The organism is Capnocytophaga catalasegens (genome assembly GCF_026005215.1).
GTDB classification, from domain to species: Bacteria; Bacteroidota; Bacteroidia; order Flavobacteriales; family Flavobacteriaceae; genus Capnocytophaga; species Capnocytophaga catalasegens.
In genome coordinates this window covers 1-49029 of sequence record NZ_BPMA01000017.1, presented here as the reverse complement: position 1 = coordinate 49029, position 49029 = coordinate 1, and the positions used below count along the sequence as shown (strand labels likewise).

48 protein-coding genes, 2 tRNA genes and 1 pseudogene are annotated in these 49029 nt (G+C 34.4%); 26 read left to right on the top strand and 25 right to left on the bottom strand.

Features of this window, described 5'->3' with window-relative positions:
- Positions 1 to 116 precede the first annotated feature (116 nt).
- From OO775_RS05760 to OO775_RS05715, 10 genes are all read left to right on the top strand, one after another.
- Entirely contained in the window at positions 117 to 1856 is a 1740-nt protein-coding gene (locus OO775_RS05760) for a glycine zipper family protein (RefSeq protein WP_264846093.1), read from the top strand.
- A gap of 67 nt (positions 1857 to 1923) precedes the next feature.
- Positions 1924 to 2721, top strand: a complete 798-nt coding sequence (locus tag OO775_RS05755; RefSeq protein WP_264846092.1) for a hypothetical protein — start codon at positions 1924 to 1926, stop codon at positions 2719 to 2721.
- 32 nt (positions 2722 to 2753) lie between these two features.
- A complete protein-coding gene (locus OO775_RS05750; protein WP_264846091.1) occupies positions 2754 to 6869 on the top strand; it encodes a hypothetical protein in 4116 nt (1371 codons plus the stop codon).
- A 19-nt stretch (positions 6870 to 6888) separates the two neighbouring features.
- On the top strand, positions 6889 to 7518 hold the full coding sequence (locus OO775_RS05745; RefSeq protein WP_264846090.1) for a hypothetical protein: 630 nt from the start codon (positions 6889 to 6891) through the stop codon (positions 7516 to 7518).
- Between the two features lie 93 nt (positions 7519 to 7611).
- The gene (locus tag OO775_RS05740) at positions 7612 to 8001 is read left to right on the top strand and encodes a YcbK family protein (protein ID WP_264846089.1); all 390 of its coding nucleotides are present in this window, start codon (positions 7612 to 7614) and stop codon (positions 7999 to 8001) included.
- A gap of 203 nt (positions 8002 to 8204) precedes the next feature.
- Positions 8205 to 8393, top strand: a complete 189-nt coding sequence (locus tag OO775_RS05735) for a hypothetical protein (protein WP_264846088.1) — start codon at positions 8205 to 8207, stop codon at positions 8391 to 8393.
- A gap of 42 nt (positions 8394 to 8435) precedes the next feature.
- A complete protein-coding gene (locus OO775_RS05730) occupies positions 8436 to 8684 on the top strand; it encodes a DUF5053 domain-containing protein (RefSeq protein ID WP_264846087.1) in 249 nt (82 codons plus the stop codon).
- A 289-nt stretch (positions 8685 to 8973) separates the two neighbouring features.
- Positions 8974 to 9285, top strand: a complete 312-nt coding sequence (locus OO775_RS05725) for a hypothetical protein (RefSeq protein ID WP_264846086.1) — start codon at positions 8974 to 8976, stop codon at positions 9283 to 9285.
- Positions 9286 to 9287: 2 nt separating this feature from the next.
- Entirely contained in the window at positions 9288 to 9935 is a 648-nt protein-coding gene (locus OO775_RS05720) for an antA/AntB antirepressor family protein (protein ID WP_264846085.1), read from the top strand.
- A gap of 265 nt (positions 9936 to 10200) precedes the next feature.
- Positions 10201 to 10620 (top strand): hypothetical protein, encoded by a 420-nt coding sequence (locus tag OO775_RS05715; RefSeq protein WP_264846084.1) that lies wholly within the window; start codon positions 10201 to 10203, stop codon positions 10618 to 10620.
- Between the two features lie 77 nt (positions 10621 to 10697).
- Here the strand turns inward: OO775_RS05715 and OO775_RS05710 are convergent, their stop codons facing one another.
- From OO775_RS05710 to OO775_RS05695, 4 genes are all read right to left on the bottom strand, one after another.
- Positions 10698 to 10952 carry a hypothetical protein gene (locus OO775_RS05710; RefSeq protein WP_264846083.1) on the bottom strand — a complete coding sequence of 85 codons (255 nt, stop codon included), beginning with the start codon at positions 10950 to 10952 and terminating at the stop codon, positions 10698 to 10700.
- Between the two features lie 6 nt (positions 10953 to 10958).
- The gene (locus OO775_RS05705) at positions 10959 to 12224 is read right to left on the bottom strand and encodes a tyrosine-type recombinase/integrase (RefSeq protein WP_264846082.1); all 1266 of its coding nucleotides are present in this window, start codon (positions 12222 to 12224) and stop codon (positions 10959 to 10961) included.
- A gap of 44 nt (positions 12225 to 12268) precedes the next feature.
- A tRNA-His gene (locus tag OO775_RS05700) sits at positions 12269 to 12344 on the bottom strand.
- Between the two features lie 79 nt (positions 12345 to 12423).
- Entirely contained in the window at positions 12424 to 13089 is a 666-nt protein-coding gene (locus tag OO775_RS05695; protein WP_264846081.1) for a 3'-5' exonuclease, read from the bottom strand.
- A gap of 203 nt (positions 13090 to 13292) precedes the next feature.
- Here OO775_RS05695 and OO775_RS05690 point away from each other — a divergent pair, with 203 nt between their 5' ends.
- A complete protein-coding gene (locus OO775_RS05690) occupies positions 13293 to 14270 on the top strand; it encodes a polyprenyl synthetase family protein (RefSeq protein ID WP_264846080.1) in 978 nt (325 codons plus the stop codon).
- Between the two features lie 52 nt (positions 14271 to 14322).
- On the opposite strand, the gene OO775_RS05685 is transcribed toward OO775_RS05690, so the two are convergent.
- The 5 genes from OO775_RS05685 to OO775_RS05665 form a co-directional block, all read right to left on the bottom strand.
- Positions 14323 to 16218, bottom strand: a complete 1896-nt coding sequence (locus OO775_RS05685) for an amidophosphoribosyltransferase (protein ID WP_264846079.1) — start codon at positions 16216 to 16218, stop codon at positions 14323 to 14325.
- Between the two features lie 111 nt (positions 16219 to 16329).
- Complete coding sequence (locus OO775_RS05680) at positions 16330 to 17328, bottom strand: DNA adenine methylase (RefSeq protein ID WP_264846078.1); 999 nt, start codon at positions 17326 to 17328, stop codon at positions 16330 to 16332.
- Positions 17329 to 17946, bottom strand: a complete 618-nt coding sequence (locus OO775_RS05675; protein WP_264846077.1) for a hypothetical protein — start codon at positions 17944 to 17946, stop codon at positions 17329 to 17331.
- Between the two features lie 69 nt (positions 17947 to 18015).
- Entirely contained in the window at positions 18016 to 18693 is a 678-nt protein-coding gene (locus OO775_RS05670; RefSeq protein WP_264846076.1) for a DUF6261 family protein, read from the bottom strand.
- A 483-nt stretch (positions 18694 to 19176) separates the two neighbouring features.
- The gene (locus tag OO775_RS05665; RefSeq protein WP_264846075.1) at positions 19177 to 20196 is read right to left on the bottom strand and encodes a LacI family DNA-binding transcriptional regulator; all 1020 of its coding nucleotides are present in this window, start codon (positions 20194 to 20196) and stop codon (positions 19177 to 19179) included.
- 198 nt (positions 20197 to 20394) lie between these two features.
- Between OO775_RS05665 and OO775_RS05660 the strand changes: the two genes are divergently transcribed.
- Both OO775_RS05660 and OO775_RS05655 read left to right on the top strand, forming a co-directional pair.
- Positions 20395 to 21501 (top strand): formimidoylglutamase, encoded by a 1107-nt coding sequence (locus tag OO775_RS05660; RefSeq protein WP_264846074.1) that lies wholly within the window; start codon positions 20395 to 20397, stop codon positions 21499 to 21501.
- 580 nt (positions 21502 to 22081) lie between these two features.
- Complete coding sequence (locus tag OO775_RS05655; protein ID WP_264846073.1) at positions 22082 to 22924, top strand: class I SAM-dependent methyltransferase; 843 nt, start codon at positions 22082 to 22084, stop codon at positions 22922 to 22924.
- A 105-nt stretch (positions 22925 to 23029) separates the two neighbouring features.
- On the opposite strand, the gene OO775_RS05650 is transcribed toward OO775_RS05655, so the two are convergent.
- The 5 genes and pseudogenes from OO775_RS05650 to OO775_RS05630 all read right to left on the bottom strand — a co-directional run bounded on the left by OO775_RS05650 (position 23030) and on the right by OO775_RS05630 (position 24955).
- Entirely contained in the window at positions 23030 to 23698 is a 669-nt protein-coding gene (locus OO775_RS05650; RefSeq protein WP_264846072.1) for a DUF2461 domain-containing protein, read from the bottom strand.
- 175 nt (positions 23699 to 23873) lie between these two features.
- Entirely contained in the window at positions 23874 to 24290 is a 417-nt protein-coding gene (locus OO775_RS05645; RefSeq protein ID WP_264846071.1) for a VOC family protein, read from the bottom strand.
- Between the two features lie 89 nt (positions 24291 to 24379).
- Positions 24380 to 24463 (bottom strand): annotated as a pseudogene (locus tag OO775_RS05640) (cyclic nucleotide-binding protein); the annotation flags it as partial.
- A 27-nt stretch (positions 24464 to 24490) separates the two neighbouring features.
- The gene (locus tag OO775_RS05635) at positions 24491 to 24715 is read right to left on the bottom strand and encodes a cyclic nucleotide-binding domain-containing protein (RefSeq protein ID WP_264846070.1); all 225 of its coding nucleotides are present in this window, start codon (positions 24713 to 24715) and stop codon (positions 24491 to 24493) included.
- Between the two features lie 42 nt (positions 24716 to 24757).
- Positions 24758 to 24955 (bottom strand): cyclic nucleotide-binding domain-containing protein, encoded by a 198-nt coding sequence (locus tag OO775_RS05630; protein ID WP_264846069.1) that lies wholly within the window; start codon positions 24953 to 24955, stop codon positions 24758 to 24760.
- 247 nt (positions 24956 to 25202) lie between these two features.
- On the opposite strand from OO775_RS05630, the gene OO775_RS05625 reads away from it, so the two are divergent.
- The 4 genes from OO775_RS05625 (at position 25203) to OO775_RS05610 (ending at position 29752) form a co-directional block, all read left to right on the top strand.
- Positions 25203 to 25287, top strand: a tRNA-Ser gene (locus OO775_RS05625).
- A 109-nt stretch (positions 25288 to 25396) separates the two neighbouring features.
- Entirely contained in the window at positions 25397 to 26365 is a 969-nt protein-coding gene (trpS, locus tag OO775_RS05620) for a tryptophan--tRNA ligase (RefSeq protein WP_264846068.1), read from the top strand.
- 27 nt (positions 26366 to 26392) lie between these two features.
- Positions 26393 to 27112, top strand: a complete 720-nt coding sequence (locus OO775_RS05615; RefSeq protein WP_264846067.1) for a 3-ketoacyl-ACP reductase — start codon at positions 26393 to 26395, stop codon at positions 27110 to 27112.
- Positions 27113 to 27325: 213 nt separating this feature from the next.
- Positions 27326 to 29752, top strand: coding sequence for a T9SS type B sorting domain-containing protein (locus OO775_RS05610; RefSeq protein WP_264846066.1), 2427 nt, complete (start codon positions 27326 to 27328; stop codon positions 29750 to 29752).
- A gap of 452 nt (positions 29753 to 30204) precedes the next feature.
- Here OO775_RS05610 and OO775_RS05605 read toward each other — a convergent pair whose 3' ends face one another.
- The 7 genes from OO775_RS05605 to rnr form a co-directional block, all read right to left on the bottom strand.
- Complete coding sequence (locus OO775_RS05605; protein WP_264846065.1) at positions 30205 to 30489, bottom strand: hypothetical protein; 285 nt, start codon at positions 30487 to 30489, stop codon at positions 30205 to 30207.
- The gene (locus tag OO775_RS05600; RefSeq protein WP_264846064.1) at positions 30482 to 31171 is read right to left on the bottom strand and encodes a hypothetical protein; all 690 of its coding nucleotides are present in this window, start codon (positions 31169 to 31171) and stop codon (positions 30482 to 30484) included. The genes OO775_RS05605 and OO775_RS05600 overlap by 8 nt, the downstream gene beginning before the upstream one ends.
- 125 nt (positions 31172 to 31296) lie before the next feature.
- Positions 31297 to 31533 (bottom strand): hypothetical protein, encoded by a 237-nt coding sequence (locus OO775_RS05595; RefSeq protein WP_264846063.1) that lies wholly within the window; start codon positions 31531 to 31533, stop codon positions 31297 to 31299.
- Positions 31534 to 31560: 27 nt separating this feature from the next.
- On the bottom strand, positions 31561 to 31923 hold the full coding sequence (locus OO775_RS05590; protein WP_264846062.1) for a hypothetical protein: 363 nt from the start codon (positions 31921 to 31923) through the stop codon (positions 31561 to 31563).
- Between the two features lies 1 nt (position 31924).
- Positions 31925 to 32104 carry a hypothetical protein gene (locus OO775_RS05585; RefSeq protein WP_264846061.1) on the bottom strand — a complete coding sequence of 60 codons (180 nt, stop codon included), beginning with the start codon at positions 32102 to 32104 and terminating at the stop codon, positions 31925 to 31927.
- A 15-nt stretch (positions 32105 to 32119) separates the two neighbouring features.
- Entirely contained in the window at positions 32120 to 32554 is a 435-nt protein-coding gene (locus OO775_RS05580; protein WP_264846060.1) for a hypothetical protein, read from the bottom strand.
- Between the two features lie 370 nt (positions 32555 to 32924).
- On the bottom strand, positions 32925 to 35096 hold the full coding sequence (rnr, locus tag OO775_RS05575) for a ribonuclease R (RefSeq protein WP_264846059.1): 2172 nt from the start codon (positions 35094 to 35096) through the stop codon (positions 32925 to 32927).
- 661 nt (positions 35097 to 35757) lie between these two features.
- Here rnr and OO775_RS14135 point away from each other — a divergent pair.
- The 9 genes from OO775_RS14135 (at position 35758) to OO775_RS05535 (ending at position 45376) form a co-directional block, all read left to right on the top strand.
- Positions 35758 to 35934 (top strand): TetR/AcrR family transcriptional regulator, encoded by a 177-nt coding sequence (locus tag OO775_RS14135; RefSeq protein WP_264857489.1) that lies wholly within the window; start codon positions 35758 to 35760, stop codon positions 35932 to 35934.
- Positions 35931 to 36356, top strand: coding sequence for a hypothetical protein (locus tag OO775_RS05570; protein WP_264857490.1), 426 nt, complete (start codon positions 35931 to 35933; stop codon positions 36354 to 36356). Before OO775_RS14135 ends, OO775_RS05570 begins: the two co-directional genes overlap by 4 nt.
- An 8-nt stretch (positions 36357 to 36364) precedes the next feature.
- Positions 36365 to 37705, top strand: coding sequence for a TolC family protein (locus OO775_RS05565; RefSeq protein WP_264846057.1), 1341 nt, complete (start codon positions 36365 to 36367; stop codon positions 37703 to 37705).
- A 13-nt stretch (positions 37706 to 37718) separates the two neighbouring features.
- The gene (locus tag OO775_RS05560) at positions 37719 to 38444 is read left to right on the top strand and encodes a nitroreductase family protein (protein WP_264846056.1); all 726 of its coding nucleotides are present in this window, start codon (positions 37719 to 37721) and stop codon (positions 38442 to 38444) included.
- A 93-nt stretch (positions 38445 to 38537) separates the two neighbouring features.
- Entirely contained in the window at positions 38538 to 39155 is a 618-nt protein-coding gene (locus OO775_RS05555) for a peptidase E (RefSeq protein WP_264846055.1), read from the top strand.
- A 99-nt stretch (positions 39156 to 39254) separates the two neighbouring features.
- Positions 39255 to 40088 (top strand): BRO-N domain-containing protein, encoded by an 834-nt coding sequence (locus OO775_RS05550; RefSeq protein ID WP_264846054.1) that lies wholly within the window; start codon positions 39255 to 39257, stop codon positions 40086 to 40088.
- Positions 40089 to 40100: 12 nt separating this feature from the next.
- On the top strand, positions 40101 to 41270 hold the full coding sequence (locus OO775_RS05545) for an efflux RND transporter periplasmic adaptor subunit (RefSeq protein ID WP_041990839.1): 1170 nt from the start codon (positions 40101 to 40103) through the stop codon (positions 41268 to 41270).
- A gap of 373 nt (positions 41271 to 41643) precedes the next feature.
- Positions 41644 to 41772 (top strand): hypothetical protein, encoded by a 129-nt coding sequence (locus OO775_RS05540; protein ID WP_264846053.1) that lies wholly within the window; start codon positions 41644 to 41646, stop codon positions 41770 to 41772.
- A gap of 106 nt (positions 41773 to 41878) precedes the next feature.
- Positions 41879 to 45376 (top strand): efflux RND transporter permease subunit, encoded by a 3498-nt coding sequence (locus OO775_RS05535; RefSeq protein WP_264846052.1) that lies wholly within the window; start codon positions 41879 to 41881, stop codon positions 45374 to 45376.
- A 63-nt stretch (positions 45377 to 45439) separates the two neighbouring features.
- On the opposite strand, the gene OO775_RS05530 is transcribed toward OO775_RS05535, so the two are convergent.
- From OO775_RS05530 to OO775_RS05515, 4 genes are all read right to left on the bottom strand, one after another.
- A complete protein-coding gene (locus OO775_RS05530; RefSeq protein ID WP_264846051.1) occupies positions 45440 to 46642 on the bottom strand; it encodes an acetate/propionate family kinase in 1203 nt (400 codons plus the stop codon).
- 55 nt (positions 46643 to 46697) lie between these two features.
- The gene (gene aat, locus OO775_RS05525) at positions 46698 to 47330 is read right to left on the bottom strand and encodes a leucyl/phenylalanyl-tRNA--protein transferase (RefSeq protein WP_264846050.1); all 633 of its coding nucleotides are present in this window, start codon (positions 47328 to 47330) and stop codon (positions 46698 to 46700) included.
- Positions 47331 to 47332: 2 nt separating this feature from the next.
- On the bottom strand, positions 47333 to 47737 hold the full coding sequence (locus OO775_RS05520) for a DUF3127 domain-containing protein (protein ID WP_264846048.1): 405 nt from the start codon (positions 47735 to 47737) through the stop codon (positions 47333 to 47335).
- Between the two features lie 731 nt (positions 47738 to 48468).
- Entirely contained in the window at positions 48469 to 48864 is a 396-nt protein-coding gene (locus OO775_RS05515; protein ID WP_264846047.1) for a hypothetical protein, read from the bottom strand.
- Positions 48865 to 49029: the final 165 nt, after the last annotated feature.

Below are 49029 nucleotides of genomic sequence, written 5' to 3'. Positions count from 1 at the left end.
AAAAATATTCATAACTATTGATTTTGAGGCAAATATACAAAATTATTTTTAATTACGGATATACAAAAAAATTATTTTCTGATTTTTCTCACTTTACAAATAAGCAGTTAAATGAAATGATAGCCGAAAGTGAAAAAGCTATCGAGAAAGTAAAAGAAAACTTAGACTTAACTAAATCCGAAGACATTGAATATTTAGACCGACTTAACAAAAGACTTGAAGAGTTAAAAAGAACAGCAAGGGGAAGTTTTTCTAACAATTTAACAAATATGATAAAAGGGTTTCATATTATTTTAAACCCGAATACAACCTCACAAAACAAATTACAAGCATCAGACAATATAAGCAATGGAATAAACGAACTTCAAAACGTATCAGAGAGAATTGCTTCTATTTTCGACAAATTAGGTGATGATTTAGAAAGTTCCTTACTAAAAACATTTGCAAAAATAACGGAAGGCATACAAGTAGGATTGCAGGGACTTAATACTGCCATTCAAATAAATGCAGGGCGAATGTCAAAGGGTGAAGGGTGGCTTTCAGCTATTAGTGCAGGAGTGAGTTTTATTACTGGAACAATAGGGGAAATATCCGCTCGAAACAGAGCCATACGAGCGCAAAATGCACAAGATGCAAGAGACAAAAGACAAGCGCAAGAAGATTATAATTTAGCCCTTGCACAAGAGCTGAGAATGCGTACAGAACTTAATAGTAGCGGACTTACACACCAGTACGTTAATCGAATGAAAGACGGACTAAAATCGTTATCCTATGCAACAGAAGAGCAACAAAAGAAAATCCACCAGCTAATAAATGAAGGTAGGGTAAAAAAAGGTTCGAGAAATGTTACTGACTGGGGGGCGGTTGCTAATACAGCCTTGCAGGGGGCGGGAGCGGGGGCGGTTATTGGGTCTGTTGTGCCAATAGTAGGGACAGTCATAGGCAGTGCTATCGGCGCAGTTGTTGGGTTTGTTGGGGGGCTGTTCAAGAAAAAGAGAAAACAAGAGTGGAGCGGTATTTTACATGAATTTCCTGAATTAGTATGGCGAGGAGCAGATGGACTTTTGCATGTAAATAAAGCGCTACTTGAAAACATCAAGGCAAACAACCAGCTTGATGAAAAAACAAAAGAAATTGTACAAAACATTGAAGATTGGAACAAACAAATAGAAGAATCTAATAAGAAAATCAATGATATAGCCACAGAGATACTATCTGAGTTAGGAAACAAATTAAGAAATTCATTAGTAGATGCATTTAAAGCAGGAGAAGACGCAGCTATTGCTTTGCGTAAGGTAGTAAGTTCCATTTTTGAGGATTTGGGAACAAAACTGATTTTTGATGCTCTAGCAGAGCCCGTAATTCAAGAAATTAAACAAGATATTATCAAACAAACAAAAGAAAGAGGAGAAGCAGGACTTTTAGACGCTATCGGAAAAAGTGCAGGAAAATTAAGCGGTGTTGCTAAAAATATGCACTTAGCTCTTGAACAATTACAAAAAGTAGGAAAAGATAATTACGGGTTAGATATATTGAAAAACAATAAAGAAAACCAAAAAGGTCAAGTAAAAGGTTTACAATCAATGAGCCAAGATACAGGTAGCGAATTAAGCGCTCGTTTTTCCTCGATGAACGAACTCCAACGAGTGAGTAATGAAGAATTGAAAAAAGCAGTTACCATAGCACAAGGAATAAAAGAAAGTACCGATTTTATGAAAGACTTTTCGGCAAGGTCTCTGCAACACTTAGCAAATATAGATACCAATACAGGTAGATTGGCAAAAATAGAAACGGATATATCAAAAATGAGTTCAAATTTTGAAGAAATTAAATTGCATGGGCTAAAAATAAAGTAAAAAAACACCTATAAAAACGTGTTGATTTTACACGTTTTTTGTAACTTTGCATTTGAAAAATATAACGATGACCATCAGCCAAAAAAACATATCCGATTTTACAGCCACGCTACTTATCAATGATTTTTCAAGTTTGGTTTCGTACCCTTCGATGAAAAACGTTCTGAGTAACGATTGGGCTGAATATGACGGCTTGGAAGTCGATTTATCAGCGCCTAAATTGGATAAAAAAACGCTTGAATTATCGTTTTTATTGGCTGATAAAAGTAAATACTTTGATTTTATTGCTTTTTTGTTGGAGCAAAATCACCGAGATTGGTATTTTCCTGATGTAGAGAAAGTGTTTAAACTTCGGATTGTTGAATTTTCGGGTTATCAGGAGTTTTTAAACAAATCAGAAATAAAAATAAAACTAAGTGATGATTTGCCGTTATGGAATTATACGTACAACCCCGTAACTATCAATCAAGGTACGGATGATTGGTTTTTAGATGGTGTTGCTTTTTCAAAATATGGAATAGTTGTTTTGGAAGGGAGTGAAAATGTGTATAGTGAGAAAGAAGTTAAACCCATATTAGAGGTAACCAATGGGCTACTTTCGGGTGTAAAAACCTTTGACCAATCTTTAAAAAAGAAAAGTCGAAAAGCAACTATAAAATGTTTTTTAAATTGTGAGTTGTCTAACTTCTGGAATATTTATTATGGTTTTTTGCATAATTGGATAAAGAAAAATGCACGAGAACTCAGAGCAGAAACCAAAACCTATCAATGTTATTATGAAAGTAGTAAAGTGCTATATTTTGATTTGCACGAAAATAAAACCCGTGTGCGTTGCCAGTTTGATATGAATATCGTTATTATTTAAAAACTATTGAAACAAACGAAAAAAAGTTAAAAATGAAAATATATATTTCTCAAACCGAATTTAAAGAAATTGATGTAAAAGATGATAGTTATCGCCTTCGTGAAATAGCAGGCGAACACAATATTACATTATTGTTTGATTTGCCTGAATTTATCGAGTTTCCCATAGGTTCGTTTTGCGATTTTCAAGGCGAAAGATACACGCTTTTGAAGCCTCAAAACTTTAAGAAAATCAGTAATCGACACTATGAATATACGTTGGTTATGGAAAGTTCGCAAGCGCTTTTAACTACCATTCGATTTAAAGATTTGGTAAGTAAAAAGGTAAAATTTACCTTGACGGCAACACCTCAGGAGTATTTGCGGTTATTGACCGATGTTTTAAATGAAAATGATACATCAGCCAATAAATGGAAAATCGGAGAATACATATCAAGTAACGAAAAACTCATTGCTTTCAATCATCAGAGTTGTTTAGAGGCTTTAACCTTGATAGCTGAGACTTTCAAAACCGAATGGGAAATAAAGAATAAAACGATTGATTTAAAAAAAGTTGAATACAATAAAGATAATCCATTGGTGCTTGCTTATGGCAAAGGCAACGGGTTTAAATCGGGTGTAGGTCGAAATTCAGAAAATCAGCGTATAACTCGCTTGTATGTACAGGGAGGGGATAGAAACATTGACCCTTCAAAGTACGGGAATGATACATTGCTTTTGCCAAAAAATTATGAATTTACTTACAATGGCATTGTATATAAAACAGACCCGCAAGGGCTTTATATTGAGCGAAAAGAGAAAGTGAATTTTACCAATGAGGCAAGTTTGGATTTATCTCATATTTATCCCAAAGCCGTTTATACGATTGACCAAATATGGAAGAAAAACATTGGAGGTAATAATTACTCTATACAAAGTCCTCAGATGCAAGGGATTGATTTTGAGAAATTAAAGATTGCAGGTGAAAAATTGACGATTATCTTTGAGAGTGGAATGCTTTCTGGTAGAGAGTTTGATGTCAAGTATGAAAAAGGACGTTTTCATATTATACCCAAGGAAGAAGATGGGCGAACCTTTCCCGAAGACGACCGATATGGACATTTTCACCCAAAGAAAGGTGATCAATTTGCCGTTTTCGGTATGCAGATGCCCGATGAATATATTTCAAATCTGCAAAATAAAACAGGTGCAAGTTTTGAAATGCTCAATGAAGCGGTAAAATATTTGTATGAAAATGAGCAAGATAAATTTTCATTTGTAGGAGAATTAGACGGCATTTTCATAAAAAATAATTGGGCGAATTATGGAGGTAAAATTGTTTTGGGTGGGTATGTTAATTTTAAAGATAATCATTTCAAACCTGACGGGGTTCTAATTCGTATTGTTAATATAAAAGACCATATCAATAGCCCAGAAAATCCACTTATAGAATTAAGCAATGAAGTAGTAAGTGGGGGAATTTCTTCTCTATTTGGAACAATCAAGCAACAAGAAATATTAGCTCAAAAACAAAGAAAAGAAATCATCGATTATTCAAAAAGACGCTTTCAGGATACACAAGAAACGCAAACTTTGATAGAAAACGCTTTTACAGAATATAGCAAAAGTATCAATCCTGCTACTATTCAGACAATGCAACTAATGGTTGGCGATGCTTCGTTACAATTTCGTTTTGTTGATAATAAAACCACTACTAATGAAGTAATTGTGCCTGTAACGTATGATGCCAACACAAAACAAATAAGCCTACCTAAGTCCATTTTGCAACATCTTACATTGGGAATAGACACGATAAAGCCCAAGCGGTCAGTTAGTGAATATAAATTTTGGGATTTGCCAGCTTTTACCTCAGGAAGATTAAATGATGAAAAAAAGTCGTATTATTTGTATGTGAAAGCCAATAAAACAAACTCGGAAGCTACTTTTTTTCTGTCTGAAAATGTGATACATATGGAACAAGAGATGGGTTTTTATCATTTTCTGTTTGGTATTCTCAATTCGGAACGTGAAGGCACAAGAGGCTTTTCTAAAATGTACGGATTTACAGAAGTATTGCCCAGTCAAATCACAACACGCAAAATAGCATCAAGTAATGGAAAGCAATACATTGAAATGTTAGATGACAAAATAAACATTGTAGCCGATGTAACATTTACACGAGAAAGCAAAGAGCAAATCCAACAAATCAGTCAAAAAGAAGTAAATAATTTGCGGATTGGTGGGCGAAATTTAATTAGAAATTCACATATTGAAAAAGATACGTTTTATTATGATGTAGAATTAACACAACCACTTGTTGAAGGAGAAACCTATACGTTTTCTTTTGATGCAAAAGGAGATCTGCAAGGGCGAGTATTTTTTAATAATAGTACAGATGGGCATTTTCCAGCTGAAAACACAACAGATTGGAAACGATTTAATACTACATTCAAGTTTAAAAAAGATGACTATCAGGGGCACATAATATTTCCACACTTGTACGGGGCTACAAATGTTAAAAAAGTTCAATTAGAAAAAGGCAACAAAGCCACCGATTGGGCGCCCGCTCCCGAAGATGTACAACAACAGATTATTAACACAAATCAAAATATTACGAATACACAAAATCAATTACAGCAGAATATTGACAAAAAAGCGGACAGCCTCAAACTTACCGAATTGGATTTAACGACTTTTGACCAAAATAAATGGTTTCCAGTGGTATCTTCGAGTATGCCACCGACAGGCAGAAAAACGTTTAGAGTAACTATGGATTTGTATTATAATGTTCATAGTCCTTCGTGGGCAACACACGGAAGTAAAAGTTTTTCGTTACTATGTCAATGGACAACCAACGGATGCAGCTGGGGAACTATTGACATAGAACGAATAATTGAAATATTCACATACGCTTGGACAAAAGAAGGAAAATCACCATTATTGGATATTTCCCAATCTTGGACGGATAGTAGAGAACTATTTTACTTGCGAGGAGGCGCAAAATATCACGTATTTACAGACCAAGACATCAATGTAGAAGTGTTTGAGAATGGCTGGACAAACAATAACAATACACGATTTAATCCGATTGACTATAATGCAAATTTAATTCCCAATACGTTTCGACATAAAATAGAACAAAATACGTCCAAAATTACGAAAGTCGAAAACAAAACAGATTTTCTTTCAGAAACTCGTATAGATGGCAATGTAGTAGCCACAGGTACGCTTGTATTAGGAAATGAAAACGGAGCAAACACAGGAATTACGGGTGTGGGAGGAAACAATGATGTAAGTATTTATTCAGGAAGTGATTTTGCAGGCAGAAACAATGCCCCATTTCGAGTAACCAGAGATGGACGCGTATATGCAACGAAACTTCACGCAAAAGAAGGGTGTTTTATTGGTGATTTTAGAATTTTGTCAGAAGCTATCCAATCTGGATATTTCGATGTTGAAAATTATAAGACTATAAATAAAATAGACAAACCTTCGCATTTGATAAGTGGAGGCGAATATACAAGAAATCAGGGAGGGTTGCACTTAGGTAGAGGAAGTATACTATTTGCTGACAGAGATGGCAATGTAGATAAATTTGTTTCATTAGGCAAAGAAACCATATCATCAAGCTCACAAATAGCTGCTTTACTTTCTTTGATGAACAAAGGAGAATCAACAAAATATGAAAACTATGGAATTTATATAGATATGACCCCAAAAGCTGGTATTGTAAAACAGGGAATTACACGAGCTATCTATATGAAAGGTGATACATACCAAGAAGGAAATTCCATTCAAAAAGGAAATTCTGTAATATTTGAAGACGCTTACAGAGGAGGTACATATTACGGAGCTATTGTTGATAATTTCACAAAAACGCACACGTATATTTTTACAACTCGAATAGGTAATGGACACGTTCGCTTACCAAAAGCCTCTGAAATTAGACAATCGGTAGGTAGAGATGTAACCTTTGAATTATCTATAATTTGCGCTCATAGTTTCGCAGATGCAATAATGCGTATTGAAGGTTCAGAAGGTGGTTTTTTATTGGATAATAATGGTAACAGATATAACGGAAGCGTAGGCTATATAGATATGGGAAGGGGAGATACGTTAGTAGTACGCAATTATGGAGCTGATTGGTATATTATGTCTCATAGAGATTAAAAATTTATAATTATAAACAATGAAAGAAAAAGTAAAAGAGTTTTTCAAAAGACAATGGATAAAGATAGGAATACTAATAGCGCCTCTTATTTTGTTTTTTGCCAATATAAATGTTGTAAAATGGCAAGACAAAACGCGCTATTTCGTTGATGTTGTTATCAAATCAACGCCGTTTTTGTTCGTTTATACATTGTGGTCGCAATGGTATGACAACAATCGTGTGTTTGCGTTGTCTATTTCGAGTGCTTTGTTGCTCAATTTGATTGTTGGCATTCGTTATCATTGGAAACGAGGCACGTTTAATATAGGTATTATGTTACGCAAAGAAATCGAAATGCTGTTCGTAGTGGTTTCGGTGTATATCTTGCTTCGAGTGCTTGCAAATCCGCTACTTGATAGCTTTGCTGGGAGCGTATTTGTTGGAACGATTGAATTTATATCGGTACTTTACCCTGTTTCAAAAGCATTGAAAAACATTTTTATAATTACCGACGGCAAACACCCGCCCAAGTTTGTTATTCAAGCGCTTTATAATTATGAAAAAGAAGGCAAATTAAAAGATTTTTTTGATAGTTTCCAAAATGGAGCAAAAACCAATGAAAACGACAATGAAACTCAAAGTAAGCAAGGAGCAGAAACAGAATATTAAAACCATAGCGTATATCGCTTATTTTGCATTACTGATATACATTATAAGAAAAGCGTTTTTAATAACATTAGCAAATTTTTAAAGTATAAAAATATGGATTTTCAATTAACAAATAATTTTTCAAAATCGGAATTTGACAGCAAAGACGGCTCAACTATGCCCGCTGATGTATTGAAAAATATTCAAGAATTGGCAAAAAACCTACAAGTTTTGCGCGATTTTGTAGGAAAAAAAATAACGATTAACAGCGGGTATCGAAGCCCAAAATATAACGCTACAATAAAAAATGCCTCACCTAAAAGTCAGCATATTTTGGGTAAAGCTGCCGATATAGTCATACAAGGGGTATCGCCCAAAAAAGTAGCTCAGACTATCGAAAACCTGATAAAAGAAGGCAAAATGAAACAAGGAGGCATTGGTATTTACAAAACTTTTACGCATTATGATATTCGTGGAGTAAAAGCACGTTGGCAGATGGTGTAAATTGGTTTTAATATTTAAGGTTTAATGTTTAATGTCCTTAGAACTTGAAACTTGGAACTTGAAACTTGGAACTATAAAAAAAACAATCTTTTTTATTTCTGAAAATCAACTAATTAGAAAATATTTCAAATTTTTTTTACAAAAAAACTTGCATATTGTGGAAATTCACAATATATTTGTAGAGTAATTAAAAGGATATAAAAATGAAATTAACAAAGGTAGAAGAAGAGCTGATTATAGCAATTCGTAATTTTAGAGAAGCACAACACAACCCTTCGTTTGAACTGGAATGGTACGCAAGAGAACTTTTTGAAAAGGTTTTAGATGGAGAAGGAGACAAAGAGCGTAAGGAAATACTAAAAAAAGAACGTGCTAAACAAAAGAAAAAATAACTTAGTAGTGAGGGCAACCTCACTACTTTAAAACCTTATCATATGGAAATAATTATCAGTAAAAGAGAAACTACAAAAAAACAAATAGAAGACATTGCTCTTGAAATATCTTGGGCTAAAATTTCACAGCGTTATTTCGGAAAATCTGCTTCGTGGATATACAATAAACTTTCAGAAATTGACGGAAACGGAGGTGTTGGGGGCTTTACCGAAACCGAAAAAGAACAATTTAAAGGTGCTTTGTATGACTTAGCCGCCCGCATACGAAAAACAGCTGATAATTTTCAATAATTATAGCTGCCTTTTAATTACACCCAGCCCGTTGAAAATCAACGGGCTTTTTTGTCGGTAGTACCGATAGGCAAAAAAAATGATTTTTTTTGATGAAAATAATTTGCACATTTAAAAAATTGTCGTACATTTGCAGTGTCAAAAACCCGTACAGATTTTTATTTCTGTATATTAAGTAAAATATTTATAACTCACGGCGTGAGGGTGTCGCATAATAGTAATGTTATGCAAATTCGTAAATACGGGTTTTTGACAACACCTACTCACGCCGTTTAATTTTTTTTAATTTATGTCAAAAACCCAAACAAGGAACCAAGCAGTTGCAACAGCCAAAAGAACCCTTGAATTAGTCAAAGAATTATCATCAGTTGATTATCTGTTAGACTACAAATTACGCAATATGATAGAGGTTTTGCGTGATAACATCGAAGATTTGCATACCGAAATCAACGAAGATGAACCACGTGAAATATTGCTGATACGAAGCAATAAAGTAACAGCACTCTTTGAAATGCTTGTAGATTTGTTACCTAAAAGTCCTGATTACTTTGAGAAAGTGCAAATATTGAGCAATAATTTATTAACCCAAAAAACCGCTTAATTATGAAAGAGTTAATAAAAATAACAGAGCAAAACGGCATTCAAGCTGTGTCCGCAAGAGAATTGTACGAATTTTTAGAGATTAAAGAAGGTTTTAATCGCTGGATTGAAAGAATGTTTGAATATGGATTTACTGAAAATATTGATTATCAGGCGATAAACATTTTTGTTCAGGCATCAAACGGCATAGGTGGCACAAACAAAAAAGACTACGCTCTATCATTAGATTGTGCCAAAGAAATATCAATGCTTCAAAGGTCAGAGAAAGGCAAACAAGCAAGGCAGTATTTTCTTGAATGCGAAAAACTCGCCAAGCAGATAAAACCACTCTCACAACTTGAAATATTGGCGCAATCAGCACAAATACTATTAGAGCAAGACCGCCGTATCAATCAAGTGCAAGAGCAGGTCAATCTCATTGAAGCAAAGCTCACCACCCGACCCGAATATTTTACGGTTGCAGGTTACGCATCACTTTTGAGAATAGATTGCGGTATTAAGTTAGCCAGTTCGCTCGGTCGTAAGGCATCAAAACTTTGCAAAGAGCGAGGCATACCAACCGAAGAAATTCCTGACCCTCGTTTTGGGTTGGTAAAAACCTACCCAGCGCATATTTTAAAAGAAATATTTGATAAACCAATAACAGCATAATCATATATTGAAATGAAAAAAACAATCTTTTTTTTAAGTGTGATGCTTGCAGGAAGTTTGACAATTCATTTATTTTCGGTAGAAAAAATCAGCAAGCAAACAGAAATTATCAAGCAAACAGAAACCGAAAATAAACAATTAAAACAAGAGTTGTCAAATCAAAAACAAATTTCTTTTCTGTTGCAGAAAAAAAATGATAGTTTGGTCAATGTATGGAAAGAAACGTCCAAAGAAAAAATAATTGAAAAAATCAAAATCAAAAACAATGAGAAATATATTCATTATCTTAACTCTGTGCTTGATGAACAATTACGTATATTCGCAGAAAACTTGGAACAAGAGCGCACCAATTATAATCATTGGCAAAGACACACTAATTCAGATAACAACCAATGACGTACACACACTAAACTTGCTAAAATTCCGAGCGGACGAATGCGAAGAAATCCAATCGGCATTACTAAGCAAAATACAGCAAGATAGCGTGCTTATTGATAATCAGACAGCTCTGAATAGTTCTTTGCAAAAACAAATCAGCTTGCAGAGTAATATTATAGAAAACAACGACATTATTCAGCAATCATACAAGCAACAAATTAAAGAAATCAAGAAAAAACACCGAAAAAACGTTTATTTGTTATCGGGTATATCTGTTTTATTAGGTGTTTTAACAATAGTCAGGTGATACTTTACTTCTCTTTTTAATTATTTAGCACTATAAAGATTATTTTATAGTGTTTTTTTGTTGCTTAATTGGTATCATTATTTTGTAAATATTTTTCCAGACCCTGTTATCAACCAAGTAGCAGACACGGAAAAATCTTTAACCAAATAATGAAGCCAAGATGGTTTTAAGTAGAATTTGTCAGGCTCTTTTTTTACTTTATACAAGTTTCTTTTGTCTATTTCGTAGAGTTTGCAAAAGGTTTGTATGCCTCTAATTTCTTTCTTCGCAATGATTTCTTCCAAAGCCTTAAAAAAACGGTTTGTTATCTGTATGGAAATGGTGTCTTGCATAATCAATTATTTTAAAAGGTTTGAATAATCCTCTGGGAGTTCTGCGTCAATATCTCGGAGATACTGCTGTAATGCGGTCAGTGTGGTGTGTCCCGTGATGAGCATCAGTTTATCGTAAGTTTCCATTTGTCCGTATTGAGAGCGTAATTCTCGATATAGTTTTGTGATAAACGTATGACGGAATGAGTATAATCCGTAGTCTTTGCCTAATCCTAATTCGTTTTTGATTTCTTTAAAACGCTTTGTCCAATAGTCCCGTTTGTCTGTTTCTCGGGTTGCCCAATAGTCCGCACCATTGGGAGCAAATAGATAAAAATCGGGGTTTATTCCTTTGAAATGCTGAATTTCTTGCATCAGGATTTCAGGAATAATTTTGGTTTTAACGAGTTTGTTTTTAGCCCGAACGTTCAATTTAGCATCGGAAAAATCAATGTCTTTCACTTGCAAACGGCACACCTCAATCGGACGCAAAAAGTTATACGATACGAATTTCACAAACAGAAGTAAGTCCTTGTCTTTTTGTTCCATAAGTGCAAAGGCTTCATTTTGTTGTGTTTGGGTGTAGGTCTTATTGCGTTCGGGTTTGGCTTGTAGTTTTTTGATTTTGTCGGTTACATTGTGCGTTACCAATTCGTTTTCTTCCAATGTGGAAAACACGGCACTCAGTACAGCAAGGGTATTGTTCCGATTTCTCGGACTGGATTTGACCAGCACGTGATTTAGATAATCGTTAATATCCTTTTTGGTAAGGTCTGCAATGTTGGAATTGTGCAATCCTCTTGCTTTGAGGTATTTTTTGAATTGCTCTACACGGCTTTTATAGTCTTTAAAGGTGCTTTCCTTGACAATGCTTTTTTTGATTTCAAGGACATAGTCCAACGCCGAAAAGCAGGTGTATTTATTTTCTGCTTCCTTACCATCGTATGGATAAAATCCGCCTTTCAAAAGTTTTTCAACGATATTTCGCAATCGATGGAATGCTCTGTATCGGTCGTCAAACTCTTTGTATTCCTGATTTAGTTTGTAGTAAATGGAGGGCTGTTTGACCATTTTTCCGTCTTTGTTTTGGAAATAATAGTACACGTACCAACGTTTGTATTTAGCCATCATTTCCTGCTTTTCCTTATCGGAAAAAGCGGACAAAGGCTTTTCAGCGATGACCTTTGGGAAAATCTGAGGCTTTTTGTACGGCTTCATATCGTTGGGTTTTGGCAAACAGAGGTTATACTCGCTTTTATACTCGGTATTGATTAAGTTGATGATTTTTGACATAAAAAAATACGCTAAAAGCGTATTTTTCAAGTAGTTATAAATACGGGTGGAGTATGGGGCTCGAACCCACGACCTTCGGAACCACAATCCGACGCTCTAACCAACTGAGCTAAAACCACCATTTATTCGGGTGCAAAGGTACAATTTTTTTTTCTTTTCACCAAAAAAAACTCAAAAACTTTTCACAAAGCTATCTTTTTCAAAATAAGAAACTTAACAAAGGTTGTTTTTTATTTTTAAGCAATTTGTTTTTTATTTTTAAAAAAGCTAAGGCTGTTAATAGTGAATCGCCTGCGGCATTGTGTCGGTCGTGCATAGTAATATTAAGTTCCGTACAAAGATCGTCAAGTGTATAATGTTTGTCATTGTTAAGTAATGGATTGATTATCTTAGTTTTACGAAACAAATCATTGGTATCTATCATCTTATTTTGCAAAGAATCCAAATGCATTCGTTCTAAAGCCGCGTTGAGCATTTTAACATCAAATCCAACGTGATGTCCTACAAGAACTGCATTTTCTATATATTTCACAAATAATTCCATAGCTTCTGATTCAGAGTATTTCGTATACTGATGATGTTTTCTAATGCCATGAATAGAAACCGCTTGTGGATTGAAAGTTTCTTGCTCTAAAAATATTTCAAATGCATTTTTCAAATTGATTCGGTCATCAACTATATCTACAGCACCTATGGACAGAATACGGTCGTTTGCATAATTAAATCCTGTGGTTTCTGTATCAAAAACAACAAATCTTACTTGCGAAATAGGAGGATTTTCTTTAACAAATTTCTGCAAATAAGACTGCCAAAATATAGGATATTTACTAAGGTCTCTTTGTTTTTTGATAAAAAAATGAAACATATTCTGAAGTTTTTATGGCTTTTGAGTGCAAAATTAAAGAAAAATCTTTAATTATTTTTAAACGTTTTATCTGAATAAAAAAGTGTTTTTCTGAGATTTAATCTTTATCTTTCAGCAAATATTGTATTTTTCCAAAATAAATTCAAAAAAATTCTGCTTTTTGATGCAGAGTTATTATCTTTGCATTTACAAATGTACAATTTATGTTGTTAATTGATAAATATCGAGACGAATTTGCTCAATTTCTCAAAGAAAATATAACGAAAACACAACCCGAAACGCTTTATGACCCAATACATTATATTTTGAATTTGGGAGGAAAGCGCATTCGTCCTATCTTAACAATTCTCAGTACTGATATTTTTAAAGGAGACTATAAAAAAGCAATGTTTGCCGCTTTAGCTATCGAAATTTTTCATAATTTTTCTCTTGTTCACGATGACATTATGGACAAAGCACTTTTGAGACGAGGCAAAGCGACGGTTCATACAAAATGGAATCTTAACACAGGTATTCTGTCTGGAGATGCTATGCTTATTTTGGCTTATCAGTACTTTGAGCGATATGAACCTCATATTTTTAGAGAATTGGCTATTATCTTTGGTAAAACAGCGTTAGAAGTTTGCGAAGGACAACAATATGATTTAGATTTTGAAAATCGAAATGAAGTTTCTACCGAAGAATATCTGAAAATGATAGAATACAAAACTGCTGTTTTGGTTGGAGCAGCCCTACAAATGGGAGCTGTTGTAGCCAAAACAACCCAAGAAAACAAACAGATTATTTATGATTTTGGTGTGGCACTTGGTATTGCTTTTCAGCTTCAAGATGACTATTTAGATACTTTTGGTAATGCCAAAACTTTTGGTAAAAAAATAGGTGGTGATATTCTGGAAAACAAAAAAACATTACTCTATATAAAAACTTTTGAAAATTCTAACCCTTCTCAAAAAGAAGAACTCGCTTCTTTATATACAACATCTTGTTCAGTTTCCGAACAAGAAAAAATAGAACGTACAACAACTTTATTTAAATCTGTACAAAGCGATATCTTGTTAAGGGAAGAAATTGAAAACTATACTTTTAAAGCTTTTTCATTTCTTGAAAAATTAAATATTTCAGAAGAAAAAAAGAGCATTTTACGACAATTTGGAACTGATTTAATGAATAGAAACGTATAGATTTCAAGAATATAAATCTACTTTATCTATATTATATCTGTAAACTGACAAACTAATACGCTCTGTCTTTCTTTCCTTCGTAATAGTTGATAAACGCCCTATTTACCACGCGGTTTCCGCCATCGGTTGGGTAATTGCCGGTAAAATACCAGTCGCCTAAGTTCTTTGGACACGCCTTGTGCAAATTCTCGACGCTTTGGAAAAGAATCTCCACCTCCGGAACAAAATTATTCGGCAGAAGCATTTCTGTAATCTTCTGAGTGATTTCTTGGTCTGTAAAAGGTGCATATACCTCCTTCACATAGTTTACTACCTTGTCATCGCTCAGATGTACCTGCGAAATACACTTCTGATACACCTGCTCCACGATGTCATACGTACCCCGCTGGCGATGTAGTGCCAACGCAGCCTCGAAAGCGATCAGCTCTTCCATACGTGCCATATCGATTCCGTAACAATCCGGATAACGTATCTGTGGTGCAGAGGAAACTACTACGATTTTCTTCGGATGTAGGCGACTTAGTATGCTCAGAATGCTTTTCTTGAGCGTCGTACCCCGAACTATACTGTCATCTACGATTACCAGATTGTCGCCCTTCTCTACTGAGCCGTACGTAATGTCATATACGTGGGCAACTAAGTCATCTCGGCTGCTATCTTCGGTGATAAAGGTGCGTAACTTGGCATCTTTAATGGCAACTTTCTCTTTTCGGATTTTCTGAGAGAGAATTTCGCTTAGCCCTTCGGGAGTGATGTTTGGCTGAGCCAAAATCTGCTGCTGCTTAAGCTGATTCAGGTACGTATCGGCTTCTTCTACCAGCCCCAAATAGGAAGTTTCGGCTGTATTAGGGATATATGCAAAAACCGTATTCTTTAAATCATTATCAATAGCCTGTAAAACATCGGGCAATAACAAAGCTCCGAGCTTCTTACGCTCTTTGTAGATTTCCTTATCGCTTCCTCGCGAGAAATAAATACGTTCGAACGAACACGCCTTTCTTTCCAACGGCTCGGTAATCTGTTCTATGCTGATACTTCCGCCTTTCTTGATGATAATTCCCTTCCCTGGGTCAAGCTCTTGGACTTTGTCATATTCCACATTGAAAGCTGTCTGAATCACGGGGCGTTCTGAAGCGATTACGACCACTTCGTCATCTTTATAATAGTATGCTGGGCGTATTCCTGCGGGGTCTCGCACCACGAAAGCGTCTCCGTGTCCTAAAATACCTGCCATTGCATAGCCTCCGTCCCATCGGCGGGCTGCCTTACGCAATATTTTGGTAACATCTATCTCTTGTGCGATGCGTTTTGAGGCTTCTATCTTGGTAAGCCCTTCTTCTTTGAACTTCTGATACAGTTCTTCGACCTCCGTATCCAAGAAATGCCCGATACGCTCCATAACGGTAACAGTATCAGTCTGTTCTTTGGGGTGCTGCCCGAGTTGTACCAGCCGTTCGAAGAGTTCTTTGGCATTGGTCATATTGAAGTTTCCCGCTACAATGAGGTTACGTGATTGCCAGTTGTTCTGACGTAGGAACGGATGCACATTCTCGATGCTATTTTTGCCAAAAGTACCGTAACGCACGTGTCCTAAATAGACCTCGCCCAAGTAAGGCAGCGTACGGCGTTGTTCCTGCACGTCGTTTTTGAGTTCTGGATACTCTTTGAGCAAGTTATTGATTCGGGTGTTTATTTGCTTGAAGATGTCCTGAATGGGCTGCGGCTCTTTGGAGCGTATCCGACTGATGTAACGTTCCCCAGGAAGCATATCCATCTTGATACTTGCCAGTCCGGCTCCGTCCTGTCCGCGGTTGTGTTGTTTTTCCATCAGCAAATACATTTTGTTGATGGCGTAAAAGAGTGTTCCGTACTTGTCCTTGTAGTACTCCAAAGGTTTTAGCAGTCGCACCATCGCGATACCGCATTCGTGTTTAATGTTGTCGCTCATCTGTTTTTAGGCAATAGGGGTTAATCAATAGGCAATCGCCTTTCTGATTTTACTGGTGCAAAAATACAAAAAAAGAAAGTAACTATGCAATTTACTTTCTTTGTGTATCGTTTAATTTTTCTGTAAAATGTGTAAGAATTCGGTTGTTTTCTCGGCTTTATGATTTCTATTTTCTTCTTTATCGGCTTTAAATCGTTGGTAATTGGTGCTTACTAAGTCATAGCTACCATATTTTCTCATAATAGTTTGTATTTCGGAGGCAGTCATCAATCCTTCATTATTGTAACTCAAAAAGATATATTGAAAATTTGCTTGTTTTATCAGTTTATCAAAAGTATCTATTACTTGATTTTTTTTACAATACATTGATTTTTGATAATTGCGCAAACCTGTTTTTCCTTTGGGTTCAAAAGAATCGTACATGGCAATGGTATTAAGTAAATGATAGTTAGCACCATACTCACGAGCGTTATAAGGTGGGTCGAGGTATAAAATATCGCCCTGAATGGTTTGAATCAAATCATTGGCATTTTTGTTGAAAACCAAGTGAGTATGTTTACTTTCTGTAAAGTACGCTGGTTCTATAAAAATATCTTTCTGTGCTGATTTTTTGATATGTTTTAGAAAAGCTCCATATACCGAAGCTGTATTGGCTACCTTATCGGCACTCTCTAAAAGGGAAGCCAACAGAAAATAATACAAATTGTCCGAAATATCACTTTTTTTGTGCCATTGTTCTATTTTTTTGCGAATAGCATCAATTTTTTTGCCATTTTCTTGCTTAAAATATTGTCGTTGTGCTTTTCCACCTTCGGAATATTGTTCAAAAATGAATCCTTTTTCACCTTGCAATGCGTTCAAAATATCGATATAAGTCGAAAAATCCATCGGCTCATAATTTCCGATATAGTTTTTGTTGAGAACAAAACTATAATATTCTATATCGTTGGAAATCACTTGCTTGACTTCCTTCTTGAAAGAACGCCCCACAATTCCTGTACCAGCAAACAAATCACAGAAAACCTTATTGGACAAATCTTGCCCAACTACTGAGTGTACGCCTTGTTTGATAAATTCTGATAGCTTATATTTCGAACCAATATAGTTCATTTAATTGATAATCCAAATGATATCTGATAAGATTTTTTCTTGATTAAATGTAATTTCTTTTAATTTTTCAACTGAAAAATGATGTAAATAGTCTTCTATTTGTATTTTTATAAAGTTAATTTCCGTTTTGAGCTTCCAATGTTGTCCATTCTGTGCAAAAAGAACTACAAAAATTCTATTTTTATAATGTTTTCGTCCTTGTTGGCTTTGATTTTCGTAAAACCATTGGATAAGTTCGCCCTTATGGATACGTGCATAGTTCAAATCTTTGCCAAATCCATTAGGAAATACACTTGTTTTATGGTCAAAAGGAATATTGTCAATAGTAAAATCAATCCATTTATCATATTCATTTCGATAAGGTACAACCCGTTGGTTCATGGCAAAAATTTGCTCCACTGCCTTTGCTGACCAGAAATTTAACCATCGATTTAGAGCATAATTTTGCTGTTTTTCATCTAAAAACTTGATCCGATGTTCCAAATCGGTAAAAGAGCGTATATGATATACGAAATTGGTCTGCTTATCCCAGCTATCTGATTGCTTTCTGCCCCATACATACGGAAAATCCAATCGTTTTTTCAGGTGAATTTCTAATTGTTCCAAATTTAGGTGCATAAGATAATTTTTAATGGGACAAAAATACAAAAAAAGAAAGCAAATGATGTATTTGCTTCTTTTTGTGAATTATTTGTTATTTGCCAGTTCTTTGTTGATATTGTCTGCCAAGCGTTTGTACTTGTCTTCGCCATTGAGGAAAGCCAACGAATTGATTGTTTTCACCAATTTTTTGAATACCTCATAGGTTTTGCTTCGGGCGGTTTTAGTTGCCCCAACTTCTACGCCAGCACTCTCATAAACACGCTCTTTGGAAAGCTCAGCAAACTCGGCATTGGCGGTAGTTAGCACCGATATCCAAGGAGTTGCACCGATTAGGGCTATTTTCGCTTTGCTTTCAGCGTCAGAAAGCTCGGCAAGTAGCCCAATGATAATCCCCGTTTCTTCATTGAAAGGCTTTAGCTGCGGTGATTTGCCATATTTTTTTACAATACGTGCCAAATCACTGGCGGCGATAGCTTTATCTTCTTCAGGAAACTTAGTAAAAAGCTCTACGTGCTTTATAAAACCTACCAAAGCCCTATCACGCTGATTGTCTAACTGTGTAAGTTTTTCGGTATGTTTGCTTCCTCGCTCGTGGGATTTGAACAGCTCGGTAAGGCTATCTACTGATGCCGAAAATTCATTCTTAATGGCTTCTAAGCCCAGTTCTTGTACGTTTTCTTTCGCTAAATAATCGCGAACATTGTTCATTATCGTCAGAAATGAACCCATACGAATTGCATTTAAGTCTACTTTGGTTATCATAGTTTTAATTATTTAAAAAATTAGCAGATTATGTGTTTGTTAGTCGTTATTTTCTGTGTTGTTTATTTAATTTTTATTGAAAATTTATGTTGAAATTATTCACAGCTGAAAAACCAAGAACATTGTCTTCGGTTTTAGAGAGACTGATACACTCCCTGTCACGCTGAACAAAGTCGAAGCGTTATTTTTATACTACGCAATAAATATTTATACAATGGCAAATAGATTTTTTTTCTAAAAAATATTGCTAAATTAGTTAAATATTCACCCGTTGGGATAATTTATCAGTATAAATTATATAAATCATTGCCAGTTTGCAGAATTTAGCGTCCTAAATTATATGAACGTCTGCCCTTTTGGACTGTTTAGCATCCTAAATAAGCTCAACAGGCAGCGGTTTGCTTCGTTTAGGATAATAAATGATATGAATCGTTGCCTTTTGATATCATTTATCTTGAAATTTAACTTTTTTCATCTTTATTTTTACAACTTTCGCGTAGTTTCTCGCTCTATAAGTGTCGTTTTTATAATTTCGGTACGGAAAGGTTTTTCTTCATTGTTTCTTTCAATGGTTTTTATTAAAAGTTTTGCTGCTGTTTTTCCCATTTCGTACGGATGTTGGTCGATAGCTGTAAGCTTAGGATACGAATTTCGAGCCAAAAATCCGTCTGCAAACCCAATAATACCCAATTGTTGTGGTATTTTTATACCTCTATCGTGTGCCTGTCGGATAACTTTAAGCGCCAAAAACTCATTGGCACAAACCACCGCATCAAAAATTCGTGTATCGAAAAAATCAATAATTATCTGGTCTGAATGAATATCCTCAACAGGGAGTATCAGATTATCATCTATCGGATATCCAGCATCATTCAACGCATTTTTATATCCTTGCGTACGTAATTGACCAATACTAATATAGTCAGGAATCGTCAAAAGAGCAATACGCCGATATCCTGTTTCGATAAGATTATTTGTTGCATTATAAGCAGCCATTGCATCATCGCTAATAACCTTATCACAATAAATACTATCAATTATTCGGTCAAAAAGCACAATAGGAAATCCCTGATTGATAGCCTCTCGCAAGTGATGGTAGTCTTTGAGCTGTTGAGTTTCTTTAGATACGGCAATGATAAATCCGTCAATATTTGTATTGGCAAGGGTATCCATATTTTGAACCTCACGGTCAAATTGTTCATTGGTAAAGCACACCGTAATATTATATCCTTTCTTGTAAGCCACTTGCTCTATTCCACTAACAACTGTCGAGAAAAAATCATGAGCTATTTCAGGAATAATTACCCCAATGTTTTGACTTCGCTTATTCTTCAAACGCAAAGCAATCGGATTGGGTTTATAATTATGTACTTGGGCAAATGCTCTAATACGTTCTTTGGTTTCTTCACTTATTTCTTTGCTATTATTGAGTGATTTGGACACAGTCGAAATAGAAACATTTAGCTCCTTTGCCAATTGTTTTATAGTAATTCTTTTTTTCATAAATAGTCCAATTTTATCAAAAATATGTTGTGGCTTGGCAAAGATATAAAAAAATATATAATTTTCCCTTTTGTTAAGCTAATTTTTTTTCATAATAATTTTTGAAACTCTTAAAAAAGATTGTTGCTTTCCTTTTTTTTTTATACTTTTGAAAAAATTTTTAAGATTTGGTCTATTTTATAGTAAAAATACAACAAAATGTCATTAATATATCTACAACCCATTCAAGAAAATGAAGCACTACAAGAGTTTCCCTATGAAAAAATAGGCGGACGCATAGCAAAACATACCAAAAAAAACGGATTACCCACCATACAAGGCGTGCAAATAGCCCTCTTGGCTGTAATTGATGAGCAAAGTCTCGCTCCTCATACATTTCGCAAACATTTTTATAATCTTTTTGTCGGTAACTGGAACGTTTCGCTTGCCGATTTTGGCAATCTTCCAGCTGGAAACACCGATGAGGATACTTTTTTTATTATCAAAGAAATTGTCTATGAGTTTCTGTATCAAGGTATTACACCTATAATCGTTGCTCCAAAACAAGAGATTACTTATGGGATATATAGAGCCTTTGACAGACTCGAACAATTAGTCAATTTAGTCTGTGTTGATGCTTCTTTTGATTTCGGTAACGAACACCAATTTGTTTCGGCCAATAGTTATATGAGCCGGATTCTGATGGAAGAACCTACCAATCTGAATCACTTTACCAACATCGGTTATCAAACCTATTACAATGCTCAAGAAACACTCGATGTTTTGGACAAAATGTATTTTGAAAGCTATCGCTTAGGACAAGTTACTCATTATATAGAAATGATAGAACCTATACTTCGTAATACCGATATAGTTAGTGTTGATATGCGCTCAGTTCAAGCCGCTGACCTAGATTGCTCTGATGCATTTCCTAACGGATTTTCTAATCGAGAAATATGTACAATCGCACGATATGCAGGACTTAGTATGCAAACTTCGGTCTTCGGTCTATTCGAAATTCCTAATACACAGCGTGCTTTACAATTAGTTGCACAAATACTTTGGTACTTTATCGAAGGCTATAACTATCGCACACAAGAGTTTCCTACACCATCTGACCCGAATTTTACCAAATATAATGTACTTATCGATGATTTAATTATTGAATTTTACAAAAGTAATTTCACAGGTCGATGGTGGATTTTGCCCAACGAATATACCAACGGAAGTGCAATGTTACCTTGCACAGAAAAAGATTATGAACAAGCTTGCTCGGGCGTAATTCCTAAACGTTGGTGGAATTTGTACAAGAAATCGTTATTATAAAGCTATATTTTTTACACAAAACATTAGTAATCAATATTTTATATTATAATTTTTAATACAACAAAAATAAAAAGTATATAAATAACAAAAAGTATTAGTATTTCAAAATAAAAAGAATCAGTATCTATCGTTCCACGTGGAACTAAAATAAATAAAATAAACCCATTTTCAATACAAAAAGATTATAAACAAATCATCAGTTACAAAAAAATGAACCTAAAATATAAAATTCTTATTTTAAAGCCTATTTTTTTCATTATTTATAACCTATATGAATATTTAGTCATATTTTTTATAAAAGTCGAAATTTGATAGGTTTCTGAAAGCCATTTTTTAATGCTAAAAATATTTTTTTTTATATTTTTACATTATTATATCAAATATCAATAATGTCGTTGGTTTATTTTTTTTTGAAATTAATTTCTATGTTATAAAACGAAAGTTGATTTTAACAAATATAAAGTTACATTATTTTGAATATTTTGACAAAATAAGTTATATACAAAACATATCTTAATTATTTAGTTTTTTTATTCAATGTTCCACGTGGAACACTAAATGTCTTTTAATTTTATTACTTATGAATACATCACCAGATAATTTATACATCAAAACTAAGGATTTTTCCGTCAGTAAAGAAGATTTTTCTCTTTTTTATAATGAAGAATATGATTATTTGCAAACTTTTCCACAACCTGAAAACATAGCAAAATACTACGAAAGCGAAGATTATATATCACATACGGATAGAAATAAAGGTCTTTTTGAAAAAATATATCAATTGGTAAAAAGATATATGCTCAGCAGAAAGGTTCAATTGCTTGAAAAATATATCAAAAACAAAGGTACTTTACTTGATATAGGAGCAGGAACAGGCGATTTCTTGCGAATAGCTCAAAAAAAAGGTTGGCAAGTTACTGGAGTAGAACCAAATCAAAAAGCAATTGATAACGCACGTAAAAAAAATATTTCTCTATATAAAAACTTAGAAGAGGTACAAAGAACTTTTGATTGTATTACACTATGGCACGTATTGGAACATATTCCCAATTTGCAACTACAAATAGACTTTATAAACAAACATTTACAAACTAATGGAATTCTAATTATAGCTGTTCCTAATTATAAAAGTAAAGATGCTTTTATTTATCAAGAATTTTGGGCAGGATATGATGTTCCGAGACATTTGTGGCATTTTTCTAAAACAAGTATTTCAAAACTTTTTAGTGATAATCATTTTCAAATCATTAATATAAAACCTATGCTATTTGATGCTTTCTATATTAGTTTGCTTTCTGAAAAATACAAAACAGGTAAAATAAATTTTATAAAAGGGTTTGTAAATGGATTTCGTTCTAATCTTTCTGCAATACAAACTGGAGAATATTCTTCACTTATCTATATTCTTAAAAAAATAAAATAATAAAAAAGTGTTCCACGTGGAACACTTTTTTATATCTGAATATTGAAAATAAAATGTTTCACGTGGAACATTTAATTTTGTTTATATAATACAAACATTATATATTTAAATTATGCTTTCGCCATTCAAATTGGTGGTCAGCACCTCGCTCATATAATCAAACCACGGACGCATCGCTAAAAAAGTAGCAATGATTTCTTTTGAAAAATCTTCATCGGCGAGTTCCTTGTCAGAAAAAGGACGCATTACCACCCAATGTTTCATCTTTATCAAATCAATGGCAGGATGGTTTTTGTAAAAACCTCTGGGAGCGGTTTTAAGGGAATCGTAAGCCTTTATTTCCTCGAAATATTTCTGAAAAGTAGGCTCGGCAATAATCTTACGAATCGGCTCGTCGTCCATTTCAAATTCTTTGCGAACACGGAAAACATCTTCTTTTTCAGGAGCCCAAAACCCTCCGCCTACAAACGAATTATTCGGCTCAATATGAACATAATATCCGCCTCTGAGTTCGGGTTTTCTTCGGGTGAAAGAAGCTCCAAAATTAGTCTTATATGGAGATTTATCTTTTGAAAAACGCACATCTTTATAAATACGGAAAATGTGCATATCGGTAACATCATCGTGTCGTTGCAATTGCTGAAAGATTTCTTGAAAAAAAGCTTTGTTATCTTTGGCAATCGCATCGTACTCTTTTTTATGCTCGGCAAACCACTCCCGATTGTTATTTTGTGCCAAATCCTTGAGAAATTGTATTTTATCTATTGTATTCATTTATTTTTAAAGTCTTTTATTTCGCAAAGATACAAATATTTTTTAATAGAAGATTGTGTTCAAAAATTCAATTAGTACATTTTGTTTTATGTTGGTAGTTCTAAATTCAATAAAATAATACTACAAAAAAATCCTGTCCGAAGACAAGATTTGCATTTGATTTTCAATAAAAAAACTATTTTTCTTCTTCAAAAACAATCATCCCGCAAACGCCAAATTGGTCTTGAAAACTTCCGAAATACCCAAAAAATTCGTCACTAATCGGCATTTCTACTTCACCATTTTGGCTCAATACCGTAAAAAGACGGTCGGCTTCAGCTTTGCTTTCAGCAGTAATTGCTACATAATTATTGTTGCCCAAAGCCAACGAATGCCCAAAAGATTTCAAAATATCCGACCCCATAAGTTTACCATTTCCGATAGGAAGTTCCACATACATAATGTAATTTTTCTCTTCCTCTGGCACAGGAACGGGATTGTCTCCTGCACGAGAAATCATTGTAAATTCACCTCCGAAGGCTTTTTTGTAAAAATTGAATGCTTGTTCACAATTTCCGTCAAAATTCAAATACGGATTAATTTGATTTGCCATATTATTTTAATTTTATATTGTTTATCACGGCAAATGTAAGCTAAAAAAACGAAAAAATTCTTGCCGTAGGACAAGATTTCATTTATTTCTCAAAAAATTTCTTTACGAATTCTACTCAGCGATGTATCGGTAATTCCCAAATACGAAGCGATGTATTTCAGTGGAACGGACTGCATAATTTGGGGGTTTTGACTCAAAAACTACAAATAACGCTCTTTGGCAGGAAGCGTTATCATTTCAAGCGAACGCTTTTTTACTTGAAAAAATTTCTCGGTCATAAAAAGTCGCCCCCATTCAGAATAGCCCCCGATGGAGTGATAAAGCTCTTGAAAATCCTTAAAATCAATATACCAAGTCACACAATCGGTTTGCGTTACGATGTTTTCGGCACTAGGCAAATGCTTAAAAAGAGAAAGTTCCTGCACGATGATTTCACCCGTAGAGAAAAAGTCAGTTGTTATGTCATTTCATTCATAATCAACTACATAAGAACGAACAATACCGCTTTCCAAAATCAAATACCCACGAGCAATTTCGTTTTTTCGGAGAATAAAATCCCCTTTTTTAAATTCAATTCTATGATGTGCCTGAACGATTTTCGCAAGGTTGTTTTCAGAAATCAATGGGTGCGTATATATTTTAGAAAAATCAAATGAATTTAGCATTATCAATATTTTTGAGCAAAAGTACAAAAATATTATTTTTAATTGTATATCTTCATAAGATGGCAATTACTAAAAATAAATATGTATTTTAATACACTTGAACAAGTGCTTTATATATAATAATTTCATTTATTTCAATATAAGTTAATTTTAATAGAGCTCAATAAAATAAAATTTATTCAAAAAAAATTTGCAGAATTAAAATAAACTCGTATCTTTGCACTCGCAAAACAAAATTCTTCCTTTTGGAGAAATGGCAGAGCGGTCGAATGCGGCGGTCTTGAAAACCGTTGAGGGTAACACCTCCGGGGGTTCGAATCCCTCTTTCTCCGCAAAAAATCCTCAAAAGATATCTTTTGAGGATTTTTTTATAAACTTCTTCAACCAATTTATATTATTTTATAGAAAATCAGTACCTTTGTCCTTTCAAAAATTAAATTTATGTCACGAATACTCACAGGGATACAAAGTACTGGAATTCCACATCTGGGAAATATACTTGGTGCTATACTTCCAGCTCTTGAAATGGCAAACAAACCAGAAAACGACTCATTTTTATTTATTGCCGATATGCACTCACTTACACAAATCAAAAATGGCGAACAACTTCGACAAAATACATACAATGTAGCAGCTACATGGCTTGCTTTTGGGTTAAATTACAACCAAATTACGTTCTATCGCCAAAGTGATGTACCTCAAACAGCTGAACTTTCTTGGTATTTGAGTTGCTTTTTCCCATATCAGCGCCTTACTTTAGCACATTCTTTCAAAGATAAAGCAGACCGATTAGAAGATGTCAATACAGGACTTTTTACTTATCCAATGCTTATGGCTGCTGATATTTTACTATACAATGCAGAAATTGTCCCTGTAGGAAAAGACCAATTACAACATCTTGAAATTACTCGTGATGTGGCTTCTCGCTTCAATCATCAAATGGGAGAAACTTTTGTGCTTCCACAAGCAAAAATAAAAGAAGAAATTATGATTATCCCTGGAACCGATGGGCAAAAAATGAGCAAATCACGAAACAATTATATCAATATCTTTTCAGATGATAAAAGTTTGAAAAAGCAAATAATGGCTATTCAAACCGATAGTACTCCTTTGCAAGAACCTAAAAATCCTGATACTTGTAACGTATTTGCTATTTACAAATTACTTGCTACAACTGAGCAAATTGCTCAAATGAGAACCAATTACCAAAATGGAGGCTATGGATATGGACATGCTAAAATGGCACTATACGAACTTATTTTAGACAAATTTGCAGAACCTCGTCAATTATTTAATTATTATATACAAAACACTAATGAAATAGAGCAAATATTGCAAAAAGGTGCTAAAAAAGCCTCTGAAATTGCAAATCAAGTGCTTGAAAAAGTGCAAACAAAAATTGGATATTAAAAAAATTTCTAACAAAAACATATTCATATGCAAAACTTAAAAAACAAAAAAGCGCTCATCACCGGAGGAAGTCGTGGTTTAGGAAAAGCTATAGCGTTAGCATTGGCTAACGAAGGCGTTCATATTGCCATTACAGGGAGAAAGGAACAAACTCTGAAAGAAACCGTTAATGAAATTAAAAAAACAGGTGTGAAAGCTACTTATGCTGTATTTGATGTGGCTAACAAAGATGAAGTATTTGCCTCACTTGACAACTTACAAAAAGATTTTGGAACATTTGATATTCTGATAAACAATGCGGGCATTGCAGCCTTCGGTGGTGTGCTGGAAATGCCAGAAAATCAGTGGGAAGAGATTGTAAAAACGAACTTGTTTGGAGCATATTATGTAATCAAATCTGTTGTTCCGAGTATGGTAGAAAAAAAATCAGGGGATGTAGTAAATATTTCTTCTACGGCTGGACTTAAAGGAAATGCTGTTACATCAGCTTATTCGGCCTCTAAGTTTGGATTGATAGGTTTATCAGAATCAATGATGTTTGAATTACGAAAACATAACATTCGAGTTACAACACTTACACCAAGCACCATCGCTTCAGATATGACCAAAAATGTACTGAAAATAACCGATGGAAATCCTGAAAAAATACTTCAACCCGATGATTTTGCTGAACTTATTGTTGACTTACTAAAACTAAACAAACGTGCAATGCTTGCTAATGCTTCTCTTTGGTCAACTAATCCGTAAAAATTATTTTAGGATATTTTTATTACGCAAAAGAAAACAAAATTATATTTAACTTTTTCTTTTAAAAAAAAATCAAATTTAATTTCTAACAAAAAATATAGGGAAAAATAAAATTTTTCCCTATATTTTTTGTTATCTTTGCCACAAATTTATAAAATTTATCCTTAATTATAAGGAAAATAACTACAAAAAAAAATAAAATCATACATAATTATGCTAAGAAAAACATTATTATTAACGTTATTCTTCCTTGTAAGTACTTCTTACGGGCAAGAAATTATCCCCTTTACAAAACGTAAACAACAAACTATAAAAGGTGGATTACAAATGGTAGGTAATAACATACTAAATAAAAATCCTGCCAATGATGACTACAACGACTCTTCTGTCAATGACTACCTTGATATGAAATATATTGATATTGATAATGATAGCAATACATTTAGTTCAAGTGCTGCTACATTGAATATACCTAATAGTACATGTTCCAAAATTCGATATGCAGGACTTTATTGGGGAGGAATGTATAAAGAAAATACTTCTCAAAAACAAAATATCAAAATTAAAATTCCTTCACAAGTCTCTTACATAGATATTACTGCCGATAATTATATTTATGATAATTCTATTTCAAAAAAAACTATTGAATATACTCCTTACATTTGTTACAAAGATGTAACAGATATTATAACAAAAGGTAATCCTAACGGAGAATATATAGTAGCTAATGTAAGAGCTAGTGAAGCAGAAGCAGGAACATTTGCAGGAGGTGTTTCAGCAGGATGGGCATTAGTAATTATTTATGAAAATCCATTAGAAACTCCAAAACAAATTACCACTTTTGATGGATATGCTAATATTCTATCAAATGGATATGGAAGTACTTTACCAGAAAATGAAGTATTTTTTTCGTTTTCAGGATTTAAAACTCTACCTTCACCTCTTCCAGTAAAAGCTAAATTTGGAGTAATAGGCTTAGAAGGAGATTTAAGTATTAAAGGAGATAAACTTTCTATTCAAAAACCTGATAATTCGTATTATGAATTATCAACAAGTGTCAATCCAACAGATAATTTCTTTAATAGTTCTATTAGTTATGAAAATTCTCTGTTAACACAACGGCGTCCTAACTCGAAAAATACTTTGGGTTGGGATATTCATTTGTTTAGTATTCCTAATACAAATAATCAAATAATTGCAAATAATCAAAGTTCTGCCAAATTTAAGGCTTATACAACTCAAGATAAATATGATATTTATCTTACAGCTCTTGAAATAGAAGTTGTTGAAGCCAAAATTGATTTATTAAAAACAATTCGAGATAATGCAGGTAGTAATATTCACAAAAAAACTATTGCACTTGGAAATAAATTTTTCTATGAATTAGAATTTAAAAATATAGGAAATGATAATGCTAAAGACTTTTCTATTAAAGAAATTCTTCCAAAAAATCTCATCTTTCAAGATAAAAGTATTCAAATTCCCACAGGTAGTGGTATTACTCATACTTTTAATAAAATGTCTGACGGAACTACTGAAATAATATTTAAAATTCCTGACAATTTGGTAAAAAAAGACTTAACTACAACTACAAAAATTCGTTTTGAAGTATTACTTGATGCTAATTGTAACAATTTTCAAAGTCCTTGTTCAGAAATTATAGAAGACAAAATAAGTCTTACATACAAAGGTGAACTTAATAATATAACTATCACAGATTCAAAAGTATATTCATCGTATGATAGTTGCCACATTGGAGACCTCAGTCCTACATTTGTATATGCCGATATAAATAATTGCGTACTTGAAAAAGAAGTAATTATTCCGTGTAATGGAAGTGAAATTCTCAAAGCCTCAGACGGATTTGAAACTTACCAATGGATAGATCAAAATAATCAACCTATTGGCAATACACAATCTATTAACGTAACCAAAGAAGGTGTTTACACTGTAATAAAATCAAACAAAACTTGTGTAAAAAGAAAAGAAATTTACAACGTAAAAATTTCATTATATGGAGAAAATCCATTAAAACCTTATGCTAAAACAATATTTTTTTGCAATAAAACCCTACAAGATTTTGTACAACTAAATTTAAATAAAAATAATCCACAACAAATTGATTTACAATCTATCAGTAATTTAAAAAACATTCTATGGGAAAAATATACAGGACAAGCCGTATTACCAGCCAATAGTCCTTGCTATCCTGACCCAGCCGATATATGGCAATCTATTCATTCTCAAAAGGTTTTTACTGTTGATAATGAAGGAATTTACAGAGTAACATTAACATTTGATAATAATTGTACAGCTATTTATTATTTTAGAGTTGGAGATGCTTCTCTTGACTTTCATAACTACATATCTCCTAATAGAGATGGGCTTAATGACACTTTCATAATAAAAGGAATTGAATATTATCCAACTAATACTTTAAAAATTTTCAATAGATGGGGAATGCTTGTTTTTGAAAAAAATAAATACGATAATTCATTCAACGGATATGCTAATACAAATGTAGAATCTATTCCTATAAAAACACAATTACCTACAGGTACATATTATTATGTACTCAATTATGAAGATAATAGCGAAAATAAACAAAAAACAGGTTGGTTATATATACATACACAATAAATCTGTTAGAACAAGTAAAACCTCATAGTTTATAAAACTTTTGCTTCTTTTTATCTAAAAATAAATAATAAAAATTGCGAGATTATTGAAAAATCTCGCAATTTTTTTCCACAGTGTGGTAAATATTCATTTCCTCAAACACAAAAAAACTTGTGTATTATAGTATGTTTTTATCGACACAAACCACCTCTACAACCATTGCGTTTTCCTACGGGTTTATGATTTGAAGCACACGAAGCTATAAACAAACTAATAAGTAACAAACATATAATTTTCTTCATAATTATTTATATTTTATAATTTTTGCAAATATAATTATTTTCTTTATATAATATAAAATATTTTTTATATGTACAAATATCCTAACATATATAGAAGCTGTATTTCACTAATATAATAATCAAGCATTCATCTGAGTTATTTTTCTATTGTTTTTTTATTCTTTCAATAATTTATTTTGAATTGGTCATCAATTTTTTATATTGATCAATTTCTTTTTTTATACTTTCTATCTTCTTTTTAAGATTATCAATATCTCGCGTATATTTTTCAGATTCTTTGACTTTATTTTTTCGGTAATTTTCTTTAGAAGATGCTGAGGTTGTCGATTTTATATTTCGAGCAAAATAATCCATTCGTTTCTTTTTATCTTCTTTCAATTTATCTATTTTTGCCCGTAATACAATAATATCTTGCTTTTTATCAGCTATTCTTTTTCTATAATATTCTTTACTCATTATTTTTTATTTTATTAATAATTCGTTCAATAACAGTTTCTTTAGGTTGCATTTTGGGTTTATCTTTCTCAAAATAAGCAAAAACACCCATTATGGTAAACAAAACAATCATGATTATAAAAATCCAATAACGTTGAAAAAATGCTTTTCGTTGTTTTTGTCGATAAATTCGTTCAAAAATAGGTATTTCAATAGCATTTGGATATTTCATTTTAAGCATTTGCAAACATTGACTATACTTTTTGAGAGCAATATCAGCATAAGCATTTACTCTTTTATTTTCATCTTCCAAAGCATTTTTCCAAGAATTGGAAGAAATTATAGCAGACAAATAATACATTGTGTCAATTAAAGACTGTTTTTGCTTTGGAATTTTGATAGCTATTAAGTTTTCAATATTTTGCTCAAACTTTAAAGCTTGTTTTCTATCAAATTCCTTTTCTTCTATTTTTAACTGATTTTCAGTTCTTTTATTATCAACAAATGTATCTATTTTTGTTTTAAAGAAAGTTTTGATAATTCCATCACTTTTTACGGAAACTCCATCACTACCGAGCAAACTTCTGCCCGTTCCATTAACTCGTTGATATTTTGAAGCATGTTTGTTTCCGAAAATTTTATTAGAAATAAATCTACCTGTATCACGCCCCAATTGCCCTTTGAGTGAACTAAAAAATCCCATTGTGAAAATTTTGTTTTGAAAAAATGTGCGAGTTTTAATAAAACTCGCACATAATGTTTTTATTTACCCGAGGCTGTCAACGTGATGGAGTCTTCTGAAAGTTTTGAATCATCTGGCGTAGCTACTTATACCTTAATTCCGAATTCTTCAAAAATCTTTTTTTCAAAGTTACCCACCAACATTTTTCCGTTGATTTTCACATCGCCACCTTTGGCGTCATTTTTTCTGATAGAAGCTAAAGTGGCATCATCATCTGCAAATTTTTGCCCATTATAGACACGAAGCGTAGAACCAAATTCGTTTTTAAAATTTGCTTTAAGGGTTTTAACCTTCATTTTTCCTGAAATAATAAAATCTGCCATTTTCAAAAAATTTTTAATTATTAAACATTATTTTTGTCGTCTTGCATCACCCAAAGTAAGTGCATCATCAAGTAAGTTTTTATTCTCAATATCAGCTATTTGTACTACTATTCCGAAGTGGTTTAAAAATAATTTTTCCACTTCGCCTACTTTTTGAGTAGCTCGTATTTTTAACTTTTCAGAATCAAAATTTACTGAAGTTTGTGTTCGTTGGTCTAAAGTTTTCAAAGTCATTCTTCCATCACTAGCAAGTTTTTTTCCTTTATAAACACGTAATGAAATACCAAATTTTTCTTTAAACTGCTTGGTTAATTCTGTTACTTTCATTGAACTTTCTACTTCAAATTCTGTAGAAGTGAAAGTATCTACAATTTTGTTAAATAAACTCATATTACTCTATATTTTTTTGTTTTTCAAATAATTTTGCTTGTAGTACCATTTCAAATTCAGATAAATCAATACCTTCAGAAGCTGCTTTTTTAAACAAAACTTGTTTTTCTTGTTCAGTAAGAACATTATCCAATAAAGCAAATTCAATAAGTTGTTCTAATTGTTGGCTATATAATTTCATCTGAGAAGATTGTCCTTACTCTATGGCAAGTAAATTTTCTGAATTATTAGACAAATCAGTAGTTTCTAATTGTTTTTTGGCAACTTCTTGTATCCCTTTAATAGCTTTTTCGATAAGTGCATTCTTGTTTGTAATGCCTATTTTATTTGTAACATCTAGAACACGCATAAAAGGAAGTATAGAAGTCACAACATCAATCATATCTGCCACAACTTTAGCATCAGCTTCTACAACCTGTGTCAGAGCCAAATTTTCACTTTTATTTAAAATTTCTGTACTACCTTCAAGTGCTAAATTTGAAACAGAAATGAGAGAATCTTTTGTAGATTTTAATGCACAAGAAGTATTTTCAAATGCTGAAGTTGAAGAAACGGTTTCTTTTACTTTTGATAATGATTCTGAAACACTTCCAGAAACAGAAGAAGCTAAGTCTTTTAATTTATTAAACATTTGAATTCTATTTTAGAAAGTTAATAATAATTGTAGCAGTTATTGCGTTTACTGTTTCCAAAATATTTAGTTTAGAAAAAAACTACAAAAAAACGCGAACTTTCGCCTTTACTTGTAAGTGAGGGAGTCCAAGCCCTGTACAACAAAGTAAAGCAAAAGCTCACGCTATACACATGAGCGCTATGCTTAAACCTCCCTGTTGTACATTGAAACTTTTGGACTTTTCACTTACAGGTTTGTTAGCAAACGCAATATTGTTATGTTATCTTATAAATCTATTTCATTATATTTTTTAATACTTTTGAGACGCAAAGGTAAAATAAAAAAATATTTCTACCAAAATTTTTAGTATAAATTTAATAAAATTTTACTAATTTCTGCCCACCAACTCAAAATCCAATTGTTTTTTCATCAAATCGGTGTTTTTTACACGGACAAATACCTCATCGCCAAGCTGATACATATTTTTGGTTACTTCACCTACCAAAGCGTATTGCTTCTCATCGAAAACGTAATAATCATCTTTTATATCTCGGGTTCTGACCAATCCTTCGCATTTGTTTTCAACGATTTCTACATAAATTCCCCATTCGGTTACACCCGATATTACTCCCATAAAAGTCTGATTCTTATGGTTTTCCATATATTTCACTTGCATATATTTGATGGAATCACGCTCTGCAGACGAAGCCAAATTTTCCATCTGTGAGGAATGTTTGCACTTTTGTTCATAAGCCGCAGCATCGGCAGAAGCTCCACCGTCCAAATAATGTTGTAACAGCCTGTGTACCATCACATCAGGATAACGACGAATGGGCGAAGTGAAATGCGTATAATCATCAAAAGCCAATCCGTAATGACCAATATTATCCGTTGAATATGAGGCTTTTGACATAGAACGAATGGCAAGGGTATCCACCAAATTTTGTTCTTTTTTGCCTTTAACTTCCTCCAAAAGTGTATTTAAGGATTGTGTAATGGTTTTTCTATCTTTCATATTGATGCCATAACCGAAGCGAGAAATTACGCCATTGAGTTGCAATAATTTTTCGTTATCTGGCTCATCGTGAACACGATACACAAAAGTTTTCTTCTGTTTGGAAATGAATTCTGCTACTTTTCGGTTTGCCAAAAGCATAAATTCTTCAATCAATTTGTTGGAATCTTTCGCTTCTTTGAAATACACTCCCGTTGGATTGTCGTTTTCGTCCAAATCAAATTTTACTTCGATTTTGTCAAAAGAAATTGCTCCGCTTCGCATACGTTTTTCACGCAGTTTTTTGGCTAAAGAATCGAAAATTAATAAGGCATTAGAGAATAGGGAATAGTCAATAGTTTTTTCATCGTTTCCTATTGCCTGATCCCTATTCCCTATTCCCTGATTTTCAATAATTTCCTGTGCTTCTTCATAGGTAAATCGACAATCGGAATTGATAACCGTTCTTCCGAACCAACTATTTAAAATTTCAGCTTTTTTGTTCATCTCGAAAACCGCCGAAAAAGTGTATTTTTCTTCATTCGGACGCAACGAACACGCAAAATTGGACAGCACTTCAGGAAGCATCGGCACTACCCTATCCACCAAATATACAGACGTGGCTCGGTTGTAAGCCTCTTCGTCCAGAATCGTTCCTTCTTTCACGTAATGCGAAACGTCGGCAATATGCACACCGATTTGGTAATTTCCATTTTCCAGAATTTGAAACGAAAGTGCATCGTCAAAGTCTTTGGCATCTTTCGGGTCTATGGTGAAAGTCAGCACGTTACGCATATCTCGTCGCTTGGCGATTTCTTCTTCTGTAATGGAAGTATCCAGATTTTTGGCATATTCTTCCACTTCGTGCGGAAATTCGTACGGCAAGCCATATTCTGCCAAAATAGAGTGCATTTCGGTGGATTGCTCACCTGGCTTGCCGAGGATTTGCTCAATCACACCATAAGGTGAGTCTGTCTTGGCTGTCCATTCTTTAATACGAACCAGAACCTTATCGCCATCTTGAGCACCATTAAAATCATTTTTTGATACGAAAATATCAGTATACATACGTTTATCAGTAGGGACAACAAAAGCAAAATTTTTACGCATTTGTACAATTCCAACAAAAGTAGTTCGTTTTCGTTCAATGATTTTGGTGATTTCTCCTTCGAGTTTCCCTGTTCGTCTTCTTGGAAAGAGATATACTTCAACCAAATCTCCATGCAAAGCCCTGTTAAGCAAATTATTAGGAACAAAAATATCATCATCTAAGCCTTCACAGACAATGTATGCATTGCCATTCGCAGACATATCAACAATACCTTGATAATAATAAATTGCTGGAATAGCCTTATATCGACCACGATCTATTTCTTGAATACGTCCTTTACTTTTGAGTTTTTCGAGTGATTTTATTAGTTGATTTCTATCTTCGGTTGATGTCAGATTTAGTTTGGCAGCAATTTGTTTCCAATTGAAATCTTTTTCGTTATTTTTTTCCAGAACGGCAAAGATTTCTTTGGTAAATTGTTTATTTTTTTTCTTTAAAAATTTTTTATTTTGCATTGGTATTTTGTTTTTATTTTCAGCTCGCAAGGTACAAAAAATTTTGCAATTCACTTTTTGAAAAATTTAAAATCGAAAATGAATAACTTTTTAACAAATCAAATTATAAAAAATAAATTTTTGAATGAAAAATAAAAAAATAATGATGATTATATCTTGTCAATGTTCATTAAAAATATTTTGAAGAATATTTTGAAAATTACAAACTATCAATTTTTGAAGAATTATCAACATAAAATGAAAAATATAAATTTCTGATAAACAGCTTAGGATATAAATTATCAACAAGTTTTTTTAGAGCTAATTTTTGATAAAAAAATGAAGTTTTGTAGGTTATTTTTTATTGAAAAATTGTTGATAAATGAGAGAAAAAAAACAGAAACAAAATTTGGAAAATTAAAATCCATTTTCCTTATACAAGTATTTTAAAATCTAAAATTTTTTAATCACTTTTTGCTGAAAAATTATCCACATTTTTGTCAAAAAATAATCAATTGAGACTAAACTTTTTACAAAAGCCAATTAACAATCTTGTTGATTTTTATCTAATAGAAATATTGTTTCATTGCAATAAAATAAAGTTAAATATAAGTTAAATACAGAAAACTAACTTCTCTAATTTAGTTTCCTTAGTATATTTGCCCCGAAAATAAACTCTATTATGCGAGAGAGAATAATTGAGACAGCTTGCCAATTGCACATCGAATTGGGCATCAAAAGTGGTACGATGGACGATATCGCTCAGAGGGCTGGCGTATCCAAAAAACACTTTACAAGTATTTCAAAGACAAAACCGACCTTATCCGTCATACAGTCTTATACGTTACTGAAAACTTGAATAAGCAAGCCGAAGCATTTGTAAGTGAGGAGGAAAATCCTATACGAAGGCTGTACATCATCGACCGGTTTTATGCTACTCAGCCAATAGCGAAAGCTCATTCACCACAGAAACAACTCCAAAAGTTCTATCCGAAGATTTACAAAGAAATGCAGGATAAAGAATTAGAAATAGTAGGGAATTCCATCAAGAAGAATTTGCAAAAGGGAATCGAAATGGGGTTGTACCGTGAAGATATTGACCTTGACTTTTCAGTGCGATTGTTTTTGCATATTTCGTTTGAGTCGGGTAATAATTTACCTTTTCTAACACCATTTTATGACGAAAACACAATTTCAGCAAAGTATTTAGAATACCACATCCGAGCGATTGCCACCCCCAAAGGTGTTGCCACTTTGGAAGAAATATTAAAAGAATTATAAATAATTATATGAACAGAAATCGATTTTTACTAATCATAGTTTCTTTTTGGGCTTTTACGACACTGGCTCAGGACAAAGCCTACCAATTTTCTTTGGAAGAAGCCATACAATTTGCCATTGAGAATAATCGAAGTGCGAAGAATGCATCATTAGATGTAGAAGCCGCCCGAAAAAAGAAATGGGAAGCCACTGCTATGGGACTGCCTCAGCTTAGTGCAAAAGTAGATTATCAGCATTTTCTAAAGCAGCAAGTTACGCTTATCCCTGCGGAATTCTTCGGGGGGCAGGCGGGCGAGTTTGCTGAAGCTACCTTCGGGACAAAGCAAAACGTAAATGCTTCAGCGACACTCTCCCAACTGATTTTCGACGGCTCTTATTTAGTTGGTTTACAAAGTGCTAAGGTATATTTACAAATTTCAGAACTTTCCAAAAAGAAAAGCGACATCGAACTGCGAAAAACCGTTGTTGATGCTTATGCCAATGTGTTACTATCGGAAGAAAGTATCCGAATTTTGGAAGAAAATAAGCGTGTTTTGGAGAAAAACCTGAACGAAACCAAAGCCATTTTTGAAAACGGATTGGGCGAAGAAGAAAACGTAGAACAACTGCAAATTACATTGGCAAACATCAGCAATAACTTAAACAATACCAAGCGTTTGCACGAACTTTCCAAAAAAATGCTCAACATCACTTTGGGTTTAAATTTGGACGACCAAGTGCAACTAAAAGACAATTTGGAGCAACTCACAACACAAACCATAGCCGAAAGCATTGAAATTGAAATTTGTTTCAATTTGGAATCAAATATTGATTTTAAAATTGCTTCCAATAGCGTACGTTCGCAGGAATTGTTGGTGAAGTTCGAAAAAAGTCAATCTTTGCCCCGTTTGAGCGCTTTCCTTAACGGAGCATATAACGCTTTTGATAACAAATTTTCATTTTTCGACACGAACAAAAGATGGTTCGGGAGTGCTCTTTTTGGCGTAAGTTTGGAAATCCCGATTTTCAGTTCATTTATGCGTTCAAGTAAGGTGCAACGCTCTCAAATTGAGTTAGAAAAGTCAAAAAACGATTTGAATTTAACCAAACAACAATTGCAAATGCAACACGATAAAGCATTGAGTGACTTACAGTTCGCCATAGAAGAACATCAAACCTTGCGTGAAAATTTGGATTTGGCAAAACGAATCGAAAACAAAAATCAAATCAAATACACCGAAGGTTTGGCAACGAGTTTCGACCTGCGTCAAGCTCAATTGCAACTCTATGCTGCTCAACAAGAATTCCTGCAATCAATGGTTAATCTGTTAAATAAAAAGGAAGTTTTGAAGTCGTTGCAGGTTAATTAAAAGACAAAAAATTATGAACCTGAAAGAAACACTAAACTACCGTCGTGCCGTGCGTTTGTATGACGAAACCCAACCTATCGAAACGGAAAAAGTCCGCGAATGTTTGGAATTGGCACAGCTCGCTCCCACAAGCTCCAATATGCAATTGTGGGAGGCGTATCACGTTATCGACAAATCTGTTTTAGCGAAACTAACCGAAGCCTGTTTGTCGCAAAGTGCTGCGAAAACGGCTCAGCAAATGGTGGTTTTCGTCACTCGGCAAGACTTATACAAAGAAAGAGCCAAAGCCGTTTTGGAGTTTGAAAAAGGCAATGTACAACGTAACAGCCCTTTGGAAAGACAAGCCAAGAGGATAAAAGACCGAGAAACCTATTATGGCAAATTGATGCCTTTTTTATATCGCAGATGTTTCGGATTATTAGGTTCGATTCGCAAAATAATGGTGCTGAGCATTGGACTATTTCGCCCGATAGTAAGGCAAGTGTCCGAAACCGAAGTACGAACTGTAGTGCATAAAAGTTGTGCATTGGCAGTACAAACTTTTATGATAGCAATGGCAGAAAAACAATACGATACCTGTCCGTTAGAAGGATTTGATAGCAAATTGGTTAAAAAAGCGTTGAAACTTCCTTCCGACACAGAAATCAATATGATTATCACTTGTGGCATTCGAAAAGAGGGCGGTATTTGGGGCGAAAGATTCCGCGTTCCGTTTGAAGAGATATATCATCAGGTGTAAAAATGTAGGGAATGGATGTATATATTCCGCCGTAAGAAAAGAACACAAGGCATTCACAATATAAAAATTCAATATTTGAAAAAGTTAGAAAATATGAAAAATATATTTTTATGTTCATCATTTAAAGATGTAGTTTCTGTTTTTGAGGATTTTATAGGTTTGGGAAATGAAGGCAAAAAAATAACATTTATTCCCACAGCAAGTTTGGTGGAGAAAGTAACTTTTTATGTTGAAGCTGGTCAAAAAGCATTAGAAAAAATGGGATTCGTTATTGATAAATTGGAAATCTCTACCGCAACAACTGACGAAATAAAACAAAAACTCCAAACAAACGATTTGATATATATCACTGGTGGGAATACATTTTTTCTGCTTCAAGAATTGAAAAAATCAGGAGCAGATAAAATCATCGTGGAAGAAATTTTAAAAAGAAAGACCTACATTGGCGAGTCAGCAGGTTCTATGATTCTTTCCCCTAATATTGAATATGTTACAAAGATGGATAGCACCAAAGAAGCTCCTGAATTATCGTCATTTTCAGCACTGAATGTAATTGATTTCTATCCTGTGCCACATTATACAAACTTTCCGTTTGTAAAAGCTGTTGAAAAAATTATAACAACTTACGGCAACACACTTGATTTATACCCGATTACCAATTCACAAGCAATTTGCATTCGTGGAGAAAAAATTGAAGTTAAGACAAAATAAATATTTTATAAACACAATTTCAGAGATTGATTTAGCATATTAAGGAACTATTTTTAGTAACAATAATTTGCTGATTTCTCAAAAAAGAGATACGAAAAAATGGAAAATAACATAAAAATATTTGAACAGAAAAAAGTGCGTTCGCAGTGGGACGAGCAACAAGAAAAATGGTGGTTTTCCATCGTTGATGTGATTGAGGTTTTAACAGGAACCGACAGACCTCGAAAGTATTGGAGCGACTTAAAAGCCAAACTTAAAAAGGAGGGAAGTGAGTTGTCCGAAAAAATCGGACAACTGAAAATGCTTTCTTCTGACGGGAAATATTACAAAACCGATGTTGCTGATACCGAACAATTACTAAGGCTTATCCAATCTGTGCCCTCACCCAAAGCCGAACCTTTTAAACTTTGGTTGGCTCAGGTGGGTAGCGAACGTTTGGACGAAATGCAAGACCCCGAAATTTCCATAGACCGAGCTTTACAACAATATCTCCAACTTGGGTATTCCGAAAATTGGATTAACCAACGGCTAAAAAGCATTGAAATTCGTAAAGAACTTACCGACGAGTGGAAAAAACGAGGTGTAAAAGAAGGACAACAGTTCGCCACCCTAACCGATATTATTGCCAAAACTTGGTCAGGCAAAACCACCAAAGAATACAAAGTTTTTAAAGGATTGAAAAAAGAAAACTTGCGAGATAATATGACTAACACGGAACTTATTTTAAATATGTTAGCCGAAGCCTCTACCAAAGATATTTCACAAGCCACACAACCCGAAACCTTTGAGCAAAACATCGCTGTGGCTCAGCAGGGTGGTAATGTTGCCAAAGTTGCTCGGAAAGAGCTTGAAGCCCGAACAGGCAAAAAAGTAGTTTCTTCGGCAAGTGCAAAAAAAATGTTACAAAACAAAAATAATTCAAACAACAAATAAAAATCAGATATAATGAAATACATTAACATTCAACTTATTGTTTCCGCTTTGGTGTTGTTGGCATCGTGCGGAGAAACCAAAAATCCGTCGGTGGAAGAGGTTATCGCGAAGGGTTCAAAAACGGAAATCCGTCAGAAAAGAGATGAAATTTCTGCAAAAATAAAAGAGCTTGAAACGCAAATCGCTTCCCTCGATGCTTCTCTCAGCAAATTCCCCGAAGAGGGGTCGGCTCAGGTGTTGGTATCGCTTTTGGAGGTGAAAGATACACTTTTCAACCACTTTTTGGAGTTGCAAGGAACAATAAAAACCACTCAAAATATCACCCTAAATGCGGAATTTGGAGGCGTTTTGGAAAGAATACACGTACAAAAAGGACAAAACGTACAAAAGGGACAACTTCTGGCATCAATTCAAGATGGGGGAATTTCCCAACAATTGGCTCAACTGAAAATCCAAGCCGAATTAGCAAAAACTACTTTTGAGCGTCAATCGCGATTGTGGGAGAATAAAATCGGGTCGGAAATTCAATATTTACAAGCCAAATCGGCTTACGAAACGCAACAAAGTGCCGTGGAACAGATGCAAAAACAAGTTGCCAAAGCCAACATTTATGCTCCGTTTTCGGGAGTAATCGACGACGTGATAACCGACGTGGGAACGGTGGTTGCCCCTGGAATGCCCGTACTTCGACTCGTAAACTTATCGGATATGTATTTGGAATCGGAAGTGCCTGAGCAGTACGTCGCTAACGTAAAAAAAGGTTCACAAGCCAAAGTGGATATTTCCGTTTTGGGCGAACAACTCGACACCAAAATAAGCCAAGTTTCCAATTTTATCAATCCTGCAAATCGTTCATTTAAGGTTGAAATCCGTTTGCCTAACAAAAATAACGCTATCAAACCTAATATGACGGCTCGTTTGCAAGTAAATGATTATCAGAACAAAGAAGCTATCTTACTGCCAACGGATATCATTTCGGAAAATGCACAAGGCGAACAATATGTTTTTCTTGCCAAAAAAGGAGACAATGAAAATCAGTATGTTGCTGAGCGTGTTGTGATTTCTACCGGAAAAACGCAAAACGGATTTACCGAAATTCTGTCAGGAATTCAAAAAGGAGATAAAGTTATTCGCGAAGGAGCGAGAAGTGTGCAAGAAGGACAACGTGTTTCGACTTTGTAAGATTCAGATTTTTGATTCGTCCGACAGGAAATGAATTTTTACTGACAAGAAATCAATTCTAATCAACAGGAAATGAATTCTGACTAATAAGAAATCGATTCTGACCAACAAGAAATAAATTCTGACTAACAAGAAATCAATTCTGACCAACAGGAAATGAATTCTGACCGGTAAAAATCCATTTCTGACAAGTAAATATTCAATTCTTTTTGGTAAAAACTTATTGATGAGCAGTAAAAATCGATTTGTATCAGGTAAAAACAAAATTGGTGATGATGATTCTAAAAATAAATGTAGAATATGAACTCAAATATTCATCAAATAGAAGTAAACACCCGTGAGGATTTCGCAAAGTTTTTGGAATTTATTAAAAATGGATATATTTTCAAGAGTAAGTTTGCGACCTTGGAGACGAAGCGTTAAGAAAATCAATAAATGGAACGTAGAAAATCTCTACTGTTTGAGCGTAGCGAGTTTAGATATTTTCAGTGAAATGAATTGATTTTTAGCGGAGTATCCAAAGTCTTGAATTTTTGGTTCTTTTGTTTCAAGACAAAAGAACATAAAAAAACAATTATAATTAAAAGAAATAAAACCCATATCATACTATGAGTAATATCAAAGATAAAGAGTTCAAGATGTCGTCTTGGGCAATTGACAACAAATTCACCATTTACGTGATGATTTTTATCTTTTTCCTTGCCGGAATGTTGGCGTATATGAATATGCCTCGCGAGAGCTTTCCGGAAATTAAAGATACGAAGATTTACGTGAGTGTTGTCTATCCGGGCAATACCGCCGAAGATATTGAAAGACTGATTATTGACCCATTGGAAGAGAAACTCAAAGGGGTAAGTAATCTCAAAAAAATAAAATCTTCCTCGCAGGAAGATTACGGAATGATAACCCTCGAATTTACCGAGAAAATCACCATCGAAAGTGCATTGCAAAAAGTAAAAGATGAGGTGGATAAAGAGGTATCCAACGAGGATTGGCCTACCTTCAACGGGGCGAAAGTGGAACCCAATGTGTTTGACATTACCATCTCGGAATTTATCCCGATTTTGAATGTAAACATTGCCGGAAATTACCCTATCGCCAAGCTCAAGGAATTTGCCGAGCAGATGCAAAAGAAAATTGAAAATCTGCCCGAAATAAAAGAAGCTACCATTCGCGGAGCTCAGGAAAAAGAGGTAGAAGTTGCCATTGATATGTACAAAATGATGGCATCGAAGGTGAGCATCGACGATGTGATTAACGCCATTGGCAGAGGGAATGTAACAATGTCTGCCGGAAATCTCATCGCTTCGGGGCAGAGACGTACCATACGAATGGTGGGCGAAATTGAGCAACCTTCCGATTTGAAAAACTTTATCGTAAAGTCGGAAAAAGGCATCGTATTCTTGGGCGATATTGCCGAAGTTTCTTTCCGAGATAAGGACAAAACCACGTACGCTCGTGAGTTTGGTCAGGGCGTGGTGATGCTCGACGTGAAAAAGCGTTCGGGCGAAAATATGATTCAGGCAAGTGAGAAAATCAAAGAATTGGTAGCCGAAATGCGAAGCGATTTTCCGAAAGATTTATCGATAACGATTGCCAATGACCAATCACAACAGACTGAAAATATGGTAAGTGACCTCAGCAATAACGTTATTTTCGGGGTATTCCTCGTTGTGGGCGTACTGATGTTCTTTTTGGGCTTTAGAAACGCACTTTTTGTAGGATTTGCCATACCGATGTCGATGTTTATGTCCTTTATGATTATCAATGCTTTGGGCTACACGCTCAACACGATGATTCTCTTCGGACTGATTATGGGATTGGGAATGCTTGTCGATAACGGAATTGTGGTGGTTGAAAACGTTTACCGACTGATGGAAAAAGAAGGAATGAGCAGATACGAAGCCGCCAAAGCAGGTATCGGAGAGGTTGCTGTGCCTATCATCATTTCTACCTTAACCACCGTTGGGGCATTTTTACCTTTGGCAATGTGGCCAGGCATTATGGGAGATTTTATGATGTACTTCCCACTGACGCTTTCCATTGTGTTGGGGTCGTCACTTTTTGTTGCCATCTTCTTCAATTCGATGTTGGTATCGGAATTTATGGATATCAACGAAAAAGTATTAAGCGTTAAGCAATTGGTGAAAATCAGTATTTTGCTTTTCGTTATCGGAACCTTCATTTTACTTGTTGGAGGAGCGGTTCGAGGCTTAGGAACGGTGCTTTATTTCACCATCTTTTTGCTTTGGTCGTACAAATATTTCATTAAAAAATTGGCGGATAACTTCCAACGAAAAATCCTTACTTGGATGGAGGATATGTACGAAAGAACACTTCGTTTTACACTTTGCGGAAAAAATCCGTATATAATGGTTGTTTCCACTGTGGCGTTGCTTGTTGTGTCGTTTGTGTTGTTTGGCTGGTCGGTTGGGACAGGGCGTACAAGTATAAACTTCTTCCCTGATAACAAACCCAATCAAATTATCGTTTACATCAAATATCCTGAAGGAACAGACATTGAGAAAACCAACGCAGTAACGCAAGACATTGAAAAACGAATATATACGCTACTCAATAGCGACCAATACCGCGATGGTGATTACAACTTTATGGTAGAATCGGCTGTGGCTCAAGTGGGTGAAGGAGCAGGAAATCCTTATACCGACGGAGCTTCGTCAGCTGAAATGCCTAATCGAGGGAAAGTAACGGTAACGCTTCGTGAGTTTAAATATCGTCGAGGGCAGGATTCAGAGAAGCTTCGTGCGAAAATTCAATCCGATTTGCGTGGTGTTTACCCTGGGGTTTCCATTTCGGTAGAAAAAGACCAAAACGGACCTCCTGCCGGGCATCCGATAAATATCGAACTTCGTGGCGAAGATTACAATGAACTGATTGTTACCGCCGAGCGTATGCGTGATTTTATCAAACAGAAAAACATAGCAGGAATTGATGAGTTGAAAATAGATGTCAACAAAAACAAACCTGCCATAGAGGTAGAAATCGACCGCGTAAAAGCAGGGGAATTAGGGGTTTCTGTTGGGCAGATTTCCAATCAGTTGCGTCGTTCCGTATTTGGGGAGAAAGCGGGAGTTTACAAAGAAAAAGGCGACGATTACGATATTTACGTTCGTTTTAATCAGGCAGACCGCTACAATACCAATGTTTTGTTCGACCAACATATTATCTTTAAAGATGCCAATACTGGGGAATGGCGACACGTTCCGATATCTTCTGTGACCAAATATAAGAATACCTCGTCGTTCAGTACGATAAAACACAACAAAACCGACAGGGTGGTAACGTTGTACTCGGCTTTAAGCCCTGGATTTAGCGATGCGAGTGCTATTGTACGACAAATTCAGCAAGAGATGAAAAACTTCGACCTTCCGCAAGAAATCAAAATTGATTTTACGGGACAGATTGAGGAACAAAACAAGGAAATGGCTTTCCTTTCAACAGCACTTCTTATCGCTGTGGGGCTGATTGTCTTTTTGTTAGTATACCAATTCAATTCGATAGTGAAGCCCATACTTATTTTCATTACCATCTTGTTGAGCTTCACGGGGGTATTTCTGGGGCTTATCATCACGGGGCAACCGTTTGTTATCCTAATGACGATGATGGGTATCATTTCTCTGGCGGGAATTGTGGTAAATAATGGGGTCGTTCTGCTTGATTACACGCAGCTACTCATCGACCGTAGGAAAGAAGCGATGCATCTGCATATTTATGACAAAATTGCTAATGAGGAAATCTACAATGCCGTTGTAGCTTCGGGTAAAGCTAGGCTTCGTCCGGTATTGCTTACGGCCATCACGACCGTTCTGGGGCTTATTCCACTCGCCATAGGGCTTAACATAGACTTCTTTACGTTCTTTGATTCCTTGAATCCGAATATTTACTTCGGCGGGGATAACGTAATCTTCTGGGGACCTTTGGCTTGGACGGTAATTTATGGACTGGTATTTTCTACCTTCCTCACACTGATTGTCGTTCCGGTGATGTTCTACCTGACTTCAAAATTTTCAAATCGCTTTGGAAAGGTTTACAAACAGAACGAGCAAGGCGAAGTAGTGCTGGTGGATAATACCGACGAGCAATAACAAAAGAGGTTATCCAATTTTTTGGATAACCTCTTTTGTTTTTTACAGAAGAATGTCTATAATTTATTTTTGAAATTCTAATATTTCTCTGGCTATTTGTAATTCTTCATTAGTTGCTACAATAACTATTTTTACTTGACTATCTTCCGACTGAATTTCAACAATATCACTTGGGTGATTTAGCTCAATATTCTTTTTAGAATTTATTTTTATACCAAAACATCCAAGCCCTTGGCAAATAAGCTCGCGAACATCTTCAGAATTTTCACCTATTCCTGCAGTAAATACAAGAGTATCAACACCACCAAGAGCTGCTATATAAGCTCCTATAAACTTCTGAATACGATATGTATAAACTTCTAAACAGAGGATACCGTTTGAGTCGCCTTTATGATACAGAGCAGATACATCTCGTGAATCAGAAAAACCTGTCATTCCTTTCATACCGCTTTCTTTGTTGAGAATATTACGAATTTCATCAACCGAATAACCTAAATCATAAAGATAAAAAATAACAGAGCTATCAATACTTCCTGAGCGTGTTCCCATTGCAAGCCCTTCATTGGGACCAAAACCAAGTGTTGTGTCAATACTTTGTCCATTTTCGTTGATAGCAGCCATACTAGCTCCATTTCCTAAGTGTATCGTAATATTTTTCAACTTCGGATTGTTAAAATAAGCCCTTGTACGTGCATCTACATATTTATGACTTGTGCCGTGAAACCCATACACACGGATTTTGTTTTGCTCATAAAATTTACTTGGAATAGCATATCGATACGCTTTTGCAGGAAGTGTCTGATGGAATGATGTATCAAAAATAGCAAAATTTTCAGCTTTTGGAAAAGCTTTAGTCGCCGCTTCAATACCAATAATATTAGCAGGATTATGCAAAGGAGCAAGCGGTATAAGTTCTCGTAGCTCTTTTATCATTTCAGGGGTTACCTTTTGAGTAGAGGCAAATTTTTCTCCCCCGTGAACCACTCGGTGTCCAATAATTTTTATTTCATCAACATTTTTTACAACACCAAATTTAGTATTGGTCAAGTATTCAGCTACTTTCTGAAAAGCTACTTCGTGGTTTGGAAAATCTATATCTTCCGATATTTTTACTTTTTCACCACTGGAAAAGTATTCGTGATTTATTTTGCTACCGCTAATTCCAATACGTTCAACCAATCCTTTGGCTTGTACGCTTTCGTCTTGCATTTCTATAAGCTGATATTTCAAAGACGAGCTACCAGCATTGATTACTAAAATTTTCATTTGTTGTTTATTTTTGTCTGTAAAGATGTAAAATCCACATTATTTTGGATAAAAATCAATTAGTTTTTAAGATTTTCAAAAATTCTTCACGAGGAATTTCTCGTGCACCTAAACTTGCCAAATGGTTAGAATATACCTGACAATCAATAAGTTTGATATCAGGAGAATTTTTTACAAAAGAAATAAATCCATACTTAGAAGCATTGCTCACTAAGCTAAACATACTTTCTCCACAGAAAATATTTCCCACACGAACACCGTAAAAACCTCCTACCAATCTATCTTCTTGCCAAACTTCTACCGAATGAGCTATTTTTAACTGATGTAACTCTAAGTATGCTTGTATCATTTCTTTGCCTAACCATGTACCATCTTGTCCAAACCGAGTTACACTACTACACTGATGTATTACTTGCTCAAAAGCCTTATTGTACGTCAGTTCAAAGGCTTGGTCTTTGAGCAATTTTTTCATACTTTTGGAAACATGCAATTCACTTGGAAATAACACCATACGCGGGTCTGGTGACCACCAAAGTATAGGGTCTTCGCTATTATACCAAGGGAAAATACCATTTTCGTATGCGTTGCATAACCTTTGGGCAGACAAATCGCCACCAACGGCAAGAAGTCCGTCTTTATTAGCAAAAATAGGGTCAGGAAAACCGGTGGTTTCTGACAACCAAATCATAGCTAAAATGGCAAATCATCAAAATCTTCTTGTGTGTTGGTATTCCCGTTATAAGGTTCGAAATTTTCAGCAACATTCGTAGTATTGGGCATTGGTTGTTGTGGTGTTGCTGTGTTTTGAATCGTTGTTGTTTGAATAAGTTCAATACGCCAACCCACAACAGAATTGAAATACTTCACTTCTCCTTGTGGATTTGTCCATTCACGACCGCGCAAATTGATACTTACGCGTACTAATTGACCTTCTTTTAATGAATCTAACAAAGAACAATTGCCTTGTGTGAATTCAATCAAAATAGGTTGCGGATATTGTTCTTCGGTAACAACAACCAATTCGCGTTTTTGAAATCCGTTGGCTCCAAAAGTCTGCACGGGACCGATTTGTTTTATACGTCCTTGTACCTCCATATTCTTTTCTAAAAATTATTAGTTACAACCGCCAAAGATACGTAATTTTTTTGACTTATATCAAATATTTTTCCAATTAAGAAATTTTTGTTTTTCTAAACACAACTTTTTATTGTTTTTCCTTAGGATTTTTTCATACTGAGATAGCGATTTAATAAATCTTGTACAAAGTTATCAGGTATCAAAAAATAATGTAAATCAGGTGAATCTACGTCATCTAATTTAGGACAAGCGTAAAATAACAATTACTGATATTGTTAAAAACTTGATTTTTTTTCAAATAGTCAAGATGACTTCATTACAAGAAAAAAATCTAAAAAAGCCTCAATGTGTATGTCTCTATATTGGGGATAAATTCCGTGTATGAGTTTTCCTTTTTCATCATAAATAGAAGCAACATTGCCTGTACTTCCTGCTTTTCCAATAAATTCTCCGTGCTTTATTTTTTGTCCTTTTTACCAAAACTTCATCTAAGGAGCAATTTGACAGTGAGTACAAATATTTTCTTGACCAACACATTTGAAGCACAAAGTGCTATCTTACTTAATTTTTTTAGCTTATTATTTATCTACAAAGATAAAGCATACAGTCGAAGTTAAAATATAATTTTATGAAGTAGTTAATTTTCAATGTTAAAAAAATATAAAATTAACGTATTCGGAGCATTACCGGGTTTTTATATCCCGTATGGGTTATTTTTTGTGTGTAATCTACCGTTTTCCGATACGTTTTCATTCTGCTTGTTGCTCAGGGGTAGCTTCTGGTGTTTCTATCTTACTGGAATAGAGTGGAGGAGGAAACCCCTCTGCCTTGCGACGCTCATAATCAGCCTCCCGATAGGGGTCAAATAGCTCACCTGGTGGCAACGGACGATTTTTGTCCATATACCAAACAATAAAAGAAATACCATTATAACAATTTTTCCCTGAAAGAATAGGTAGTGCAAAAGTTACCCATTTGTTAGGCCGCATTACCTGTAATTGGTACGCTCCTTGCAGGTCTGTTCCCCCTGTGCTGTAACAAAATTCTACCTCACTGAATTTCATAGTTATATTAGGTTGCCATAAAAAACCGTTAAAAGTAATTAAGCCATCTCGCCTGTTTAAAATGGCTTCTTGTTTAGGCATAGTAAAAGCCAATATAACGAAGAATAAAAAACCTATGATAGCTATTATGAAATATATTATTTCCAACTCGTTTAACTCATTTCCAATATGTATACCATATAAAAAACGGAATTATTAAACAAATATAGTTAATTGACTATTCAACTTCAAAAATAATAATTTTAA

What these genes read in the sequence shown, in the direction of transcription:
- OO775_RS05630 (WP_264846069.1), bottom strand. Translation starts at nt 24,955, where the DNA reads ATGCTAAATTCATTTGATTTTTCTAAAATATATACGCACCCATTGATT.
- OO775_RS05565 (WP_264846057.1), top strand. Translation starts at nt 36,365, where the DNA reads ATGAACAGAAATCGATTTTTACTAATCATAGTTTCTTTTTGGGCTTTT.
- OO775_RS05585 (WP_264846061.1), bottom strand. Translation starts at nt 32,104, where the DNA reads ATGAAATTATATAGCCAACAATTAGAACAACTTATTGAATTTGCTTTA.
- OO775_RS05550 (WP_264846054.1), top strand. Translation starts at nt 39,255, where the DNA reads ATGGAAAATAACATAAAAATATTTGAACAGAAAAAAGTGCGTTCGCAG.
- OO775_RS05590 (WP_264846062.1), bottom strand. Translation starts at nt 31,923, where the DNA reads ATGAGTTTATTTAACAAAATTGTAGATACTTTCACTTCTACAGAATTT.
- OO775_RS05600 (WP_264846064.1), bottom strand. Translation starts at nt 31,171, where the DNA reads ATGGGATTTTTTAGTTCACTCAAAGGGCAATTGGGGCGTGATACAGGT.
- OO775_RS05735 (WP_264846088.1), top strand. Translation starts at nt 8,205, where the DNA reads ATGAAATTAACAAAGGTAGAAGAAGAGCTGATTATAGCAATTCGTAAT.
- OO775_RS05680 (WP_264846078.1), bottom strand. Translation starts at nt 17,328, where the DNA reads ATGAACTATATTGGTTCGAAATATAAGCTATCAGAATTTATCAAACAA.
- OO775_RS05760 (WP_264846093.1), top strand. Translation starts at nt 117, where the DNA reads ATGATAGCCGAAAGTGAAAAAGCTATCGAGAAAGTAAAAGAAAACTTA.
- OO775_RS05750 (WP_264846091.1), top strand. Translation starts at nt 2,754, where the DNA reads ATGAAAATATATATTTCTCAAACCGAATTTAAAGAAATTGATGTAAAA.
- OO775_RS05755 (WP_264846092.1), top strand. Translation starts at nt 1,924, where the DNA reads ATGACCATCAGCCAAAAAAACATATCCGATTTTACAGCCACGCTACTT.
- OO775_RS05645 (WP_264846071.1), bottom strand. Translation starts at nt 24,290, where the DNA reads ATGGCAAATCAAATTAATCCGTATTTGAATTTTGACGGAAATTGTGAA.
- OO775_RS05555 (WP_264846055.1), top strand. Translation starts at nt 38,538, where the DNA reads ATGAAAAATATATTTTTATGTTCATCATTTAAAGATGTAGTTTCTGTT.
- OO775_RS14135 (WP_264857489.1), top strand. Translation starts at nt 35,758, where the DNA reads ATGCGAGAGAGAATAATTGAGACAGCTTGCCAATTGCACATCGAATTG.
- OO775_RS05675 (WP_264846077.1), bottom strand. Translation starts at nt 17,946, where the DNA reads ATGCACCTAAATTTGGAACAATTAGAAATTCACCTGAAAAAACGATTG.
- OO775_RS05650 (WP_264846072.1), bottom strand. Translation starts at nt 23,698, where the DNA reads ATGAATACAATAGATAAAATACAATTTCTCAAGGATTTGGCACAAAAT.
- OO775_RS05740 (WP_264846089.1), top strand. Translation starts at nt 7,612, where the DNA reads ATGGATTTTCAATTAACAAATAATTTTTCAAAATCGGAATTTGACAGC.
- OO775_RS05655 (WP_264846073.1), top strand. Translation starts at nt 22,082, where the DNA reads ATGAATACATCACCAGATAATTTATACATCAAAACTAAGGATTTTTCC.
- OO775_RS05725 (WP_264846086.1), top strand. Translation starts at nt 8,974, where the DNA reads ATGTCAAAAACCCAAACAAGGAACCAAGCAGTTGCAACAGCCAAAAGA.
- OO775_RS05545 (WP_041990839.1), top strand. Translation starts at nt 40,101, where the DNA reads ATGAAATACATTAACATTCAACTTATTGTTTCCGCTTTGGTGTTGTTG.
- OO775_RS05520 (WP_264846048.1), bottom strand. Translation starts at nt 47,737, where the DNA reads ATGGAGGTACAAGGACGTATAAAACAAATCGGTCCCGTGCAGACTTTT.
- OO775_RS05720 (WP_264846085.1), top strand. Translation starts at nt 9,288, where the DNA reads ATGAAAGAGTTAATAAAAATAACAGAGCAAAACGGCATTCAAGCTGTG.
- aat (WP_264846050.1), bottom strand. Translation starts at nt 47,330, where the DNA reads ATGATTTGGTTGTCAGAAACCACCGGTTTTCCTGACCCTATTTTTGCT.
- OO775_RS05610 (WP_264846066.1), top strand. Translation starts at nt 27,326, where the DNA reads ATGCTAAGAAAAACATTATTATTAACGTTATTCTTCCTTGTAAGTACT.
- OO775_RS05595 (WP_264846063.1), bottom strand. Translation starts at nt 31,533, where the DNA reads ATGGCAGATTTTATTATTTCAGGAAAAATGAAGGTTAAAACCCTTAAA.
- OO775_RS05665 (WP_264846075.1), bottom strand. Translation starts at nt 20,196, where the DNA reads ATGAAAAAAAGAATTACTATAAAACAATTGGCAAAGGAGCTAAATGTT.
- OO775_RS05730 (WP_264846087.1), top strand. Translation starts at nt 8,436, where the DNA reads ATGGAAATAATTATCAGTAAAAGAGAAACTACAAAAAAACAAATAGAA.
- OO775_RS05685 (WP_264846079.1), bottom strand. Translation starts at nt 16,218, where the DNA reads ATGAGCGACAACATTAAACACGAATGCGGTATCGCGATGGTGCGACTG.
- OO775_RS05535 (WP_264846052.1), top strand. Translation starts at nt 41,879, where the DNA reads ATGAGTAATATCAAAGATAAAGAGTTCAAGATGTCGTCTTGGGCAATT.
- rnr (WP_264846059.1), bottom strand. Translation starts at nt 35,096, where the DNA reads ATGCAAAATAAAAAATTTTTAAAGAAAAAAAATAAACAATTTACCAAA.
- OO775_RS05605 (WP_264846065.1), bottom strand. Translation starts at nt 30,489, where the DNA reads ATGAGTAAAGAATATTATAGAAAAAGAATAGCTGATAAAAAGCAAGAT.
- trpS (WP_264846068.1), top strand. Translation starts at nt 25,397, where the DNA reads ATGTCACGAATACTCACAGGGATACAAAGTACTGGAATTCCACATCTG.
- OO775_RS05715 (WP_264846084.1), top strand. Translation starts at nt 10,201, where the DNA reads ATGAGAAATATATTCATTATCTTAACTCTGTGCTTGATGAACAATTAC.
- OO775_RS05695 (WP_264846081.1), bottom strand. Translation starts at nt 13,089, where the DNA reads ATGTTTCATTTTTTTATCAAAAAACAAAGAGACCTTAGTAAATATCCT.
- OO775_RS05705 (WP_264846082.1), bottom strand. Translation starts at nt 12,224, where the DNA reads ATGTCAAAAATCATCAACTTAATCAATACCGAGTATAAAAGCGAGTAT.
- OO775_RS05745 (WP_264846090.1), top strand. Translation starts at nt 6,889, where the DNA reads ATGAAAGAAAAAGTAAAAGAGTTTTTCAAAAGACAATGGATAAAGATA.
- OO775_RS05660 (WP_264846074.1), top strand. Translation starts at nt 20,395, where the DNA reads ATGTCATTAATATATCTACAACCCATTCAAGAAAATGAAGCACTACAA.
- OO775_RS05690 (WP_264846080.1), top strand. Translation starts at nt 13,293, where the DNA reads ATGTTGTTAATTGATAAATATCGAGACGAATTTGCTCAATTTCTCAAA.
- OO775_RS05580 (WP_264846060.1), bottom strand. Translation starts at nt 32,554, where the DNA reads ATGTTTAATAAATTAAAAGACTTAGCTTCTTCTGTTTCTGGAAGTGTT.
- OO775_RS05515 (WP_264846047.1), bottom strand. Translation starts at nt 48,864, where the DNA reads ATGCCTAAACAAGAAGCCATTTTAAACAGGCGAGATGGCTTAATTACT.
- OO775_RS05615 (WP_264846067.1), top strand. Translation starts at nt 26,393, where the DNA reads ATGCAAAACTTAAAAAACAAAAAAGCGCTCATCACCGGAGGAAGTCGT.
- OO775_RS05710 (WP_264846083.1), bottom strand. Translation starts at nt 10,952, where the DNA reads ATGCAAGACACCATTTCCATACAGATAACAAACCGTTTTTTTAAGGCT.
- OO775_RS05540 (WP_264846053.1), top strand. Translation starts at nt 41,644, where the DNA reads ATGGATATATTTTCAAGAGTAAGTTTGCGACCTTGGAGACGAAGCGTT.
- OO775_RS05530 (WP_264846051.1), bottom strand. Translation starts at nt 46,642, where the DNA reads ATGAAAATTTTAGTAATCAATGCTGGTAGCTCGTCTTTGAAATATCAG.
- OO775_RS05670 (WP_264846076.1), bottom strand. Translation starts at nt 18,693, where the DNA reads ATGATAACCAAAGTAGACTTAAATGCAATTCGTATGGGTTCATTTCTG.
- OO775_RS05560 (WP_264846056.1), top strand. Translation starts at nt 37,719, where the DNA reads ATGAACCTGAAAGAAACACTAAACTACCGTCGTGCCGTGCGTTTGTAT.